41 protein-coding genes, 2 tRNA genes and 1 pseudogene are annotated in these 45,132 nt (G+C 70.3%); 24 read left to right on the plus strand and 20 right to left on the minus strand.

What is annotated here, in order from left to right; translation table 11 throughout:
* Nucleotides 1-1,161: glycosyltransferase (locus tag Q6969_RS01645; RefSeq protein ID WP_317228895.1), on the minus strand; the 1,161-nt coding region annotated here is incomplete at its 3' end.
* 44 nt (nucleotides 1,162-1,205) lie between these two features.
* Nucleotides 1,206-2,663: a SulP family inorganic anion transporter gene (locus Q6969_RS01650; RefSeq protein ID WP_317228924.1), complete on the minus strand. Its 1,458-nt coding sequence runs from the start codon at nucleotides 2,661-2,663 to the stop codon at nucleotides 1,206-1,208.
* Between the two features lie 337 nt (nucleotides 2,664-3,000).
* Between Q6969_RS01650 and Q6969_RS01655 the strand changes: the two genes are divergently transcribed.
* The 3 genes from Q6969_RS01655 to Q6969_RS01665 all read left to right on the plus strand — a co-directional run bounded on the left by Q6969_RS01655 (nucleotide 3,001) and on the right by Q6969_RS01665 (nucleotide 5,466).
* On the plus strand, nucleotides 3,001-3,390 hold the full coding sequence (locus Q6969_RS01655; protein WP_317228896.1) for a MerR family transcriptional regulator: 390 nt from the start codon (nucleotides 3,001-3,003) through the stop codon (nucleotides 3,388-3,390).
* Nucleotides 3,391-3,473: 83 nt separating this feature from the next.
* The gene (locus tag Q6969_RS01660) at nucleotides 3,474-5,099 is read left to right on the plus strand and encodes a peptide chain release factor 3 (protein WP_317228897.1); all 1,626 of its coding nucleotides are present in this window, start codon (nucleotides 3,474-3,476) and stop codon (nucleotides 5,097-5,099) included.
* 16 nt (nucleotides 5,100-5,115) lie between these two features.
* Complete coding sequence (locus Q6969_RS01665) at nucleotides 5,116-5,466, plus strand: CHY zinc finger protein (protein WP_317228898.1); 351 nt, start codon at nucleotides 5,116-5,118, stop codon at nucleotides 5,464-5,466.
* Between the two features lie 183 nt (nucleotides 5,467-5,649).
* On the opposite strand, the gene dnaB is transcribed toward Q6969_RS01665, so the two are convergent.
* The 6 genes and pseudogenes from dnaB to Q6969_RS01695 all read right to left on the minus strand — a co-directional run bounded on the left by dnaB (nucleotide 5,650) and on the right by Q6969_RS01695 (nucleotide 10,873).
* Nucleotides 5,650-7,029, minus strand: coding sequence for a replicative DNA helicase (gene dnaB / locus Q6969_RS01670; RefSeq protein WP_086518435.1), 1,380 nt, complete (start codon nucleotides 7,027-7,029; stop codon nucleotides 5,650-5,652).
* A gap of 453 nt (nucleotides 7,030-7,482) precedes the next feature.
* The gene (rplI, locus tag Q6969_RS01675; RefSeq protein WP_094116830.1) at nucleotides 7,483-7,935 is read right to left on the minus strand and encodes a 50S ribosomal protein L9; all 453 of its coding nucleotides are present in this window, start codon (nucleotides 7,933-7,935) and stop codon (nucleotides 7,483-7,485) included.
* 11 nt (nucleotides 7,936-7,946) lie between these two features.
* A complete protein-coding gene (gene rpsR, locus Q6969_RS01680) occupies nucleotides 7,947-8,210 on the minus strand; it encodes a 30S ribosomal protein S18 (RefSeq protein WP_012039648.1) in 264 nt (87 codons plus the stop codon).
* Nucleotides 8,211-8,246: 36 nt separating this feature from the next.
* Nucleotides 8,247-8,801, minus strand: coding sequence for a single-stranded DNA-binding protein (locus tag Q6969_RS01685; protein WP_043583663.1), 555 nt, complete (start codon nucleotides 8,799-8,801; stop codon nucleotides 8,247-8,249).
* 102 nt (nucleotides 8,802-8,903) lie between these two features.
* A pseudogene (gene rpsF / locus Q6969_RS01690) lies at nucleotides 8,904-9,248 on the minus strand (30S ribosomal protein S6); the annotation flags it as partial.
* A gap of 194 nt (nucleotides 9,249-9,442) precedes the next feature.
* Nucleotides 9,443-10,873 (minus strand): CCA tRNA nucleotidyltransferase, encoded by a 1,431-nt coding sequence (locus Q6969_RS01695; RefSeq protein ID WP_317228899.1) that lies wholly within the window; start codon nucleotides 10,871-10,873, stop codon nucleotides 9,443-9,445.
* Nucleotides 10,874-10,966: 93 nt separating this feature from the next.
* Here Q6969_RS01695 and Q6969_RS01700 point away from each other — a divergent pair, with 93 nt between their 5' ends.
* The 6 genes from Q6969_RS01700 (at nucleotide 10,967) to Q6969_RS01725 (ending at nucleotide 19,040) form a co-directional block, all read left to right on the plus strand.
* Nucleotides 10,967-13,234, plus strand: a complete 2,268-nt coding sequence (locus Q6969_RS01700) for a DUF6049 family protein (protein WP_317228900.1) — start codon at nucleotides 10,967-10,969, stop codon at nucleotides 13,232-13,234.
* A 36-nt stretch (nucleotides 13,235-13,270) separates the two neighbouring features.
* Complete coding sequence (murJ, locus tag Q6969_RS01705; RefSeq protein WP_317228901.1) at nucleotides 13,271-14,902, plus strand: murein biosynthesis integral membrane protein MurJ; 1,632 nt, start codon at nucleotides 13,271-13,273, stop codon at nucleotides 14,900-14,902.
* Between the two features lie 156 nt (nucleotides 14,903-15,058).
* Complete coding sequence (gene trxB / locus Q6969_RS01710) at nucleotides 15,059-16,096, plus strand: thioredoxin-disulfide reductase (RefSeq protein WP_317228902.1); 1,038 nt, start codon at nucleotides 15,059-15,061, stop codon at nucleotides 16,094-16,096.
* A gap of 84 nt (nucleotides 16,097-16,180) precedes the next feature.
* Nucleotides 16,181-16,504 carry a thioredoxin gene (gene trxA, locus Q6969_RS01715; RefSeq protein WP_094116833.1) on the plus strand — a complete coding sequence of 108 codons (324 nt, stop codon included), beginning with the start codon at nucleotides 16,181-16,183 and terminating at the stop codon, nucleotides 16,502-16,504.
* Between the two features lie 198 nt (nucleotides 16,505-16,702).
* On the plus strand, nucleotides 16,703-18,025 hold the full coding sequence (locus Q6969_RS01720) for a PLP-dependent aminotransferase family protein (protein ID WP_317228903.1): 1,323 nt from the start codon (nucleotides 16,703-16,705) through the stop codon (nucleotides 18,023-18,025).
* A gap of 49 nt (nucleotides 18,026-18,074) precedes the next feature.
* Entirely contained in the window at nucleotides 18,075-19,040 is a 966-nt protein-coding gene (locus Q6969_RS01725) for a D-alanine--D-alanine ligase (RefSeq protein WP_317228904.1), read from the plus strand.
* A 338-nt stretch (nucleotides 19,041-19,378) separates the two neighbouring features.
* Here Q6969_RS01725 and Q6969_RS01730 read toward each other — a convergent pair whose 3' ends face one another.
* The 8 genes from Q6969_RS01730 to rpmH form a co-directional block, all read right to left on the minus strand.
* Nucleotides 19,379-20,383, minus strand: coding sequence for a ParB/RepB/Spo0J family partition protein (locus Q6969_RS01730; protein ID WP_317228905.1), 1,005 nt, complete (start codon nucleotides 20,381-20,383; stop codon nucleotides 19,379-19,381).
* Complete coding sequence (locus Q6969_RS01735) at nucleotides 20,383-21,264, minus strand: AAA family ATPase (RefSeq protein WP_317228906.1); 882 nt, start codon at nucleotides 21,262-21,264, stop codon at nucleotides 20,383-20,385. Before Q6969_RS01735 ends, Q6969_RS01730 begins: the two co-directional genes overlap by 1 nt.
* Nucleotides 21,265-21,408: 144 nt before the next feature.
* Nucleotides 21,409-22,044 carry a 16S rRNA (guanine(527)-N(7))-methyltransferase RsmG gene (gene rsmG, locus Q6969_RS01740; RefSeq protein ID WP_317228907.1) on the minus strand — a complete coding sequence of 212 codons (636 nt, stop codon included), beginning with the start codon at nucleotides 22,042-22,044 and terminating at the stop codon, nucleotides 21,409-21,411.
* 1,021 nt (nucleotides 22,045-23,065) lie between these two features.
* The gene (locus tag Q6969_RS01745) at nucleotides 23,066-23,623 is read right to left on the minus strand and encodes a R3H domain-containing nucleic acid-binding protein (RefSeq protein WP_317228908.1); all 558 of its coding nucleotides are present in this window, start codon (nucleotides 23,621-23,623) and stop codon (nucleotides 23,066-23,068) included.
* The gene (gene yidC / locus Q6969_RS01750; RefSeq protein WP_317228909.1) at nucleotides 23,620-24,582 is read right to left on the minus strand and encodes a membrane protein insertase YidC; all 963 of its coding nucleotides are present in this window, start codon (nucleotides 24,580-24,582) and stop codon (nucleotides 23,620-23,622) included. Before yidC ends, Q6969_RS01745 begins: the two co-directional genes overlap by 4 nt.
* Before the next feature lie 10 nt (nucleotides 24,583-24,592).
* Nucleotides 24,593-24,904 carry a membrane protein insertion efficiency factor YidD gene (gene yidD / locus Q6969_RS01755; RefSeq protein WP_317228910.1) on the minus strand — a complete coding sequence of 104 codons (312 nt, stop codon included), beginning with the start codon at nucleotides 24,902-24,904 and terminating at the stop codon, nucleotides 24,593-24,595.
* Nucleotides 24,901-25,242 (minus strand): ribonuclease P protein component, encoded by a 342-nt coding sequence (gene rnpA / locus Q6969_RS01760; RefSeq protein ID WP_317228911.1) that lies wholly within the window; start codon nucleotides 25,240-25,242, stop codon nucleotides 24,901-24,903. The genes yidD and rnpA overlap by 4 nt, the downstream gene beginning before the upstream one ends.
* A gap of 3 nt (nucleotides 25,243-25,245) precedes the next feature.
* Nucleotides 25,246-25,383 carry a 50S ribosomal protein L34 gene (rpmH, locus tag Q6969_RS01765; protein WP_012039665.1) on the minus strand — a complete coding sequence of 46 codons (138 nt, stop codon included), beginning with the start codon at nucleotides 25,381-25,383 and terminating at the stop codon, nucleotides 25,246-25,248.
* A gap of 478 nt (nucleotides 25,384-25,861) precedes the next feature.
* Here rpmH and dnaA point away from each other — a divergent pair, with 478 nt between their 5' ends.
* From dnaA to Q6969_RS01815, 10 genes are all read left to right on the plus strand, one after another.
* Nucleotides 25,862-27,295, plus strand: coding sequence for a chromosomal replication initiator protein DnaA (gene dnaA, locus Q6969_RS01770; protein ID WP_317228912.1), 1,434 nt, complete (start codon nucleotides 25,862-25,864; stop codon nucleotides 27,293-27,295).
* A 624-nt stretch (nucleotides 27,296-27,919) separates the two neighbouring features.
* Nucleotides 27,920-29,071 (plus strand): DNA polymerase III subunit beta, encoded by a 1,152-nt coding sequence (gene dnaN / locus Q6969_RS01775; RefSeq protein ID WP_317228913.1) that lies wholly within the window; start codon nucleotides 27,920-27,922, stop codon nucleotides 29,069-29,071.
* A gap of 20 nt (nucleotides 29,072-29,091) precedes the next feature.
* The gene (gnd, locus tag Q6969_RS01780; RefSeq protein WP_104289495.1) at nucleotides 29,092-29,979 is read left to right on the plus strand and encodes a phosphogluconate dehydrogenase (NAD(+)-dependent, decarboxylating); all 888 of its coding nucleotides are present in this window, start codon (nucleotides 29,092-29,094) and stop codon (nucleotides 29,977-29,979) included.
* Nucleotides 29,980-29,986: 7 nt separating this feature from the next.
* On the plus strand, nucleotides 29,987-31,210 hold the full coding sequence (gene recF, locus Q6969_RS01785; protein ID WP_317228914.1) for a DNA replication/repair protein RecF: 1,224 nt from the start codon (nucleotides 29,987-29,989) through the stop codon (nucleotides 31,208-31,210).
* The gene (locus Q6969_RS01790; RefSeq protein ID WP_094114640.1) at nucleotides 31,207-31,719 is read left to right on the plus strand and encodes a DUF721 domain-containing protein; all 513 of its coding nucleotides are present in this window, start codon (nucleotides 31,207-31,209) and stop codon (nucleotides 31,717-31,719) included. The genes recF and Q6969_RS01790 overlap by 4 nt, the downstream gene beginning before the upstream one ends.
* A gap of 187 nt (nucleotides 31,720-31,906) precedes the next feature.
* Complete coding sequence (gene gyrB / locus Q6969_RS01795) at nucleotides 31,907-33,952, plus strand: DNA topoisomerase (ATP-hydrolyzing) subunit B (RefSeq protein WP_317228915.1); 2,046 nt, start codon at nucleotides 31,907-31,909, stop codon at nucleotides 33,950-33,952.
* 82 nt (nucleotides 33,953-34,034) lie between these two features.
* Nucleotides 34,035-36,722: a DNA gyrase subunit A gene (gene gyrA / locus Q6969_RS01800; protein ID WP_317228916.1), complete on the plus strand. Its 2,688-nt coding sequence runs from the start codon at nucleotides 34,035-34,037 to the stop codon at nucleotides 36,720-36,722.
* Nucleotides 36,715-37,122, plus strand: coding sequence for a DUF3566 domain-containing protein (locus Q6969_RS01805; RefSeq protein WP_011931227.1), 408 nt, complete (start codon nucleotides 36,715-36,717; stop codon nucleotides 37,120-37,122). Before gyrA ends, Q6969_RS01805 begins: the two co-directional genes overlap by 8 nt.
* A 48-nt stretch (nucleotides 37,123-37,170) precedes the next feature.
* A tRNA-Ile gene (locus tag Q6969_RS01810) sits at nucleotides 37,171-37,247 on the plus strand.
* An 80-nt stretch (nucleotides 37,248-37,327) separates the two neighbouring features.
* Nucleotides 37,328-37,400: transfer RNA gene (locus Q6969_RS01815), tRNA-Ala, on the plus strand.
* Nucleotides 37,401-37,638: 238 nt separating this feature from the next.
* Here Q6969_RS01815 and Q6969_RS01820 read toward each other — a convergent pair.
* The gene (locus Q6969_RS01820; protein ID WP_239544805.1) at nucleotides 37,639-38,259 is read right to left on the minus strand and encodes a hypothetical protein; all 621 of its coding nucleotides are present in this window, start codon (nucleotides 38,257-38,259) and stop codon (nucleotides 37,639-37,641) included.
* A 121-nt stretch (nucleotides 38,260-38,380) separates the two neighbouring features.
* Between Q6969_RS01820 and Q6969_RS01825 the strand changes: the two genes are divergently transcribed.
* Both Q6969_RS01825 and Q6969_RS01830 read left to right on the plus strand, forming a co-directional pair.
* Nucleotides 38,381-38,920, plus strand: coding sequence for a peptidylprolyl isomerase (locus Q6969_RS01825; RefSeq protein WP_317228917.1), 540 nt, complete (start codon nucleotides 38,381-38,383; stop codon nucleotides 38,918-38,920).
* Nucleotides 38,920-39,783, plus strand: a complete 864-nt coding sequence (locus Q6969_RS01830; protein ID WP_317228918.1) for a rhomboid family intramembrane serine protease — start codon at nucleotides 38,920-38,922, stop codon at nucleotides 39,781-39,783. The genes Q6969_RS01825 and Q6969_RS01830 overlap by 1 nt, the downstream gene beginning before the upstream one ends.
* 411 nt (nucleotides 39,784-40,194) lie before the next feature.
* On the opposite strand, the gene Q6969_RS01835 is transcribed toward Q6969_RS01830, so the two are convergent.
* Entirely contained in the window at nucleotides 40,195-40,434 is a 240-nt protein-coding gene (locus Q6969_RS01835; protein ID WP_015488825.1) for a cell division protein CrgA, read from the minus strand.
* 105 nt (nucleotides 40,435-40,539) lie between these two features.
* Here Q6969_RS01835 and Q6969_RS01840 point away from each other — a divergent pair, with 105 nt between their 5' ends.
* The 3 genes from Q6969_RS01840 to Q6969_RS01850 are packed head-to-tail and all read left to right on the plus strand — an operon-like array spanning nucleotide 40,540 to nucleotide 42,136.
* Nucleotides 40,540-41,340, plus strand: coding sequence for a class E sortase (locus Q6969_RS01840; protein WP_317228919.1), 801 nt, complete (start codon nucleotides 40,540-40,542; stop codon nucleotides 41,338-41,340).
* Between the two features lie 2 nt (nucleotides 41,341-41,342).
* Nucleotides 41,343-41,501 (plus strand): hypothetical protein, encoded by a 159-nt coding sequence (locus Q6969_RS01845; RefSeq protein WP_317228920.1) that lies wholly within the window; start codon nucleotides 41,343-41,345, stop codon nucleotides 41,499-41,501.
* Entirely contained in the window at nucleotides 41,498-42,136 is a 639-nt protein-coding gene (locus Q6969_RS01850; protein ID WP_317228921.1) for a glutamine amidotransferase-related protein, read from the plus strand. The genes Q6969_RS01845 and Q6969_RS01850 overlap by 4 nt, the downstream gene beginning before the upstream one ends.
* A gap of 52 nt (nucleotides 42,137-42,188) precedes the next feature.
* On the opposite strand, the gene pknB is transcribed toward Q6969_RS01850, so the two are convergent.
* Both pknB and Q6969_RS01860 read right to left on the minus strand, forming a co-directional pair.
* Nucleotides 42,189-43,940, minus strand: coding sequence for a Stk1 family PASTA domain-containing Ser/Thr kinase (pknB, locus tag Q6969_RS01855; RefSeq protein WP_317228922.1), 1,752 nt, complete (start codon nucleotides 43,938-43,940; stop codon nucleotides 42,189-42,191).
* A gap of 130 nt (nucleotides 43,941-44,070) precedes the next feature.
* A partial coding sequence (locus tag Q6969_RS01860; protein ID WP_317228923.1) for a PASTA domain-containing protein occupies nucleotides 44,071-45,132 on the minus strand: 1,062 nt, incomplete at its 5' end.

Genomic DNA, 45,132 nt, shown 5'->3' on the forward strand with positions numbered 1-45,132 from the left:
CAGGCGGTACTCCTCGGCGACGTCGGCCGCGGCGACGTCCCACGTGTGCCGCGCCGCATGCTCCCGGGCCGAGGCGGACAGCCGCGCGAGGGCGGCCGGGTCGGCCAGCAGCCCGCGGATCGCGCGGGCCCAGTCGTCGGGCTCGCGCGTCGGCACGAAGACGCCGCTGACCCCCTCCCGCACCGAGTCGACGAGGCCCTCGGTGCGCGACGCGACCACGGGCGTGCCGCACGCTGCGGCCTCGAGCGCCACCAGGCCGTAGGTCTCCGCCGCGGAGGGCATGAGCGCGAGGTGCGCGGCCGCGAGGGCGCGCGCGGTCGACGCCCGGTCGAGCGCGCCCGTGAACACCACGTCGTCCTGGAGCCCGAGGGAGCGCACGAGCGCGTGCAGATCCGCCGCGTAGGCGTCCCGGCCGGGCGACACCCCGCCCGCGATCACGAGCAGGGGCCGGGTCGCGGGATCCAGCAGCGCGAGCGCCCGCACCGCGACGTCCTGCCCCTTGAGCGGCTGGATCCGGCCGAGCAGCACGATGCGCACCCTGCCGCCGCCGTCCCGGCCCGACGGCTCCTGCAGGAAGGCCGACTCCACGCCCGGCGCGACCACGTGCACGGCGGCCGGGTCGGCGTCGTACGCCTCCACGAGCAGCCGCCTCTCGGACTCGGCCGACGCGATGACGAGGTCCGACGCGCGCACGAGCCGCCCCTCGTCGGCGAGCCGCGACGCGGGCTCGGGGGTGTCGCCGGCGACGAGCCGGCGGTTCTTGCCCGCCGACACCGAGTGCAGGGTCAGGACGTGCGGGACGCCCCAGGCCCGCGCCACCGGGAGCGACGCGACCGCCGACAGCCAGTAGTGGCCGTGCACGACGTCGGCCGGCGGCAGCGCGGCGAGCGCCGCGGAGAACGCATCCGTGATCGCGGGCAGCTCCTCCTTGGCGAGCGGCCCGGCCGGACCGGCGTGCAGGGAGACCAGCTTCACGCCGGGGGCGACCGGGAGCACCGCCGGGTCGGCCGGATCGGTGGCCCGGGTGATCAGCCGCACCTCGTGCCCCTGCCGCCCGAGGCTCCGCGCGAGCTCCAGAAGGTAGACGTTGAGGCCGCCGGCGTCGCCGGTGCTGGGCTTCTGGATCGGCGACGTGTGCAGCGAGACGAACGCGATCCTCATGCGCCCGATCCTACGAGCGGCCGGCCCGCCCGCCGCGGCCGGGCTCAGCCCTCGCCGCCCAGCCGTCCCGCGAGCCGTCCGTGCATGCGGAGGCTCGCGTCGTTCATCCCGGCGATGTCGACGGTCGTGCCGCGGCGCTCGTACTTCGTGGTGATCGCGTCGAGCGCGGCGACCGTCGAGGCGTCCCAGACGTGGGAGCCGCTCATGTCGATGCGCACGCGCGCGGGGTCCTCCGCGTACCGGAACTGCGTGGTGAGGTCGTTGCTCGACGCGAAGAACAGCTCCCCGACGACGCGGTACTCGGCCGTCGGCTCGCCGTCCGCGTCCTCGACCACCGTGCGCTCCACCGTCGCGAAGCGCGCCACGCGCCGGGCGAAGACGACCATCGCCGCGATGACGCCGACGACCACGCCGATCGCGAGGTTGTGCGTCGCGACGACGACGGCGACCGTCAGCACCATGACGAGCGTCTCGCCGACCGGCATGCGCTTGAGCGTCGACGGCCGGATGCTGTGCCAGTCGAACGTGCCCACCGACACCATCACCATCACGGCGACGAGCGCGGCCATCGGGATGACGGCCACGAGGTCGCCGAGCACCACCACGAGCAGCAGCAGGAAGACGCCGGCGAGGAACGTGGAGATGCGCGTGCGCGCCCCCGAGGCCTTCACGTTGATCATCGTCTGGCCGATCATCGCGCAGCCGCCCATGCCCCCGAACAGGCCCGACAGCATGTTCGCGGCTCCCTGGCCCCAGGTCTCGCGCGTCTTGTGGGAGGGAGTGTCGGTGATGTCGTCGACGAGCTTCGCCGTCATCAGCGACTCGAGGATCCCGACGAGCGCCATCGCGAGCGCGTACGGCCCGATGATCCCCAGGGTCTCGAGCGTGAGCGGGACCTGCGGCAGGAACAGCTCCGGGAGGCTGCGCGGCAGCTCGCCCTGGTCGCCGACGGTCGGCACGGCGAGCGCGCCGAGCACCGTCGCACCGGTGAGGAGGGCGATGGCGACGAGCGGCGCGGGGACCGCGCGGGTGACGCGGGGCAGCAGGACGAGGATCGCGATGCCCACCGCGACGAGCGGGTAGACGAGCCACGGGACGTCGACGAGGTTCGGGATCTGCGCCGTGAAGATCAGGATCGCGAGCGCGTTGACGAAGCCGACCATGACGGAGCGCGGGATGAACCGCATGAGCCGTGCGACGCCGAGCACCGCGAGGACGACCTGCAGGACGCCCGCGAGGATCACCGTGGCGAGGAAGTAGTCCATGCCGTGCTCGCGCGCGACGGGCGCGATGACGAGGGCGACGGCCCCCGTGGCCGCGGAGATCATCGCCGGGCGGCCGCCGAGGAACGCGATCGTGACGGCCATGACGAACGACGAGAACAGGCCCACCCGCGGATCCACGCCCGCGATGATCGAGAACGAGATCGCCTCGGGGATGAGCGCCAGCGCCACCACCAGGCCGGCCAGGACCTCCCGGGTGAGGATGCGCGGCGTCCGCAGGGCCTCGAGGACGGTCGGCGACGGTGCGGGCGCCGCGGACGGGCGGCGGCCGGGACCCGGGGCGGCCGGGTCGACGGCGGAGGGGGGCGTGACGGACACGGTGCTCCGATCGGGAGGAGGACGAGGAGGACAGGGGTGCGAACCGGGCCCGGGCCGGTGACGGCGGGGCGCGCATCCCACGGCTCCACCCGGGTGCCCGCGCGGAGCGGACGCCCCCGGACGGGGCGGTGATGCGTCTCCCGGATTCGGGGAGAATGGTCGGACGTGGCCATCCGGCCGCGACCCACCCCACCCTACCCTGCCCTCACGTGAGGGGAGGGTCTGTCTGGAGGCCCGCATGACGCGCCCTGCCGGCTCCGCGACCATGCAGATCGGCGAGCTCGCCGAGCGCACCGGCCTGTCGCACCGCACGCTCCGCCACTACGACGAGACGGGCCTGCTCCGGCCGTCGGGCCGCTCCGACGGCGGGTTCCGCCTGTACACGGACGAGGACCTGGAGCGGCTCCTGCTCATCCGCCGGATGAAGCCGCTCGGCTTCTCGCTCGAGGAGATGATGCGCCTGCTCGAGGTGACCGACGCGCTCGACGCCGCCGGCCCCGACCAGGACACCGCGTCGCTCCGCGCCGACCTCGCTGCCTTCATCACCGACGCGGAGGAGCGCCGACGCCGCCTCGCGGAGCACCTCGGCATGGCCGACGAGTTCCTCGACCGCCTCCGCGCCCGCTGACGCACGGGTCCTCCCCCGCGGATGCGCGGGTCCGCACACGTCCCGCGGACGTCCCTCCCGGAACCGCCTCGTACCATGGAGGGGTGTCGACCATCACCCCTCCCCGCGCCGCCGCCTCGGCCTCCGCCGGTCCCGTGCTGCGCGAGGCGTCCCGCCGTCGCACCTTCGCCGTCATCTCCCACCCCGACGCGGGCAAGTCCACGCTCACCGAGGCGCTGCTGCTGCACGCGCACGCCATCGGCTCCGCGGGCGCCGTGCACGGCAAGCAGGGCCGGAAGTCCACGGTCTCCGACTGGATGGACATGGAGAAGGAGCGCGGGATCTCGGTGAGCTCCGCCGCGATCCAGTTCACCCACCGCGACACCGTCATGAACGTCGTCGACACCCCCGGTCACGCCGACTTCTCCGAGGACACGTACCGCGTGCTCTCCGCGGTCGACGCCGCGATCATGCTGGTCGACGCGTCCCGCGGGCTCGAGACCCAGACCATGAAGCTGTTCGAGGTGTGCCGCCAGCGCCGCATCCCGATCATCACCGTCATCAACAAGTGGGACCGGCCCGGCCGCGAGCCGCTCGACCTCATGGACGAGATCAAGGAGCGCACGGGCCTCCTCCCCACCCCGCTCACGTGGCCGGTCGGCGAGTCCGGCGCGTTCTTCGGCGTGGTGGACCGCTCCACCGGCGAGTGCGTCCACTTCACCCGCACCGCGGGCGGCGCGAGCATCGCCCCCGAGACGCGCATGTCGCCCGAGGAGGCCCTCGCCGCCGCCGGATCCGCGTGGACCGACGCGGTCGAGGAGAGCGAGCTCCTGCACGAGGAGGGTCAGGACCACGACGAGGAGTCCTTCCTTTCCCGCCGGACGACCCCCGTGCTCTTCGCGGCGGCCGTCCTCAACTTCGGCGTGACGCACATCCTCGACGCGCTCGACTCCATCGCGCCCGCTGCGCAGCCGCGCCCGGACGAGAAGGACCGCACGCGTCCCGTCGAGGACGACTTCTCCGGCTTCGTGTTCAAGGTCCAGTCGGGCATGAACACCGCCCACCGCGACCGGCTCGCCTTCATGCGGATCTGCTCGGGCGTCTTCCACCGCGGCATGACGGTGACGCACGCCCAGACGGGCCGTCCCTTCGTCACCAAGTACGCCCAGCAGCTGTTCGGCCGCGAGCGCTCCACGGTGGAGGACGCCTACCCGGGCGACGTCGTCGGCCTCGTCAACGCGTCCAACATCCGCGTCGGCGACACCCTCTTCGACGGCGCTCCCGTCACCTTCCCGCGGCTCCCGCAGTTCGCGCCCGAGCTCTTCCGCGTCGTGCGCTCGAAGGACACGAGCACCCACAAGCAGTTCCGGAAGGGCATCGAGCAGCTGGACCACGAGGGCGTCATCCAGGTGATGCGCTCCGACCTCCGCGGCGACCAGGCGCCCGTGCTCGGTGCCGTCGGGCCGATGCAGTTCGAGGTCGTGGTCGAGCGCATGACGAACGAGTTCCGCGCGCCGCTCCGGATGGAGCCGCTCGAGTACCAGGTGGCCCGGATCACCGACGCCGCCTCCGCTCCCGCCCTCGCGAAGACCATCGGCGTGGAGGTGCTCGTGCGCTCGGACGGCACTCACATCGCCCTCATCACCACCCCGTGGCGCCTCAAGGCGATCGAGCGCGACAGCCCCGAGCTCACCCTCGTCGACGCGGCGACGGCCCTACCGGACGCGTGATCACGGGCATCCGCGCGTGACCCCCTCATCCGGTCACGTCCCGGCCAGCCGCGTCCCCGCCGTCCTCGGGCTCACGATCGACTCCGAGACGCGCTGCGAGCACTACGGCTCGCGGCTCGACGTCGTCGCCCTGCGCGCACCCTGCTGCGATGCCTGGTACCCGTGCCACCTGTGCCACGCGGCCGTCGCCGACCATCCCCTCGAGGTGATCCCCCGGGCGGAGCACGACCTGCCCGCGGCCCTGTGCGGCGTCTGCCGCGCCACGATGACGGTGCCGCAGTACCTCGCGGCCGAGACCTGCCCGCGGTGCGCTGCGCCGTTCAACCCCGGATGCGCGGCGCACGCCCACCTCTACTTCGCCCCGTGAACGGCGTCGTGGGCAGGCCTCGAAGGCCCGCACCCTGAGCACGGGACGCCGATGCACCGGCTCCGGGCCCGGCGCCCCAGGCCCGCCCGCAGCAGCGGGAGCGCCCGCAGCGCCGCAGGACCGTCCGCAGCGCCCCCGGGCCCACCTGCAACGCCGCAGGACCGCCCGCAACGCCGCCCTCGGCTAGCCGCCCGCGGGCATGTCCGCGAAGCGGGAGAAGTGCCCGTGGAAGCCCACCGTGATGGTGCCGGTCGGTCCGTTGCGGTGCTTGGCGACGATGAAGTCGGCCTCGCCCGCGCGCGGGTTGTCCTTCTCGTAGGCGCTCTCGCGGTGCAGCAGGATGACCATGTCGGCGTCCTGCTCGAGCGAGCCGGACTCGCGGAGGTCGGAGATGGCCGGCATCTTGTCGGCGCGCTGCTCCGGCCCGCGGTTCAGCTGCGACAGCGCGATGACCGGCACCTGCAGCTCCTTCGCCATGAGCTTGAGCGCACGCGAGAACTCGGAGACCTCCTGCTGACGCGACTCCACCTTCTTGCCGCTCGTCATGAGCTGCAGGTAGTCGATGACGACGAGCTTGAGGCCCACCTTCTGCTTGAGCCGACGGCACTTCGCGCGGATCTCGACCAGCGTCATGTTCGGGCTGTCGTCGATGTAGAGCGGCGCGTCGTTGATGCGGCCGCGGGTCTGCGCGATGGTGGTCCAGTCGCGCGCGTCCACGGTGCCCTTGCGCATGCTCTGCAGCGGCACCGACGCCTCGGCGGACAGCAGGCGCATCGCGATCTCGCTGCGCCCCATCTCCAAGCTGAAGAAGATGGACGGCATGTCGAACTTGATGCTCGCGGCGCGCGCGAAGTCGAGCGCCAGGGTCGACTTCCCGAGCGCGGGGCGGGCCGCGACGATGATGAGCTGGCCCGGGTGGAGGCCGTTCGTGAGCGCGTCGAGGTCGGCGAAGCCCGTGGGCACGCCGGTCATCTGGCCGTCCTTGCCCTTGGCCGCCTCGATCTCGTCGATGGCCACCGTGACCGCGTCGGTGAGGGGCACGTAGTCCTCGGCCTCCACGCCGCCCGTGACGCCGTAGATCTCCGCCTGCGCGTTGTTGACGAGGTCGACGACCTCGCCCTCGCTCGCGTACCCCATCTGCACGATGCGGGTGCCCGCCTCGACCAGGCGGCGCAGCACCGCCTTCTCGGCGACGATGGACGCGTAGAAGCCGGCGTTGGCCGCCGTGGGCACGACGCTCGTGAGCGTGTGGAGGTAGTCGGCGCCGCCGGCGCGGCTCAGCTCGCCGAGCTTGGTGAGCTCGTCGGTGACCGCGATGACGTCCGTCGGCTCCCCATGCGAGTACAGCGACAGGATCGCGTCGAAGATGATCTCGTGCTTCGGGATGTAGAAGTCGATCGCCCGCACCTGCTCGACCGCGTCCGCCACGGCGTCCTTGCTGAGGAGCATGCCGCCGATGGCGCTCTGCTCGGCGAGGAGGTCGTGCGGCGGCGTGCGCTCGTGACCGGCGCGCTTGTCGCGCTCGTCCCGTTCGCCGGCGAGACCCAGATGGGCGATGGACACGTGCGGCTCCCCTCGGTCGGCTGGGCGGATGCGCCCGCACGACCGTTCTAGCTCGGACCTCCGACACCGCTCGGACGGCGTCGGCCGGACCCCTCTCGGGTCCTCCGGCGACCCGTTCGACGGGTGCTGCCCCACGATATGGATCGACCCCCCGCGACACCAAATGCACCTGTGGACGGGGCTGTGGAGAAAGTGGGCGAAACGCCGGGGATCGTGTGGACTACCTGGGGATGAGCCTGTGCACTACTCGCGGATCCGACCAAGGAATCACCCGCTGACCAGCACCGCGGAGTTCCACACCCAATGTGGGGAAACTAGTCTGGACCAGCGCTTGAGGGTTCTTCTGCTAGGGCCTCGCCTGTGGATGGAGCTGGGGATCGGGGCCCTCTGACCGGCTCCTTAACCGCCGATGGCGGTGGGCATCATGCCCACCGCCATCGTGCTCGTGCTGCGTTACTTCGCGGCGACGACCTGCAGGCTGATCGTGGCGACGATGTCGTCACGGAGCCGGATCGTGGCCTCGTGGTTGCCCGTGGCCTTGATGGCCGTGGGGATCTCGATCTTGCGCTTGTCGACCTGGCCGATGCCGGACTCCTCGACCGCCTTGGCGATGTCGGACGTCTTGACGGAGCCGAAGAGGCGCCCGCCCTGGCCGGCCTTGACGGTCAGCTTGACGATCTTGGCCTCGAGGCGGCTCTTGAGGTCCTGCGCCTCCTCGATGGTCGCGTGCTCGCGAGCGGCACGCGCGGCCTTGATCTGCTCGATCTGCTTCTCGCCGCCGCGGCTCCAGATGACCGCGAAGCCCTGGGGCACGAGGTAGTTGCGGGAGAACCCGTTCTTGACCTCGACGACGTCTCCGGGGGAACCGAGGCCGGAGACCTCGGTCGTCAGGATTACTTTCGACATTCCATTACCCCTTAACGGCCGGAGCCGGCGTAGGGGAGAAGTGCCATCTCGCGCGCGTTCTTGACTGCGCGCGCGATGAGGCGCTGCTCCTGCACCGAGACACCGGTGATTCGACGAGCGCGGATCTTTCCCCGCTCGGAGATGAACTTGCGGAGGGTGGCGACATCCTTGTAGTCGATGACGCCGACGCGGATGGACTTCGCCGGGGCGGCGTTCTTGCCGCCCTTGGCTCCGCGGAGAGGCTTGCGGCGGTCGCCGCTGCTCTTTCCAGCCATGATTGTTCCTGTCTTTCGTACGTAGTGCGACGAGCCCTAGAAGGGCGTCTCGTCGTTGAAGTTGCCGGGGTTGGACCAGCCGCCGTCGCCGCCGCCGGAGTTGCCTCCGGAGCTCGCGGGGGTGCCCCACGGCTCCTCGGCCACCTGCTGCTGCTGGGGCTGTCCGCCGCCGAACTGGCCACGGCCACCGCCGCCGGAGTTGCCTCCGCCGCCGTTGCCGCCGCCGCCGGCCGCGCGCGTGACCTGTGCGGTCGCGTAGCGGAGCGAGGGGCCGATCTCGTCGACCTCGAGCTCGATGGAGGTGCGCTTCTCGCCCTCCTTCGTCTCGTACGACCGCTGCTTGAGGCGGCCGGTCGCGACGACACGCGAGCCCTTGGTGAGCGAGGACGCCACGTGCTCGGCGAACTCGCGCCACACGCTCGCACGGAGGAAGAGGGCGTCGCCGTCCTTCCAGTCGTTGCTCGCGCGGTCGAAGGACCTCGGCGTGGAGGCGATGGTGAAGTTGGCTACCGCCAGCCCGTTCTGCGTGTACCGCAGCTCCGGATCACTGGTGAGGTTGCCCACGACCGTGATGATGGTTTCGCCGGCCATCGACTACTCCCCGGTCTTCTCGCTGGAAGCAGCCTGGGCTGCCGGCTTGCCGGGCGTCGCCGGAGCGGCATCCGTGGCGGGCGCCTGGGGCGCGGCGTCTGCGGCCTTGGACGTGGCGGCTGCCTTGCGGGCGGCCTTCTCGTCGGCGAGCTTCGCAGCGGAGGCGACCATGGCCATGGCCTCCTCGGCACGCAGCACCTTGGTGCGCATGACGGCCTCGGACAGACCCAGCTGGCGGTCGAGCTCCTGCGTGGCCTCGCTCGTGGCGGTGAGCTGGACGACGGCGTAGATGCCCTCGTTCTTCTTGTTGATCTCGTACGCCAGTCGACGACGGCCCCAGACGTCGACGTTGTCGACGGTGCCACCGCTGGTGCGGATGACGTTGAGGAACTTGTCGAGACTGGGAGCGACGGTGCGCTCATCGATCTCGGGATCCAGGATCACCATGAGTTCGTACTGATGCGTCACTAACCCACCTCCTTCGGACTTGAACGGTCGCAGACGATCTGCGACAGGAGGGTATGTGCATCTGTCCGCGCGGGGCAAAGGAGTCCCGTTGCCGGGCGGACAACCTCAGAAGACTACCGGATGGGGAGGGACGGCACCAGACCGCGGGGCGCGGACGTGCGGATCCGCGCCGGTCAGCCCTGCTCGGCCGCCCACCAGGCGACGAGGCGGCGCGTGGCCTCGCCCTCGGGAAGCGGCCCCTCGTCCAGCCGCAGCTCCAGGAGGAAGCGGTAGGCGCGGCCGACGACCGGGCCCGGCGGCACGTCGAGGATGCGCATGATCGCCTCGCCGTCGAGGTCGGGACGCACCGCGGCCATCTCCTCCTGCTCCGCCAACTCGGCGATGCGCGCCTCGAGGTCGTCGTACGCGAAGCCGAGGCGGTCCGCCTTCCGGCGGTTCTGCGTCGTGACGTCCGCGCGGGTGAGCATGTGCAGCCGCTCGAGCTCGGGACCCGCGTCGCGGACGTACCGGCGCACGGCGGAGTCGGTCCAGCCGCCCTCGGTGTACCCGAAGAAGCGCAGGTGCAGCTCGATGAGCCGGGCCACCGAGGCGACCGTGTCGTTGTCGAACCGCAGCGCGCGGAGCCGCCGCTTGGCCATCTTCGCGCCGACCACGTCGTGGTGGTGGAAGGTGACGACCCCGCCCGGCTCGAGCCGGCGGGTGGAGGGCTTGCCGATGTCGTGGAGGAGGGCGGCCAGGCGGAGGACGAGATCCGGCGCGGCACCCGGGTGGCGGGAGCGCTCGTGGTCGATGGCCTGGTCGAGGACCTGGAGCGAGTGCTGGTACACGTCCTTGTGCCGGTGGTGCTCGTCGGCCTCGAGCTTCATGGCCGGGAGCTCCGGCAGCACGTGCTCGGCGAGGCCCCCCTCCACCAGCAGGTCGAGCCCCGCGCGCGGCTCGGGGGTGCGGAGCAGCTTGGACAGCTCGTCGCTCACGCGCTCCACGGAGATGTCGAGGATCCGCGGGGACATGTCCCGGATCGCGGCGAGCGCGGCGTCGTCGAGGTGGAAGCCCAGCTGGGAGGCGAACCGCACGGCGCGCATCATGCGCAGCGGGTCGTCGCCGAAGGAGACCTTCGGGGCGACGGGGGTGCGGAGCACCTGGGAGAGGAGGTCGTCGATGCCGCCCGAGGGGTCGACCAGCACGACCTGCGGGAGACGCACGGCGAGCGCGTTGACGGTGAAGTCGCGGCGCACGAGGTCCTCCTCCAGGGAGGAGCCGAACTCGACCTCGGGCTTCCGGGAGACGCCGTCGTACTGGTCCGTGCGGTAGGTCGTGATCTCGACCTGCTCGCCTCGCACCCGGGCGCCGATGGTGCCGAAGGCGCGCCCGATGTCCCAATGCGCGTCGGCGACCGGCTTCACGATCTCGAGGATGCGGTCGGGGCGGGCATCCGTCGTGAGGTCGAGGTCCGTGGCGTCGCGGCCGAGGAACGCGTCGCGCACCGGGCCGCCGACGAGGGCCAGCTCATGCCCGGCCTCATGGAAGGCGCGTGCCAGCACGGCGACGGGGGGCGATGCGGCCAGCTCGCGGAGACGCTCGAGGGCCTGTGCGACGCTGTGCATGGTCGGACAGTCTACGGCGGTGCCCCGTCGCGCATCCGGCCTCCACGGCGAGCGCGCACGGGCCGCGCGGGACCCGCGCTTTAGAATCGCCAGATGCACGCCGCGCCTCGACACGACGCCGGCCCCACCCGCACGGACAGAGCCCTCCGGCTGATCCGGCGAACCGCGCGACGCACGATCTCCACCCTCGTGTGCGCCACGGTCGCCGCCGGGACGCTCGCCGCCGGGACGGTCGCGGCTCCCGCGACCCCGGCGCAGGCGGCCACCGAGGGGGTGACGCTCACCGTCACCCCGTCCTCGGAGGGGATCCTCGCGCCCGGCGAGGACCTCACGGTGACGGTCTCCGTCGTCAACGGCACGGACACCGCGGTTCCGGCCGGACGCATCGACCTCGACCTCAACCGCACCGTGCTGGACACGCGCACGGAGCTCGACGGCTGGCTCGACACCGCGGCGACCGACGCGAACTCCCGCACCGGACCCCGCATCGGGCGGACCGACAGCCCGGAGGTGCCCGCCGGCGGCACCGTCGACGTGCCCCTCACCATCCCGTCGGGCACCGTGGCCCTGCAGGGCAGCCGCGGCGGCTTCGGCCCGCGCGGACTCACCGCGGAGCTCGCGGCAGGCGGGGTCGACGTGGCGACCGGGCGCGGCGCACTCGTCTGGAGCCCGGGCGAGGATCCCGCACCCGTGCCCGTCGCGGCGGTCATGCCGCTGACGGTGCCGCCCAGCGCGTCCGACTTCATCGACGCCGAGGCCCTCGCGACCTACACCTCCCCCGGCGGCACCCTCGCGCGCCAGCTCGACGCCGTGTACGGCCGCCCCGTCGCGGTCGGCATCGATCCGCGCATCCTCGCGTCCATCCGGATCCTCGGGGTCGACGCCCCGGAATCCGCCGTGGACTGGCTGCAGCGCCTCCGCGAGATGCCCAACGAGACCTTCGCCCTGGCGTGGGCGGACGCCGACGTGGCCGTCCAGTCGCAGGCCGGCGCCGCGACCCTCCTCGGGCCCACCGACGCCTCCTACGCCGTGCAGGCGCCCCGGTTCGCCGAGCCGGGGTCGACGCCCGCCCCCACGCCCACGGAGACGCCGGCGCCGGACGCGACGAGCGGATCGGCGTCCGCCGCCGTCTCGACCGAACCCGCCGAGGAGCCCACGGAGGAGCCGGAGCCGAGCCCCAGCCCCGCCGCGCCCGTCCTCTCGCCCGTCCCGAGCCTCGAGGACCTCACGGCCTGGGACCACACGATCCCGGGTGTCGCCTGGCCGGCCGCCGGCACCATGACCTCCGACGACCTCGGCGTCCTCGCCGCCAGCGGCGTCACCACCGCGGTCCTCGCGAGCGGCGACGTGCAGGCGGCCGGCACCGCGGCCGTCCCCGCGCCCGTCGGCGCGACCGGCACCGTGGGCGACATGAGGATCCTCGTCACGGACAGCCGGGTCTCGGCGCTCGTCGACCAGGCGCTCTCCGCGGCGACGGACGAGTCCTTCGGGATCGCGCTCGCGCAGCTCTCGGCCACCCTCGCGGCCGACGCGCGGGAGGACGACGGCCACGTCGTCGTCGCGGGCCTCGAGCGCGGCTGGGCGGCCTCCGGAGCGCGCCTGGGCCAGCTGCTCGACGCGATCCAGGCCCTCCCCTTCAGCGACACCGCCGCGGCGACCACCGCGCTCGGCAGCCCCTCGGTGCCGCTGCAGGTCGTGGACCAGCCCGAGGACGCCGGCCGCGTCCAGCGCGTCGCCGACGCGATGTCGCTCGAGGCGCAGGTGGACGCGTTCGCGAGGGCGGTGGAGCGGCCGGAGCTCATCACCGGCCAGCAGCGCATGCTCCTGCTCGCGACGCTCTCCAACCGTTGGCGGGACGACCCGGACGGGCTCGTGACCGTCCAGGACGGTTACACCGCCCAGGCGGACGGGGTGCTGGGTTCCGTGGCCATCACCACCCGCCAGAACACCGTGATCAGCGACACGACGAGCCTCCTCATCAACGTCAGCAACGAGCTCGACCAGCCCGTCACCGTGCGGCTGTCGATCATCGCCGGCAGCGGCCGGATCCGCGTCGACGACTCCGCGGTCGTCACCGTGCCCGCGCACGGCAGCGCCTCCGCCCGACCGCCGATCACCTCCATCTCCAACGGCGACGTCGTGGTCACGGCACGCCTGACCACCGAGGACGGCACGGTCCAGATCGGGGACAGCGCGCCCGTCGAGCTCTTCATCCGCGCCGGGTTCGAGGCCGTCGTCACCACGCTGTTCGTCGCGGCCGTGGCCCTCCTGTTCGGCTTCGGCCTGTTCCGCAGCATCCGCAAGCGCCGCCGCGCCCGAGCCCGGCAGCTCGCCGGCCTGCCCGAGGAGATCGATGACTGACCGGACCGCGTCGCGCACCTCCGCATCGGACCGGACATGACCGCGGCCCCCGCCTCCCGCGGCGGCGGCATCGGCCGCGCGTCCGCACTCCTGGCGTCGGGGACGTTCGTCTCGCGCATCCTCGGCTTCGTCAAGGCCATCGTGCTGCTGCAGACCATCGGCGCGACCCTCGGCAGCTCCAACGCCTTCTCGAACGCCAACCAGCTGCCCAACAACATCTACGTGATCATCGCCGGCGGCGTCCTGAACGCCGTCCTCGTGCCGCAGGTCGTGCGGGCCGCGAAGCACGCGGACGGCGGCGCCGGCTACATCAACAAGCTCGTCACCATCGCGATCGTCGTGCTCGGCGGCGTCACGGTCCTCGCGACCGTGGGCGCCCCCGTGGTGTCCCGCCTGTACGCCGCCACCCTGCCGCCGGACGTGTTCGCGCTGGTCGTCGCGTTCGCGTACTGGTGCCTGCCGCAGATCCTCTTCTACGGCCTCTACGCGGTGCTCGGCGAGGTCCTCAACGCGCGGGGCTCGTTCGGGCCGTTCACCTGGGCGCCGGTCCTCAACAACGTCGTCGCGATCGCCGGCCTCCTCCTCTTCCAGGCCATGTTCGGATCCGGGAGCCGCCCCGTCGACGACTGGAGCCTCGACAAGATCGTCGTGCTCGCGGGATCCGCGACCCTCGGCGTGGTCGCGCAGGCGCTCATCCTGTTCGTCTTCTGGCGCCGCGTGGGTCTCCGCTTCCGCTTCGACTTCGCCTGGCGGGGCGTCGGCCTCGGCACCGCGGGCCGCCTCGCGGGCTGGACCTTCGGGATGCTCGTCGTCACGCAGCTCGCCGGCATCGCCCAGTCGAACGTCGCCAACATCGCGGCCACCTCGGACAGCCCGTCGAGCACCATCCTGCTGAACGCGTGGCTGTTCTTCATGCTCCCGCACTCGATCTTCGCCGTCTCCATCGCCACCGCGTACTTCACGCGCATGAGCACCCACGCGGGCGAGGGCGACCACGACAGCATGCGGGTCGACCTCTCCTCCGCGATCCGCACCGTCGCGCTCATGACGGTCCTCTCGACCGCGCTCATCGCCGTCCTCGCCGGTCCCGTCGCCCGGGTGATGGTGTCGGGCGACTCGGGCGAGGTGCGCGGGTACGGCGTGGTGCTCATCGCGTTCATCCTCGGCCTGCCGGCGTTCAGCACCCTCTTCGTCCTGCAGCGCGCCTTCTACGCGCTCTCGGACACGCGCACGCCCTTCTTCATCCAGTGCGCCCAGGTCGTGGTGTTCATCGCCGGCGCGCTGGTCATCGCGCAGCAGCCCGTCGAGCTGATCGGCGTGGGGCTCGCCGTCCTGCAGACCGTCACCGTCACCGGGCAGGCCGTGCTCGCGGCGGTCCTGCTCCGCCGCCGGATCGGGCGCATCGACGGGCACCGGATCCTCCGCAGCTCCGTCCGCTTCGCCGTCGCGGCCGTGCCGACGACCCTGGTCGGCCTGGCACTGCTCCAGCTGGTCTCGGGGGGCGCCTTCACCGGCATCGGCGTGGACTCGAAGGGCTCGGCCCTCCTGGTCGGGATCCCGATCGCCGCCGTCATGACGGCCGTCTACCTGGCCTCCCTGGCCGCGATGCGATCCTCCGAGCTGCAGCAGCTCGCCGGTCCCGTGCTGCGCCGCATCCGCCGCCGCTGACCCCTCCGACGGACGCCGGACGGGCTCTCGCGCGACGCCGCCCGCATGCGCGCCGTCGCCCGGTGGAGGCCAAGGAATAGCCGCTACCGTGGGTCTGTTGCAGAGGTGAGCGGGCGCCGGGACGGTGCCCCGCCGAGCAGTGGAGGAGAAGCCGTCGTGCGTCAGATCATCATCATCGGTTCGGGTCCCGCGGGATACACGGCCGCCATCTACGCCGCCCGCGCCAACCTCACCCCCCTCCTCATCGCGAGCTCGGTCGAGGCCGGCGGCGAGCTCATGAACACCACCGAGGTCGAGAACTACCCGGGCTTCCCCGAGGGCATCCAGGGCCCCGACCTCATGATGGCGATGCAGGCGCAGGCCGAGAGGTTCGGCACGGAGGTCGTCCTCGACGACGTGACCTCGGTCGAGCTCCAGGGCGACGTCAAGCGCGTCACGCTCGGCAACGGCGACGTGCACGAGGGCCTCGCGGTCATCGCCGCGACCGGATCCGCGTACCGCAAGCTCGGCCTCCCGTCGGAGGACCGCCTGAGCGGCCACGGCGTCTCGTGGTGCGCCACCTGCGACGGCTTCTTCTTCCGCCAGAAGACCATCGCGGTCGTCGGCGGTGGCGACAGCGCCATGGAGGAGGCCACCTTCCTCACCCGCTTCGCGGAGAAGGTCTACGTGATCCACCGCAAGGACAGCCTGCGCGCGTCGAAGATCATGCAGGACCGCGCGTTCGAGAACCCGAAGATCGAGTTCGTCTGGAACGCGCAGGTGGTCGACATCACGGGTGGCGAGAAGGTCGACGGCGTCGTGCTCGAGGACACGGTCACGGGCGAGCAGCGACCGCTGGCGCTCGACGGCCTCTTCATCGCCATCGGCAACGACCCCCGCACGCACCTGTTCCACCAGCAGCTGGAGCTGACGAGCGAGGGCACCATCGCCGTCGAAGGCCGCTCCTCCCGTACGAACCTGCCGGGCGTGTTCGCGGCCGGCGACGTGATCGACCCCACCTACCGCCAGGCCATCACGGCCGCGGCGTCGGGCACCATCGCGGCGCTGGACGCCGAGCACTTCCTCGCGTCGCTGCCCGACACCCTGCTCGACGCGGCGTCGGACGGCCCGGAGGGCCCTGCCGGCCACGGTGCCCCCGCCGCCGGCAGCGCGGTCGACCCCGACGGCGAGCTCGTCGGCGCCGATCGCCTGTAGTCCTCGCGGCGCCTCACGACGCCCGACAGCACCGAAGGACCCGGGAACCGCCCGGCTCCCCCCGAATCCCACGAAGGAGCACCCATGTCCCACTCCCGCGACGTCACCGACGCCAGCTTCCAGGCCGACGTCCTCGACGCCGAGAAGACCGTCATCGTCGACTTCTGGGCGCCCTGGTGCGGCCCGTGCAAGGCCGTCTCCCCCGTCCTCGACCAGATCGCCGCCGAGAACCCCGGCATCGAGCTCGTCAAGATCGACGTGGACGACAACCCCGAGGTCGCCATGAAGTACAAGATCACGTCCATCCCGGCGATGAAGGTCTTCCGCGGCGGCGAGGTCGTCAAGACCGTCATCGGCGCCAAGCCGAAGCCCGCGCTCGAGCAGGAGTTCGCCGAGTTCCTCAAGTAGCACTCCCCCCCCCCGCGCATCACCGCGGGACGCACCATCCGGAGGGCCCGGCACCACCAGGTGCCGGGCCCTCCGTCATCCCCCGGCGCCGGGTACGGCCCTCGGTGCCGGCCGCCGCCCTCCCGCCCCGCACCGCGCCACGGACCGCGAGGGGCCGCCCATTAGGCTGGACGGCAATCGGACAGTGAGAGACGTGACGTGACACCTGCAGGCACCCCCCGCGATCCCGCGGGCACCAACCTCGACCCCTGGTTCCCCCACTACGCGGAGAGGACCTCCGGCCTCAGCGCCTCCGAGGTCCGCGCCCTCTTCGCCGTGGCCTCCCGTCCCGAGGTCGTCTCGCTGGCCGGCGGCATGCCGTTCGTCTCCGCGCTCCCGCAGGAGCTCATCGTCACGGCCATGGAGAAGGTCATGCGCGAGCGCGGACCGGTCGCCCTCCAGTACGGCGGTGGGCAGGGCACACCCGAGCTCCGCGAGGACATCCTGGAGATCATGGCGCTCGAGGGCATCCGCGGCAGCGTCGACGACATCGTCACCACCACGGGCTCCCAGCAGGCGCTCGACCTCGTCACGAAGCTGTTCATCGACCCGGGCGACGTGATCCTGGCCGAGGCGCCCAGCTACGTCGGGGCGATCGGCGTCTTCCGCAGCTACCAGGCCGTCGTGGAGCACGTGGTCATGGATGACGAGGGCCTCGTCCCCGAGGCGCTGCGTGAGGCGATCGCCCGCATCCGCGGCGAGGGGCGCACCATCAAGTTCCTCTACACGGTCCCGAACTTCCACAACCCGGCCGGGGTCACCATGTCGGCCGCGCGTCGTCCCGAGATCCTGGAGATCTGCCGGTCGAACGACATCCTCGTCCTCGAGGACAACCCCTACGGCCTCCTGTGGTTCGACCGCCCGGCACCCGACGCCCTGCGGAGCCTGGACGACGAGGGCGTCATCTACCTCGGGTCGTTCTCCAAGACGCTCGCTCCCGGGTTCCGGGTCGGCTGGGCGCTGGCGCCGCACGCCATCCGCGAGAAGCTGATCCTGGCCCAGGAGTCCGCCGTCCTCTCCCCCAGCTCCTTCAGCCAGCTGATCATCTCGGAGTACCTGCACGCCTCGGATTGGAAGGGCCAGATCGACACCTTCCGCGGCGTGTACCGCGAACGCCGCGACGCGACGCTCTCCGCGCTCCAGGAGCACCTCCCGAGCCTCAGCTGGACCGTGCCGAACGGCGGCTTCTACGTGTGGCTGAAGCTGCCCGAGCAGCTCGACTCGAAGCAGATGCTGCCCCGCGCCGTCACCGCCCTCGTGGCCTACACGCCCGGTACCGCGTTCTACGCGGACGGACGGGGGCGCGACGCCATCCGCCTGTCGTTCTGCTACCCCACCCCGGAGCGCATCCGCGAGGGGGTCCGACGCATGTCGACCGTCATCGACGACGAGCTGGACCTCCTCAGCACGTTCTCGGGCACGGGAGCGCTCGCGTCCCGCCCCACCACGTCCGTGGCCGCCCCGCCCCCGGACCTGGACTGACCCCACCACCGCACGCCCTCGGACACCGCACACGACTGGATCGAGCATCATGACCGCACACGACCCCCTCTCCGTCGTCGTCCTGGCCGGCGGCATCTCCCACGAGCGCGACGTGTCGCTCCGCAGCGGACGCCGGGTCGCCGATGCGCTGCGCAGCGCCGGGGTCGACGCCACCCTCCGCGACCCGGACGCGACCCTGCTCGACTTCCTCCGGGAGACCCCTCCCGCCGTCGTGTGGCCGGTCCTGCACGGCGCGAGCGGCGAGGACGGCGCCCTCCTCGGTCTGCTCGAGCTGGCGGGCGTCCCCTACGTCGGATCCTCCGCGCGCTCCGCCCGGCTCGCCTGGGACAAGCCGACCGCGAAGGCGCTCGCGGAGGCGGCGGGACTCCGCACCCCGCGCTCGATCACCCTGCCGAAGGACACCTTCCGCGAGCTGGGCGCCGCCGCCGTGCTGCGCCTGGTCACGGAAACCGTCCCGGCTCCGTATGCCGTCAAGCCCGCCCGCGGGGGCTCGGCCCAGGGAGTCACCATCGTCCGCGATGCCGAGGCCCTCCCCCGGGCCATGGTCGATGCCTACACCTACGGTGACGTCGCGCTCATCGAGCAGCTCGTCGAAGGCACCGAGATCGCCATCGGCGTGCTCGACACGGGCGACGGCCCGCAGGCCCTGCCCGCCACGGAGATCGTGCCCACATCCGGCGTGTACGGGTACGAGGCGCGCTACAACGCCGGGCTGACCCGCTTCTACACCCCGGCGCGCGTCTCGCCCGAGGCGGCCGCCGCAGTGGCGGACGCCGCGGTGCGGATCCACATCGCGCTCGGCATCGGACAGGTCTCGCGGGTCGACATCATCGTCGACGCGGACGGGGCACCCTGGTTCCTGGAGGTGAACGTCATCCCCGGCATGACGGAGACGTCCCTCCTCCCCCAGGGTCTCGCTGCCGCTGGTGTCGAGGTCGGTGAGCTGTACCGCCGCCTGGCCGAGGCGGCCCTCGGCGCCCGCTCGTCCGACTGATCCCGCTCGTCCTACTGATCCCCCTGTACGCGCCGACGCCGGTTCGTCACGCTGACGGGTGCGTGGGTCCCTGACGGGTGCGTGGGTCCCTGACGGGTGCGTGGGTCCCTCACGGGCAGGTCCGTGCAAAGCCGGCGGCTGTCCGACGGTCGAGCTCCCGTGGGCCAGGGCCGACCCCAGGTGCAGACGGGCTCCGTGCTCACGCGCACATGACGCGCGGCGTCCTCGTGCGCGAGTGCGTGACATCCATCAGCCGAGAGGGCATTTCCGTGCCCCGCGTCGTCGCAGAACCCGATCAGGGACACTCCGGCAGTCGGGGTACCGGAGAGCCATGGGCCTCAGACCGGATCGCCGCCGGGGACGCCCATCTCCTGCACGATGCGCGTGAGGTCACCGAGCGTCGCGAAGTCGATGATGATCTGCCCCTTCTGCGCCGACATCGTCACGCGCGCACTGGTGTTGAAGTGGTCGCCGATGCGCTGCGCTGCCTCGTCGAGATGCGCGGTCCGGGACGATGCGGCGCTTTTCCGCGGCGTGGTCGTGCGCTGGCCGCGCTGAGCCGCGGCCTCCGCCGCCCTCACGGAGAGGTCTTCATTGACGATCTTGTCGGCGAGGTGGCGCATGGCCTCCTCGTCCCCCGACGAGAGGATCGCCCGAGCATGACCGGCAGAGAGCACGCCGGCAGCGACGCGGTGCTGGACCTCCTGCGGAAGGCGGAGCAGACGGATCGTGTTGGTGATCTGGGGCCGCGAGCGTCCCAGCCGCTGGGCCAGCTCGTCCTGCGTGATGGCGAAGTCCGCGAGCAGCTGCTGGTAGGCGCTTGCCTCCTCCAGAGGGTTCAGCTCCGACCGGTGGAGATTCTCGAGGAGCGCATCTCGCAGCATCGACTCGTCGGCGGTGTCCTTGATGACCGCGGGGATCGCGGCGAGCCCGAGCTCCTTGGTGGCGCGCAATCGGCGCTCGCCCATGACGAGCTCGTACTTCTCCTTGCCCTCGGCGTCCGCGCCCAGGGGCCGGACCACGATGGGCTGGAGCACTCCGTACTCCCGGATCGACACGACGAGCTCCTGTAGCTCATCCGGTCGGAAGTCCGTCCGCGGCTGCTGTGCGTTGGGCGTGATGTCCGCGGGATCGAGGTTCGCGAGACGGGCGCCAGGCACCTCGACGAGCTCCGGATCACCGGACTTCGCTGGCGATCCCGTGGGCCCTCCGCCCTGGACGCCGCTCGGCGCGCCCGCACCGACGCTGTCCGGGAAGAATACATCGACGGGCCGGCTGCGCTCGTCGGAAGTCGGGATGAGCGCTCCGATGCCGCGTCCCAGGCCGGTTCTCTTGGTTGCCATTACTTGTGCGCTCCTCGGTGTGCGATCTCCGCTGCCGCTTCCAGATAGGACAGGGCGCCAGGAGAGTTGGGGTCGTAGCTGATGACGCTCTGGCCGTAGCTGGGTGCCTCACTGATGCGCACCGATCGTGGGATGAGCGTCGTGAGCGTCTGCTGCGGGAAGTGCTCCCGGACTTCCGCGGCCACCTGCTGAGCGAGGTTCGTGCGGCCGTCGTACATGGTGAGCAGGATGGTGCTCATCTGCAGCTCCGGGTTCAGATGCTGGGCGATGAGCTCGATGTTGGACAGCAGCTGACTCAGCCCCTCCAGCGCGTAGTACTCGCACTGGATGGGGATGAGCACCTCCTTCGCAGCACTGAAGGCGTTGATGGTCAGGAGACCGAGCGAGGGCGGGCAATCGATCAGGACGTAGTCGATGTCACGACCGGCCTCAGAGCCGAGGAACACGTCCAATGCCCCTCGGAGACGACGTTCGCGCTGGTCCAACGTGACCAGCTCGATCTCCGCGCCGGCGAGATGGATGGTCGCAGGAACGCAGAAGAGCGTGTCGAACTCGGGACTGCGTTGTACGGCTTCCGAGATCGGGACGTCGTTCACGAGGACGTCGTAGACGCTGGGGAGTTCCGTCGACCGATCGGCACCGAGGGCCGTGGACGCATTGCCCTGTGGATCGAGGTCGATCACCATGGTTCGCGACCCGGATTTGGCCAGCGCCGCAGCCAGGTTGACGGTGGACGTGGTCTTGCCCACACCCCCCTTCTGATTGGCGATCGTCAGCACCCGAGTTGCGGGAGGTCGCGGGAGGATCAGACCGGCGAGTGCCTTGCGGCGTCGGCTGGTCTCCGAGATCTCCCGTGCGATCGGGCTGAGTTCGTCATCCACGAGGATCCCCCATTCGTTTGGACACGACCATTCGTCGTCTTTCGCATCCGTGATGTTTCACGTGGAACATGGCCGTTCGTGGTGCAAGCAGGAAAGCGAATATTGCTCTGGTCAGGCTTTTCCTTTGCCGGGCATGCTGGCGGGTCACGCGACGCGGGCCCTGATCACGCGGGTGACCTCCGAGACCTGACCCTCGCCCAAGGTGAGTACTTCCACGTCCTCCAAGTGGAACTTCCGGATGGCCTTGCTCGCCGCCTCGACCTCGCGTTCCGCATTGGCGCCCTTCATCAGCACGAGCTCCCCGTCAGTTCGAATGAGCGGCACGGTCAAGGGAATCAGCTTGGAGAACGCGCTGACCGCCCGCGCTGTCACCTGATCGAGTGTGTAGGCGCGCGCCACGTCCTCGGCCCTAGCGCGTCGGACGGCGACATTGGACAGGCCCAGGTGCTGCACCTGCTCCTCGAGCCACGCTACGCGGCGCTCCATGGGTTCAATGAGCACGAACTCGACGTCTGGGCGAGCGATGGCGAGAACCAGGCCCGGAAGTCCGGCACCTGATCCGATGTCGCCGACGAGGCCGGGGCGCAGCAGCGGAGCGAGGAGGACCGAATTCAGGACATGGCGTGTCCACAGGCGAGGTGGCTCCAATGGACCGATCAGGCCGAGCTCCTCACCCCGCTCCCCTAGTTGGCGAGTGAACTCGCGCGCCACGTCGATACGGTCTCCGAACAGCTCAGCGGAGACTGCGGGTTCCGCCTCGATCAGGACCTCATCGGGCATTCTTGATCCATCCTGTGGTCGTGCTTCGTCAATGCCCTGGGTCGAGCGTCATCCGGCCTGCCATCAGCTCGATCACGACGAGCAGAACCACGATCGTCCGAGTTTAGCGTCGATCGGTCGGGCCCCACGCACCTACCAATGACCGATCGCCCTCACGGGCCCCTCCGTACCGAGGGCGCCAGGCACCGAATGTTTCACGTGAAACCGAGCGGTCTCGCAGGCGCAAAAGCGCCACTGCGAGGCAGGGGCCTCGTGCTCAGACGACGGGAACCGCCTGCGCCTTGCGCCGCACTCCAGAGAGCTATGGAGACGACGATGGTGCGGTGATCGCAGGGAGCTCTGTAGATTCCGCATCCGCCGTGGGCACAAGCGTGATGCCTGAGGTCTCGTCATGTTTCACGTGAAACATGACAGGTGTATCTTCGTCGGTCCGCCTCCACCCAGCATCTCGGGCGGTCACGCAATATGCATGGAAGCAGAACATCTCCCCTGATCCCTCTCGAACGGATTCGCGTCCACACAGTACGTCGGTAGGTCAATGACTACGACAGTCACCTACCGCGGGATGTGACGTGAAATGATCCTGACGCTCACCATCCGCGCGGCCGCATCGACACAACGACGGTCGGCCACGCGACGGTGTCGCGAGTTTCACGTGAAACAGGACATCAGAATACAGATCCGAATCCGACGAGATCACCTGCGACTCGGCGAGGCTCTCGCATCCACCAGCGTGCGGATTTAACGGAGTGAGCACGCACCGACGACCATGGTGATCGAAGCCAGCCGCCGAGGACATTCGGGCAAAGACGACCATCCAGACCGAGCGACGACCTTGGAGGTGCCAGCAGCACCGAGGGGGAGTGGAACGCATACGGCATGAAGATGTCGCATTGCGGTCGACGTCGGGCTACACGAGGCTCGGGAACTTTGGTAGCACGACCGTGCTACTCCATCACCCTGCATGAATGAAGGAGGCCCGTTCCATCAGGAACGGGCCTCTTCGAATTCTGCCGGGGGATCAGGCCTTGCTGATCACCGTGTGCCGGTCGCGGCCTTCGCCTTCGGACTCCGACGTGTAGCCCTTCTCCGCGACGATGTCATGCACCAGCTTGCGCTCGTACGAGGACATGGGGGGCAGCGACGCGCTTGCCGAGCCCGCCGAGATGCGCTCTACGGCCCGATCGACGAGCTGCGCGAGCTCCACCTGGCGGGCATCACGCGAACCTCCCACGTCGAGGATCAGACGGCTGAACGCACCCGTCTTGTTCTGCACGGCGAGGCGCGTCAGCTCCTGCAACGCCGTCACGGTCTCCGGGTTGGACAGCAGACGGAGATCCTCGGAGTCGGCCGCGTCCACGGAGACGTACGCCCTGCCACCGCGCTGATCGATATCGATGTCGCCGTCGAGATCGCAGATGTCGAGGAGCTCCTCGATGTAGTCCGCAGCGATGTCACCCTCATCGACCGCCCCTGCGCCGGCGCCTTCAGGAGCAGCCACGAGCTCTTCTGCAGACTGCGTGGGGGAGGCGTCGTCGGCCACGACGTCGGGGGTCGAGGTGTCGGTCGTGTCGCTCATCGGCTCTTGGATCCTGCCTGCTTCTTGGCACGGTTCTTTCCGACCGGCTGCTGACGCTGCGCCGGCTTGCGCTCCTCGACGACGATCGTCGACGGCTCCGTGGAGCCCTCCGGAGCCACGAGCTTGCCCTTCTTGGCCAGACGCGCCTCACGCGCACGTGCGGCCTCGCTGCCGGGCGTCGGCATGTTGCGGATGACGAGGAACTGCTGGCCCATGGTCCAGAAGTTCGAGACGAGCCAGTAGAACATGACGCCGAGGGGGAACGCGATGCCTGAGACGGCGAAGACCAGGGGGAGGATGTAGAGCAGGATGCGCTGCTGCTTGAACATCGGGCTGGCCTTGGTCTCCTCGGACATGTTCTTGGCCATGATCTGCAGCTGCGTGATGAACTGCGACGCGCTCATGAGGATGACCATGGTCGTCGCGATCACGATGACGGTGATGTTGCCGTTCGCCGTCGAGATCGCGGACTGGAGCGGCGCCCCGAGGAACACCGACTCGCCGAACGAACGCGAGAGCTGGGCGTTCAGCAGTCCGATGCCGGGGAGCTCCTCGACCGCCGCCCGGTGGAGCACCGAGTAGAGGGAGAAGAAGATCGGCATCTGCAGCAGCAGGGGAAGGCAGCTGCTGAGGGGATTGGTGCCCGTGTCCTTGTAGAGGGCCATGGTCTCGCGGGACATGGCCTCGCGGGAGAACTGGTCCCGCTTGCCCTTGTACTTGTCCTGGATCTTCTTCAGCTGCGGCGCGACCTCCATCATGCGGCGCTGGTTCTTGATCTGGCGGACGAAGATGGGGATGAGCGCCGCCCGCACCACGAGCACGAGGCCCACGATGGAGAGCACCCAGGTGGCGCCGTTGTCGGGGTCCAGCCCGAGGCTGGTCCAGAGCGTGTGGAAGCCGACCAGGATGAGTTCGATGACCCACTTGATCGGCCACAGGATCGTTCCGAGGAAGTCCATGAGGTGGTCGTTAGCCCTTTCCGTGGCTGGGTGCGACGACGAATCCGAGCCTCGTGCGTCGATACTGCGGGACCCGACGAGCGGGGACGTCGTCGATGCCGCCCTCCGCCCAGGGGTGGCATCGGCACACGCGCCATGCGGCCAGGAAGCCGCCGCGGAGGACGCCGTGCTCCTGCACGGCCTCGAGGCCGTATGCGGAGCAGGAGGGGTAGTACCTGCAGACATCCCCGTAGAGAGGGGAGATCGCACGCCGGTAGAGGGTGATCAGCGCGATCACCGCGTTCCGGGGCGCCAGGACGATGGAGGTCAGTACCCTCTTCATATCGTCCTCACGGCCCGCGTCACGGCTGACGCCATCTCCTCCTGCAGGGTAACCCACGGTGTCTGCTCCATGCCTGGCAGTACGCGGATCACGATGGACGTCCCCGGCGGGACGGTGGGCAGGAGTCCGGCGGAGACCGCCTTCAGGCGTCGCCGGACGAGGTTCCGTGTGACGGCGTTGCCGACCTTCTTCGAGACGATGAACCCGAACCGGGCAGGCGATCCCGCGGGTCCGGCCAGGGCCGAGACCACCGCGGTCGCCGTCGTCGAGCGGCGGCCCCGCCTGACGATGGTGCGGTAGTCCGCACCGCTCGTCACGCGGTTCCGCCGAGCGAGCACGTGCTACGCGGAGAGCTCGGTGCGTCCCTTGCCACGGCGGGCGGCGAGGATGGCACGGCCGGCACGGGTGCGCATGCGGAGGCGGAAGCCGTGCTTCTTGGCCTTCTTGCGGTTGTTCGGCTGGAAGGTGCGCTTGCTCACAGTGAGTCTCCACTCAGGTTGGTCCACGGGGCCGACGAGTGCGGCTGGGAAGATGGGGCAGCCTCGACAGGCTGGGTCAACTGCCTAAATCTACGGGGCGAGGGCCCTCCGGTCAAACCCGCGAACGGGATCGTGATTATCCACACGGGGAGCCGATCGGCCGGTATTGACATGCCGTCGTGGATAGGGTCGATTTGTCCTGATCCCCGACAGTGGCTACCGTGTGGCGTGGCCGCGACGCGTCGGGGATCGCCCGCGCGGTGCTGACGGCCCGTTCGCACACAGGGTGGATAACCCTGTGAGTAACTATGCTGTCCGCGGTCGCGGTACCCGGATGGTCCGCACCCTCGGAGCCTCCGGGGGCGGACGCCGCACGCTCGACCGCGACGCCCTTCCAGCGTCGACAGCAGCCCGCGCACCGTGTGGCGGCCCCGGCATCCGCCGCGGGACCGAGCCCGGCGACGGCAGATGGGGAAACATGTCCGACCGCTCCGACCCGACGCACGCGATCTGGCAGAAGGTGCTCGCCGCCCTCACGGCGGACGACCGGATCACCCCGCAGCTGCACGGGTTCATCAGCCTCGTGGAGCCCAAGGGCGTCATGACCGGCACCCTCTACCTCGAGGTCCCCAACGACCTCACGCGCGGCATGCTCGAGCAGCGCATCCGCGTCCCGCTCCTCAACGCCATCGGCTCCCTCGACGAGGCCGCCGGCGTGAGCAACTTCGCGATCGTGGTCAACCCCGAGATCGCACAGGACGCCTTCGCCCAGCACCCCGAGCCGGCGACCGAGCAGCCGTACATCGAGACCCCGACCATCACCGCGCCGACGGACAACCCCGGGCTCCCGGCGTCGCCGTCGCGCGGCGACTCCCGCCTCAACCCGAAGTACGGCTTCGACACCTTCGTCATCGGCGGATCCAACCGCTTCGCCCACGCCGCCGCGGTCGCGGTCGCCGAGGCACCCGCGAAGGCGTACAACCCCCTCTTCATCTACGGGGACTCCGGGCTGGGCAAGACCCACCTCCTGCACGCGATCGGGCACTACGCGATCAGCCTCTACCCCGGCATCCGCGTGCGCTACGTGAGCTCCGAGGAGTTCACCAACGACTTCATCAACTCGATCGCGAACAACCGGTCGTCGCTCTTCCAGTCGCGCTACCGCGACAACGACATCCTCCTGATCGACGACATCCAGTTCCTCCAGGGCAAGGACTCCACGCAGGAGGCCTTCTTCCACACCTTCAACACGCTGCACGACCACAACAAGCAGGTGGTCATCACGAGCGACCTGCCGCCGAAGCACCTCACGGGCTTCGAGGACCGCATGCGGTCGCGCTTCGAATGGGGCCTCATCACCGACGTGCAGGCGCCCGACCTCGAGACCCGCATCGCGATCCTCCGCAAGAAGGCGCAGAGCGAGAAGCTGCAGGTGCCGGACGACATCCTCGAGTACATGGCCACGAAGGTCACGTCGAACATCCGCGAGCTCGAGGGCACCCTCATCCGGGTCACCGCGTTCGCGAGCCTGAACAAGACCCCGGTCGACCTCGCGCTCGTGCAGACGGTCCTGAAGGACCTCATCACGCTGGACGAGGACAACGTCATCGCGCCGGTCGACATCATCAACCACACCGCCAGCTACTTCAAGCTCACCGTGGACGACCTCTACGGGTCCTCGCGGTCGCAGGCGGTGGCCACCGCCCGTCAGATCGCCATGTACCTGTGCCGTGAGCTGACGAACCTGTCGCTGCCGAAGATCGGGCAGCTGTTCGGCAACCGCGACCACACGACGGTCATGTACGCGAACAAGAAGATCACCGAGCTCATGAAGGAGCGCCGTTCCATCTACAACCAGGTGACGGAGCTCACGAGCCGGATCAAGCAGAACCACCGCTACGGCAAGATGTGACGCCGGCGCCGCGCGTCGTCGACGCGTGGACGCCACGGAGCGCGCATGAGGGGTCGGACCGTCGGGTCCGGCCCCTTCGTCGTACCCGGGCCGTCCCGGAGGCTGCGTGCGCGACCCCGTCGGCCCGCACACGCAGCTGCCGTCCGTCGCATCCCCTGCATGGTCATCGGTGGGCGCATGCGGGACGTCCGAGCCACCCGGAGAGCTGTGAGGACAGGGCCGGGAAGCAGCGCGCGACCCTGGGGAAGACGCCCCGAAGCCTTCGACCCGGTGTTCCCCACAGTGTGCACAGAGTGTGGATAACTGTGGAGAACCGCCGGAGCCGTTGTGGGTTCGAGGAGCCCGCCTGTGGAACCGGCTTCGTCGCCGCGACGTCGTTCCGCCGAGTCCCCAGCCCGTTCCACAGCCGTCCCACAACTTCCCGACGTGTAGTTCCCGCTCGATCGCCGGGGATCCGGGAGTTGTCCACAGATTCCACAGCGGTTAAGACTGTTGTCCTTAAAACCCTTAATCGGATGTCGCCCAAGAACCTCAGGGCTGTGGAGGGATCCGCGGTCCCGGCCGCCCCTCACGGCACGGCTAGCATTGACCGACAAATCTTCCGCTCATCGAGGGGTCCACAACGTGAAGTTCCAAGTCAACAGGGACGTCTTCAGCGAGGCGGTCTCGTTCGCCGTCAAGCTCCTGCCGCAGCGGACCACCCTGCCGATCCTCAGCGGCGTGCTCATCGAGGCGACGGAGGACGGGCTGACGCTGTCGTCGTTCGACTACGAGGTCTCGGCGCGCACGCAGATCCAGGCCGACATCGAGGAGGCCGGCCGCGTCCTCGTCTCCGGCCGCCTGCTGGCCGACATCGCGAACCGGCTTCCGAACGCACCCGTGCGGTTCACCACCGAGGACTCGAAGATCACCGTCTCGTGCGGATCCGCGCACTTCACGCTGCTCAGCATGCCCGTGGAGGAGTACCCGACCCTGCCGCAGATCTCCGAGCAGTCGGGCCTGCTGCCGGCGGAGCAGTTCGCCGCCGCCGTCGCCCAGGTCGCCGTCGCGGCGTCCCGCGACGACGTCACCCCCGTCATCACCGGCGTCCAGCTCGAGGTGGGGGAGACCAGCCTCGGCCTCATCGCCACCGACCGGTACCGCGTGGCGGTCCGGGAGATCGACTGGGACGGCGGCGACTCCACGGCGGACGGCACCAGCCGCACCGCGCTGGTCCCGGCCCGCACGTTGCAGGAGATCGGCAAGACCTTCGGGCACAGCGGCACCATCTCCGTCGCCATCACCGACACCGATGACCGCCAGCTCATCGCCTTCAGCGCGGACCGGAAGACCGTGACGTCGCTGCTCATCCGCGGCAACTTCCCGCCGGTCAAGCGGCTCTTCCCCGAGACGGTCGACAACTACGCGGTCATCAACACGGCCGACCTCATCGAGGCCACCCGGCGTGTCCAGCTCGTCCTCGAGCGCGAGGCGGCGCTCCGCTTCACCTTCACCATCGACGGCCTCACCCTGGAGGCCATCGGCTCCGAGCACGCGCAGGCATCGGAGAGCATCGACGCCCTCCTCACCGGCGTGGACACCGTCGTCTCGCTCAAGCCGCAGTTCCTGCTGGACGGCCTCGGCGCCGTCCACTCCGAGTTCGTCCGCCTGTCGTTCACGAAGACGGACAACCCGAACAAGCCCGGTCCCGTGCTGATCACCAGTCAGTCGTCGAAGGACCAGGCTGGAGCAGACAACTACCGGTACCTGCTGCAGCCCAACCTGCTGCTGCGCTAGACCGCGATCAAGGAGAGAACATGCACATCGGACTCGTCGGACTCGGCAAGATGGGCGCCCGCATGCGCGCGCGCCTCGAGGCGAACGGCATCGAGGTGACCGGCTACGACACCAACCCCGACGTCTCCGACGTCGCGACGCTGGACGACCTGGCCGCGGCGCTCCCCGCCCCCCGCCTGGTGTGGGTCATGGTGCCGGCCGGCAAGGTCACGCAGAACGTCGTGGGCGACCTGGCCCGCATCCTGCAGCCCGGCGACCTCGTCATCGATGGCGGCAACTCCAAGTTCACCGACGACTTCGCCCACGCCGGCCTGCTGGCCGAGAAGGGCATCGACTTCGTCGACGCCGGCGTCTCCGGCGGGGTCTGGGGCCTCGAGAACGGCTACGGCCTCATGGTCGGCGGCCCGAAGGAGCAGGTCGAGCGCGCCATGCCCGTCTTCGACGCGCTGCGCCCCGAGGGCCCTCGCGAGGAGGGCTTCGTCCACGTGGGCGACTCCGGTGCCGGGCACTACGCGAAGATGGTCCACAACGGCATCGAGTACGCGATGATGCAGTCGTTCGCAGAGGGCTACGAGCTGCTCGCGGCGAGGAACGACATCATCAAGGACGTCACCGGCACGTTCGAGGCGTGGCAGCGCGGCACCGTCGTCCGCTCGTGGCTCCTCGAGCTGCTGGTCAAGGCGCTCAAGGAGGACCCGGGCTTCGAGGACATCGAGGGCTTCGTGCAGGACTCCGGCGAGGGCCGTTGGACCATCGAGGAGGCGCTCGACAACGCGGTGCCCATGCCCGCCATCAGCGCGTCGATCTTCGCGCGCTTCTCCTCCCGCCAGGAGGACTCCCCGGCCATGAAGGCCGTCGCGGCGCTGCGCAACCAGTTCGGCGGCCACTCGGTGCAGAAGAAGTCCTGACCACCGGATGATCGTCCGTCACCTCTCCCTGGGTGACTTCCGCAACTACACCCGCGCGGACGTCGAGCTCCTGCCCGGTGCCACCCTCTTCGTGGGCAGCAACGGGCAGGGCAAGACCAACCTGGTGGAGGCGCTGGGGTTCCTGAGCACGCTCGGGTCGCACCGCGTCTCCACCGATCAGGCCCTCATCCGCCAGGGGGCCGAGTCCGCCGTGATCCGCGCGCTCCTGCAGCACGCCGGCCGCGAGCTCCGCGTCGAGGTGCAGATCAACAGGGCGGCGGCGAACCGCGCGCAGGTGAACAGCACTCCCACGAAGCCGCGCGAGCTCCCCCGGTACTTCTCCAGCGTGCTCTTCGCACCCGAGGACCTGGCCCTCGTGCGCGGCGATCCCTCCGGCCGTCGCCGGCTGCTCGACCAGCTCCTCGTCCTCCGGACCCCGCGGCTGGCGGGTGTCCTCTCGGACTACGACCGGGCGCTCAAGCAGCGGAACACGCTGCTGAAGTCCGCCCGCGCGCGCGGCATGAAGGCGGATCAGCTCGGCACCCTCGACATCTGGGACGAACGGCTGGTCGCGATCGGCTCGCAGATCATCGCCGCCCGCGGTGCCCTCGTGCAGGACCTCCAGCCGGAGCTCGCGCGGGCCTACCTCGCGGTCGCGGGCTCCGACCACGGCCCCTCCGCACGACCGGAGCTGAGCATCCTGGCCGACGACCCGGGGGAGGACGACGCCGTGGACGAGTCCGGTTCCCGGGACGGAGGTCGGTTCACCCGCACGGAGGACGTCGTGCCCGTGTTCACCGCGGCCATCGCCCGCATGCGTCCCCGGGAGCTCGAGCGCGGGCTCACGCTCGTGGGCCCGCACCGCGACGACGTGCTGTTCCGGCTCAACGGGTTGCCGGCGAAGGGCTATGCCAGCCACGGGGAGTCCTGGTCCTTCGCCCTGGCGATCAAGCTCGCCTCCGCCGAGCTCCTGCGACGGGACTCGCAGACGGGGGACCCGGTGCTGATCCTCGACGACGTGTTCGCGGAGCTGGACCAGGCCCGACGCGGCCGGCTGGCGGAGGCCGTCACGGGATTCGAGCAGGTCCTGATCACGGCCGCCGTGCTCGAGGACGTGCCGGAGCACCTCGCGGCGAACGCGGTCCACATCCGGGCAGGCGAGATCGTCGAGGGCCCCGCGGCACCCGTCGCCGACACGGCCGTCACCCCCGAGGGCGGGGGAGCGGAGTGATCCCCCGGGCGCCGGACGGCGGTCCGATGCCGGAGTCCGAGGCCGTCGCGGTCTACCGCCGGTTCCGCCGCGTGTTCGGCGACGCCTCCGTCAGGTCCCCGTCGGCGCGGAAGCGCCGGGAGCAGAAGGCCGGGAGCTCGCCCTTCCAGCCGGGCCGGGATCCGCACGCGCTCGGCAACGTGATGGACTCCCTCACGTCGCGCATGGGCTGGACGTCCTCGCTGTCGCAGGCCGAGCTGATGGCGGCGTGGACGACGATCGCGGGCGAGGAGACGGCCGTGCACTCCTCGCCGGTCGGCATCGAGGACGGTCTCCTCACGGTCGAGTGCGAGTCCACGGCATGGGCGACCCAGCTCCGGTTGATGCGCGTGGAGATCACGACGCGCATCGCCGAGCGCTTCCCCGACGCGGGCATCCGGTCGATCCGCTTCCAGGGGCCCAACGCCCCGTCCTGGAAACGCGGTCCCAGGTCGATCCCAGGGCGGGGTCCGCGCGATACCTACGGGTAGGGAGGCGAATCAGGTCACCCCCGCCACGAAAGCGCGTCAGACGGGCGGATAGGCGGTGCGGAGCGTACACCTGCGATAGAATGAGGGGTCGCCCGCAGTCCAGGACGACGGTCCCCGGATCACCTCGTGATCCGCGCGCGTCCGCCGTCGGGCAGGGGCGCGTCGACGCGGCAGGAGCCACCACTTCATGACATCGGATTCCTCACAGGACCTCCCCGACGACTCCACCCCGGACGAGGTGGAGGTCGAGGAGACGCACAACGACTCCGACCACATCACCCGCCAGCAGGTGAGCAACGACTACGGCGCCAACGAGATCCAGGTGCTCGAGGGCCTCGAGGCCGTCCGCAAGCGCCCTGGCATGTACATCGGCTCGACCGGCCCGCGCGGCCTGCACCACCTGGTCAGCGAGATCGTCGACAACTCGGTCGACGAGGCCCTGGCCGGCTTCGCGAGCGACATCCGGGTCACCATGCGGAAGGACGGCGGCATCCGCGTCGTCGACGACGGCCGCGGCATCCCCGTCGACATCCACCCGGTCGAGGGCATCTCCACGGTCGAGCTCGTCCTGACGAAGCTGCACGCCGGCGGCAAGTTCGGCGGCGGCGGGTACGCGGTCTCGGGCGGCCTCCACGGCGTCGGCAGCTCCGTCGTGAACGCGCTGTCGGAGCGCCTCGACGTCGAGGTCCGCCGCCAGGGTGCCGTCTGGCGCCAGAGCTTCACCATCGGCGTCCCCGACGCACCGCTCGAGAAGGGCGAGGGATCCACGGAGACGGGCACCACGATCACCTTCTGGCCGAGCCGGGAGATCTTCGAGACCGTCGAGTTCGACTACGACACGCTGCGCGCGCGGTTCCAGCAGATGGCGTTCCTCAACAAGGGCCTCGCGCTCACGCTCCACGACGAGCGCGCGGCGGATGCCGCCGAGCACCGCACGGAGAAGTTCCTCTACGAGCGCGGCCTCGTCGACTACGTCGTGCACCTGGTGAAGGCGAAGAAGACCGAGGTCGTCAACGCCGACGTCATCGCCTTCGAGTCCGAGGACACGGTCAAGAAGATCAGCCTCGAGGTCGCCATGCAGTGGACCACCTCCTACACGGAGAGCGTCCACACCTACGCCAACACCATCAACACGCACGAGGGCGGCACGCATGAGGAGGGGTTCCGCGCAGCGCTCACGACGCTCGTGAACCGCTACGCGCGCGAGAACAAGCTGCTGCGGGAGAAGGACGAGAACCTCACGGGCGACGACGTCCGCGAGGGTCTCACCGCCGTCATCTCGGTCAAGCTCGGCGAGCCGCAGTTCGAGGGCCAGACGAAGACGAAGCTGGGCAACACGGAGGCGAAGGCCTACGTGCAGCGCATCGTCGGCCAGCAGCTCGGCGACTGGTTCGAGAGGAACCCGGCGCAGGCGAAGGACATCATCCGCAAGGGCATGCAGGCATCGCAGGCCCGCCTCGCGGCTCGCAAGGCGCGCGAGCAGACCCGGCGCAAGGGCCTGCTCGAGTCGGGCGGCATGCCCGGCAAGCTGAAGGACTGCCAGAGCAAGGACCCGGCGCTCAGCGAGGTGTTCCTCGTCGAGGGCGACTCCGCCGGCGGCTCCGCGGTGCAGGGCCGCAACCCCACGACGCAGGCGATCCTGCCGCTGCGGGGCAAGATCCTCAACGTGGAGAAGGCCCGCCTCGACCGCGCGCTGCAGAACAACGAGGTGCAGTCGATGATCACCGCGTTCGGCGCGGGCATCGGCGAGGACTTCAACGCCGAGAAGGTCAGGTACCACAAGATCGTGCTGATGGCCGACGCCGACGTCGACGGCCAGCACATCACCACGCTGCTGCTCACGCTGCTGTTCCGCTACATGCGGCCGCTCATCGAGCTCGGATACGTGTACCTGGCGCAGCCGCCGCTCTACCGCCTCAAGTGGTCGAACGCCGAGCACCAGTACGTCTACACCGACGCGGAGCGCGACGCGCTGCTCGCGCACGGGCAGGCGAACGGGAAGCGCATCCCGAAGGACAACGGCATCCAGCGCTACAAGGGCCTGGGCGAGATGGACTACAAGGAGCTGTGGGAGACCACCATGGATCCCGCCACGCGCACGCTCATGCAGGTGACGCTCGACGACGCGGCCGGAGCCGACGAGGTGTTCTCGACCCTGATGGGCGAGGACGTCGAGTCCCGTCGCAGCTTCATCCAGCGCAACGCCAAGGACGTCAGGTTCCTCGACATCTGATCGAACGGGTGGCGGTCCGGCACGATGCCGACCGCCGCCCGGCACCGACTCCACGATCCATCACGAGCTGAACAGGACCTCCATGGCCGACGACATCACCCCGGACGACGAGCAGGGCACGGGTGCGACCCCGGACGACGAGCAGGTCTCGTCGACCGATGCCGCGCTGCCCCAGGAGGGCGTGACGCCGGCGTCATCGGCCGCCGCCGCGTCCGACTCGCTGCCCGGCGCCATCGTCGATCCCGATGCGACCGTGGTCGTCACGCACGACCGCATCGAGCAGGTCGACCTCCAGCTCGAGATGCAGCGCTCCTTCCTCGACTACGCGATGAGCGTCATCGTGCAGCGCGCGCTCCCCGAGGTGCGCGACGGGCTGAAGCCCGTGCACCGTCGCGTCATCTACGCCATGTACGACGGCGGATACCGTCCCGACCGCTCCTTCTTCAAGTCGGCGCGCGTGGTCGGCGAGGTCATGGGCCAGTTCCACCCGCACGGCGACTCCTCCATCTACGACGCGCTCGTGCGCCTCGTGCAGCCGTGGAGCCTGCGCTACCCGCTCGCGCTCGGTCAGGGAAACTTCGGCTCCGCCGGCAACGACGGCGCCGCCGCACCGCGGTACACCGAGACGAAGATGGCGCCGCTGGCCATGGAGATGGTCCGCGACATCACCGAGGACACCGTCGACTTCCAGGACAACTACGACGGCCGCACGCTCGAGCCCAAGATCCTCCCGTCGCGCTTCCCGAACCTGCTGGTGAACGGGTCCGTCGGCATCGCGGTCGGCATGGCCACCAACATCCCGCCGCACAACCTCCGCGAGGTCGCCGCGGGCGCCCAGTGGCTGCTCGCCAACCCCGACGCGAACCGGGAGGAGCTCCTCGAGGCCCTCCTGGAGCGGATCAAGGGCCCCGACTTCCCCACCGGCGCGCAGGTGCTCGGCACCAAGGGCATCATCGACGCCTACCGCACCGGGCGCGGCTCCATCACGATGCGCGCGGTCGTCGCGGTCGAGGAGATCCAGGGCCGCGTGTGCCTCGTGGTCACCGAGCTCCCGTACCAGGTCAACCCCGACAACCTCGCCATCAAGATCGCCGAGCTGGTCAAGGACGGCAAGCTCGGCGGCGTCGCCGACATCCGCGACGAGACGTCGGGCCGCACCGGCCAGCGACTCGTGATCGTGCTGAAGCGCGATGCGGTGGCCAAGGTCGTGCTGAACAACCTCTACAAGCACACGCAGCTGCAGGAGAACTTCGGCGCGAACATGCTCGCGATCGTCGACGGCATCCCGCGCACGCTGGCGCTCGACGGCTTCATCTCGGCATGGGTCGACCACCAGATCGACGTCATCGTCCGCCGCACGCGGTTCCGACTCGCCGAGGCCGAGGCGCGCGCCCACATCCTGCGCGGGTACCTCAAGGCGCTGGACGCGCTCGACGAGGTCATCGCGCTCATCCGCCGGTCCGAGACGGTGGACGTCGCCCGGAGCGGTCTGATGAAGCTGCTCGACATCGACGAGCTGCAGGCCAACGCGATCCTCGAGATGCAGCTGCGCCGGCTCGCGGCGCTCGAGCGCCGGAAGATCCAGGACCAGGCGGCCGAGCTCGAGGAGCGCATCGCCGAGTACCAGCACATCCTGGCCACGCCCAGCGTCCAGCGCGAGATCATCAGCACGGAGCTGCAGGAGATCACCGACAAGTACGGCGACGACCGGCGCACGGAGATCATGCTCGGCTTCGACGGCGACATGAGCATGGAGGACCTCATCCCCGAGGAGGAGATGGTGGTCACGGTCACGCGCGGCGGGTACATCAAGCGCACGCGCATCGACAACTACCGCAGCCAGCACCGCGGCGGCAAGGGCGTGCGCGGGGCGCAGCTCCGGGCCGACGACGTCGTCGAGCACTTCTTCGTCACCACGACGCACCACTGGCTCCTGTTCCTCACGGACAAGGGACGCGTGTACCGCGCGAAGGCGTACGAGCTGCAGGAGGCCGGCCGCGACGCGAAGGGCCAGCACGTGGCGAACCTGCTCGCGATGCAGCCGGACGAGGAGATCCAGCAGGTCCTCGACATCCGCGACTACCAGATGGCGCAGTACCTCGTGCTCGCCACCCGCGACGGCCTCATGAAGAAGACGGCCCTCACCGAGTACGACACGAACCGCACGGGCGGCATCATCGCGATCAACCTCCGTGACGGGGACGCGCTCGTGTCGGCGCTCCTCGTCGACGAGGACGACGACCTGCTGCTCGTGTCGCGCAAGGGCATGTCCCTGCGGTTCTCGGCCGACAACTCGGCGCTCCGTCCGATGGGCCGGTCGACGTCCGGCGTGAAGGGCATGACCTTCCGAGGGGACGACACGCTGCTGAGCGCATCCGTCGTCGGCGACAGGGGATTCGTGTTCGTGGTCACCGAGGGCGGCTTCGCGAAGCGCACCGCGGCCGACCAGTACCGCGTGCAGAACCGCGGCGGCATGGGCATCAAGGTGGCCAAGCTGCAGGACGCGCGAGGCGACCTCGCGGGCGCCCTGATCGTGGGCGAGGAGGACGAGATCCTCGTCGTGCTCGCCAGCGGCAAGGTGGTACGGTCTGTCGTGGCCGAGGTCCCGGCGAAGGGCAGAGACACCATGGGTGTCGTGTTCGCCCGGTTCGCGGACGACGACAGGATCATCTCACTGGCCAAGAACTCCGAACGCAACCTGGTGGTCCCCGAAGCTGCGCCCGAGGCGTCCGACGGTACCGCTGCTGGAAAGGGAACACCCGATGAGTAGTGTCGCCGAGAAGCTCGCGAAGAAGTCGTCGCGAGCGACCACCACCAAGCAGGTGCGTCTGAAGCTCGTGTACGTCGACTTCTGGTCGGCTCTCAAGCTCGCGTTCCTCTTCTCCGTGGTGCTCGGCATCATCACCGTGGTGGCGACGTTCCTCATCTACGTCGTCCTGCAGACCACGAACGTGTTCGGCACGGTCGACCAGCTCTTCCAGGAGGTGTCGGGGTCCGCGGACTTCTCGCTGCAGGACGTCTTCGGCCTCGGCCAGGTGCTCGGCTTCGCGATCGTCGTGGCGGTCCTCAACATCGTGGTCGGCACCGTCCTCGGTGCCGTGGCGGCGCTGCTGTACAACCTCAGCGTGCGCATCACGGGCGGCGTCCTCGTCGGCTTCACCAACGCGTAGCCGATTGGGAGAAACGGGCAGGCGTACGGTAACGTGTACCTGCCCGATGGGGATATAGCTCAGTTGGTTAGAGCGCTTCACTGATAATGAAGAGGTCCCAGGTTCAAATCCTGGTATCCCCACCAACACCCCCGGATCCGCATGGTCCGGGGGCATGGCGGGAACCGAGTCGGGAGATCGCACGGCGATCCGAGGCTCGCCGATCGGGGTCATAGCTCAATTGGTAGAGCGCCTGCTTTGCAAGCAGGAGGTCCGGGGTTCGATTCCCCGTGACTCCACATCCAGCCCGTGAAGGGCATCCCGCTGTTCGCCCTCGTGCGCGACGCACCCTCGCCACGAGGCCATGCCGCGCCGGTGGCCGAGCGGTGCATCACTGGGCCCGGTCTGCGCGTGCGCAACGTCTCCGTTGCGTCCCCGTGCGAGCGGATGACCGCATCGCGAGGCGGACGACGAGGGCCCGGGCACCTCTCGGTGTCCGGGCCCTCGGGTGATCGCGGGGCGATCGAGGTGCGGTGATCAGCTCGCGGGCTGGTCCTTCGCGTCGACGGCCTCGGGCTCGTCGTCGGCGATCCACAGGTCGTCGTCCGCGCGGAACGTCTGGTACAGCGCGTAGCCGACGCCGCCGACCACGACCACGCCGAGCGCGATGAGGGCGACTCCGCCGAAGCCGAGGCCCTTCTTCGCGGGCGCGACCTGGGGGACGTAGCGACCGACGTAGGAGCGGCCGTTGTCGACGTAGTGCTTGCCGAACTCCTGCGCCTTCGAGGAGACCTTGCCGGCCTTCTTGACCGCGTCCTTGACCTGCTTGCTGTTGCGGATGCCCTCGGTGGCCGCCACCGCGGAACCGGCAGCACCGGCGACGGCGGGGAGCACCGTGTGGGTGAAGCCCTTGTAGGCCGAGTCGGCCGCCGTGCGGACGCGCTCGGCGCCGGCCTCGTAGCCCGGACGGATGTGGTCGTCGACGCCGCGCTTGACGGCCGGGACGACGTGCTGGTCGGAGAGCTTGCGGGCCGTGTGCGCGGCCTCGGCCACGACGACGTTGGCCCGGTCGAGGACCTCGCGCTGCTCCTTGAGGACGGCGGCCGCGTGGGTGCGGAGCTTCGCCAACTCCTTCTTGTTCTTGCGTGACAGACCCAAGGGGACCTCCATCGGTGTGATTTCGCCAGGAATCCCAGTCTGGCACGGGTGCCACCGGGGTCAAACACGGTGGACGCTGTGCGTCCGCCGAGTCCCAGCTCCGCCGTGAGACCATTGCTCCATGTCTGCGCACACTCACGTCGCCACCATGACGACCAACCACGGCACCATCGTCCTCAACCTCTTCGGGTCCCACGCGCCCCAGACCGTCGAGAACTTCGTCGGCCTCGCCACGGGCGAGAAGGAGTGGACCCACCCCCAGACGGGCAGGAAGTCGACCGATCCGCTCTACGACGGCGTCGTCTTCCACCGCATCATCAAGGACTTCATGCTCCAGGGCGGCGACCCGCTCGGCCAGGGCACCGGCGGCCCCGGCTACCAGTTCGACGACGAGATCAGCCGCGACCTCGACTTCTCGAAGCCCTACATCCTCGCCATGGCGAACGCCGGCACCCAGGGCGGCCGCGGCACGAACGGCTCGCAGTTCTTCATCACCACCGCGCCCACCACGTGGCTCCAGGGCAAGCACACGATCTTCGGCGAGGTCGCCGACGACGCGTCCAAGAAGGTCGTCGACGCGCTCAACGCGGTCCCGACCGACGGCCGCGACCGTCCCCGCGAGGACGTCGTGATCGAGAGCGTCACCGTCGAGAAGGTCTGATGACCGATTCACCCCGTACGGCGGCCGACCGCTGCTACCGGCACCCCGACCGGCAGAGCTTCGTGCTATGCCAGCGATGCGGGCGGACCATCTGCCCCGAGTGCCAGACGCCGGCCGCCGTCGGGGTGATCTGCCCTGAGGACATGAAGGAGCAGCGCCGCACCGCTCCGAGGTCCCGGGCGTCGTTCGTCACGCGGATGACGCGGAGCTCCGCGCCCGTCGTGACGTACGGGATCATGGCCGTCTGCGCCGTGGTCTGGATCCTCCAGGTGCTGCCCGTCGTCGGCGGCTACGTCACCACGTCGCTGTGGTTCGCGCCCGTGTACGGCAGCCTCGCCTCCGGGGACTACGAGCCGTGGCGCATGCTCACGAGCGCGTTCACGCACTCCCCGGACAGCATCTTCCACATCCTGCTGAACATGCTGTCGGTCTTCGTCTTCGGCCGCGTCCTCGAGCCCATGCTCGGCCGCGCCCGCTTCCTCGCCCTGTTCGTGATCTCGGCGCTCGGCGGATCCCTCGGCGTCGAGGTCATCGGCGCCGCGATGGGCGACTCGCTCACCGCGGTCGTGGGCGCCTCCGGCGCCATCTTCGGGCTCATGGGCGGCTACTTCGTCCTGGCCCGCAAGCTCGGCGGCAACGTCGGGCCGCTGCTGGGGATCATCGTGCTGAACCTCCTCCTGGGCTTCGTGGTCCAGGGGGTCAGCTGGCAGGCGCACGTGGGCGGTCTCGTGACGGGGGCCCTGGTGGCGCTCGTCCTCCTGCGCACCCGTGCGGACCGTCAGCGCGGCGTCCAGGCGGCCTCGCTCGCGGGTCTCGCCGTGGCGATCGTGGTGGCGGCCGCCGCCTTCCCCGTCGCGATCTGACGCCGTCGACGTCCGCAGCCGCTCCCGGTGGGCGGCTGCTTCGTCGTGCCCGCGGGGCGGCGGGGGCCGTCGAAGACTGCGGATCGGCGGCGGAGCCGAGTTATCCACAAGCCAGTCCACAGTGGGGATAGTTACACGCGTGTCATTAGGACCGGGGCGGCCGAGGTGCCGGAGGAGACGGTGGTGGAGGCCGGGGAGCGGGATGCCCGACATGGCGGCGTTCCGCGGGTAACCCGCCGGGCCGGCTGCGAGTCCCCGGCTCCGACTCCCGGTTCTCCACATGTGTGGAGCGTTGTGCACAGGGAGTCTGTGGAGAACGGATCGCGGGTCGTCGGGCCGCCGTCGACGGCGCCGGACGCACGAGAGCCCGTCACCTCGTGGAGGTGACGGGCTCTCGGGGATGCGCTCGGGTCAGCGCCACCTGGTGGTCATGAGGAAGCCGACCAGGATGAGGCCGAAGCCGATGAGGATGTTGCCGACGCCGAGGTCGGGGATGGGGAACGCGTTGAGGCTCACGTAGTAGACGATGAGCCAGGCGAGGCCCACGAGCATGAAGCCGAACATGATGGGCTTGAACCACACCGGGTTCGGGGCGTCCTCGTCGCGCACGCGTTCCTGGCGGGAGGGTCTCGTCGTCTTGTCGCGGGCCATGCGGTGATTCTAGCCGTACCCTCCTCCCCGGAGCCGGGAGGATGCCCGCGTCCACGGCGTCCCCGCCGCGGCGTCCCGTCCATGCGCGCCACCTACAATCGGCACATGAGTGCTCAGGATCCCGCGCCCACCCGCCGCTCCACGCGGCGCCGCGGCCGACGGGGCGATGCGCTGCTCGGCACGGTCGGCGTCCTCGGGGAGCTGCTCCTGACGGCGGGCGTGCTCATCATGCTGTTCCTCGGCTGGCAGCTCTGGTTCAACGACATCGTCGTGAGCAGCGGGCAGCGCGACCAGGCGCTGGAGAACAGCCGCGACTGGGCGTCGGCCAGGCCGGACGCCGCGGCCTCCCCGGATCCCGCGGCCTCCCCGGCGAGCCCAGGGGAGCCGGTCATCACCGCGGCTCCCGCATCGGACGCCACCGACTTCGGCAACATCTACATCCCGCGCTTCGGACCCGACTACGTCGTGCCGGTCGCGACCGGCGTCGGCCTCGGCAACGTGCTGAACCTCGGCAAGGTCGGGCACTACCGCGAGACGCAGATGCCCGGCGAGGTCGGCAACTTCGCCGTCGCCGCGCACCGCACCACCTACGGCAAGCCCTTCAACCAGATCACCGACCTGCGCGTCGGCGACGCCATCGTGGTCGAGACGCAGGACGGCTGGTACACCTACCGCTTCCGTACACTCGAGTACGTGAAGCCCACCGGAGTCGACGTGCTCGCGGAGGTGCCCCAGGCACCCGACAGCCAGCCGGGGGACCGCATCCTCACCATGACGAGCTGCAACCCGCTGTTCTCCGCCGCCGAGCGCGTCGTGGCGTACAGCGTCTTCGAGGCGTGGCACCCGCGGTCCGACACGTCCCCCGTCGCCGCCCTGTCCGGCACGTCGTTCGCGAAGGCGGGCTGACCGTGTACGCGGCGTTCTGGCGCATCCTGCCCGGGCCGGTGTGGGTCCGCCTCCTCATCCTCCTGGTGCTGCTGGCGGCCATCCTCTTCTCGCTCGTCACCTGGGTCTTCCCCTGGGTCGACTCCATCGTCAACACCCAGGAAGTCACGGTGCATCAGTGACACGCGTCCTCGTCATCGACAACTACGACAGCTTCGTCTACACCCTCAACGGGTACCTGCAGCAGCTCGGCGCCGAGACCGTCGTCATGCGCAACGACGACCACGCCGAGGCCGACATGGCCGGCGTGATCTCGGAGTACGACGCGGTGCTGGTGTCGCCCGGGCCGGGCAAGCCGTCCGAGGCCGGCGTCTCGATCCCCACGGTCACCGCCGCCCTCGCCTCCGGCACCCCGCTGCTCGGGGTCTGCCTCGGGCACCAGGCCATCGCGGAGGCGTTCGGGGCGACGGTGACCAACGCGGAGGAGCTCATGCACGGCAAGACGTCGCTGGTCACGCACGACGACGGCGACTTCTACCTGGGCGTCCCGCAGCCGTTCACGGCCACCCGCTACCACTCGCTGGCCGTCGTCGACGGCACCGTCCCGTCGGATCTCGTGGTCACGTCGCGGACGGAGGGCGGGGTCATCATGGGCCTCCGCCACGAGGCGGCGCCCATCGTCGGCGTGCAGTTCCACCCGGAGTCCGTCCTCACGGAGGGCGGCTACCGCATGCTCGGCAACTGGCTCGAGGGTGCCGGTCTCGTGGGCGCCCGGGACACGTCGTCCCGGCTGTCGCCGCTCGTCCGCGTCGCCTGACGGCCGCGGGCGGCTCCCCGGAGATCGGTTCTCGGGGATCGGTTCTCGGGGATCAGCCTCGGGCGGTCGTCGGCGTGGGGGTCGGGCTCGGCGAGGGCGCCGGGGTGCTGCGCGGAGCGCCCGTGCAATAGGTGAGCGCGACCGTGGACCGCTGCGCCACGTCACCCGGGGGCACGGACTGCTGGCTCACCGGGGATCCGTCGGCTCGCCCGCAGGAGGGGTCCCGGCGCGTGGTGACCACCAGCTCCGACGACTCCAGCAGCTTCTGCGCGTCGGCCAGCGGCTGGCCGAGCACGTCCGGCAGGGCGACCCGGCCGTTCGAGAGGATCAGCTTGACCGCCGATCCCTCATCGACCTGCTCGGTGCCCGCCGGCTCCGTCCGGAGGACCACGCCGTCCGGGACCGTGGGTGACGACTCGCGCACGACCTCGCCCACCGTGAGGCCCGCCGTCTCGAGGTTCGCCGTCGCCGTGCCCTCGTCCATGTTCGCGAGGTTGGGCACCTGCACCTCGGGAGGACCGGACGACACGAACACGTCGATCTCGGTCTTCGAGGCGACGTTCTCGCCCGGGTCGGGGTTCGTGCGCAGCACGAGGCCCTCCTCGACCGTGGTGCTCGCCTCGTCGCGCTGGAGGGGGACGAGGTCGGCCTCCTCGAGGGCCGCGGCGGCGCTGGCGTAGGTGGATCCGGCGACGTCCGGGACGGTGGGGCTGATGTCGGGCGGCCCGATGGCGCTGAGGTTCGTGACCCAGATGACGACGGCGATGAGGATCACGACGACGACGGTGACGCCCGCCCAGATCCACGGCACCGGCGGACGGCTCTGCGTGCGGACCGTGCGGTCGTCGTCGACGCCGAGCTGGCGGAGTGCCTGCTGCGAGGACGACGGGCCGGCGGGGGACCCGAAGAGCGTCGCGCCCACGTCGTTGGTCGGCGCCTCGCGCGGTGCGAGCGTGCCCTCGGCGGCGCGGTCGAGGTCGGTGCGGAACTCGCCGGCGGTCTGGAAGCGGGCGTACCGGTCCTTCGCCATGGCCTGCAGGACGACCTGATCGAGCTGCGGGGACACGTGCTCCTGCACGGTGCCGGGGGCGACGGGGGTCTCGCTGACGTGCTGGTAGGCGACGGCCACCGCGGTGTCCGCCCGGAAGGGCGCCTGACCGGTGAGCATCTCGAAGAGGACGACGCCCGCCGAGTACAGGTCCGTGCGCGCGTCGACCGACTCGCCCTTGGCCTGCTCGGGGGAGAAGTAGCGGGCGGTGCCGAGGATGGCGGTGGTCTGCGCGATGGTCGCGGAGGTGTCGGAGACGGCCCGCGCGATGCCGAAGTCCATGACCTTGGCCTGGCCGGCCGGGGTGATCATGATGTTCCCCGGCTTGATGTCGCGGTGCACGACACCGGCGCGGTGGGAGTACTCCAGCGCGGTGAGGACCTGGCGCAAGATGCGGACGGCCTCGTCGGGGTCGAGCGGGCCGTCGGTGATGAGGTCCTTGAGGAGACGGCCCTCGACCCGCTCCATGACGATGAACGGCACGGTGTGGCTGCCGCCGTCCTGGTCGGTCACGACGTCCTCGCCGGCGTCGAAGACGCGGACGATGGTGGGGTGCGACATGCGCGCCGCCGCCTGCGCCTCCTGGCGGAAGCGGCTGCGGAAGGCGGGGTCCTCGGCGAGACCGCGTCGGAGCACCTTGACCGCCACGCGGCGACCGAGGCGGGAGTCGACGCCCTCGAAGACGTCCGCCATGCCCCCGCGGCCCAGCAGCGCCCCGATCTCGTAACGGCCGCCCAGAACACGCGCGTCGGTCACGGACTGCCTCTCGTCGGGATCGGGTTCAGGACGGGGATGAGCTTACCCGGGGTCCGCTGGGGATCCCGGCGGCTCCCCGCGCACGCGGGAGGGCTGCCGGCGCGCGGCCGACAGCCCGGTGCGTCGCGCGTCAGGGACGGGGGCGGGAGCTGGACACGAGCGAGCGCTCGTCGGAGCCGGGGGCCGGGCTCGGTGCCGAGCCGGTCGTGCCGCCGTCGCCGCCTCCCGTGCCGCCTCCGGTCCCGCCTCCCGTGCCGCCGGATCCGCCGGGGGCGTCCTCGACCGTGACGGTGACCGTGCTGCTGTACGGCGACTCGTTCGTGCCGCAGATGGCGAGGTACTTGACGGTGAAGGTGCCCGGGGTCGAGCCCGCCGTGATCTCGCCCGAGGTGGTCTGGGCGTTGGTCGGGTTGGTGCTGCCGCCCCACGTGCCCGTGGCGCCGTTCGAGACGGAGTCGGTCTGCACCTGGTAGCCGTTGAGGGTCTGGCCCGCGGGGCACGAGTAGGCGGGCCAGGAGACGTCGACCGCCTGGCCGGCCCGGACCGTCGTGGGCTCCACGGTGGGGGTCCCGGGCGCGGCCGTGGGCAGGGTCGGCGCGCCGTATGCCGTGATCTGGATGGTGGCGCCCTTCGCGACGCTGCCGGTGGGGGTGATCGCGGTGACGCGGCCCTCCTCCTCGCCGGACGGCGCGGCGCCGCCGGTGACGACCGTCACCTTGAGGCCGAGGTCGGTGAGGTCGGCGGAGACCTCCGCCTGGTCGCGTCCGAGGTAGTCGTCGCGGTTGACCTGGACGGTGCTCGCGGTGGGCGACGGGGTGGGCGTCGGCGTCTCGGACGGGGTGGGACTCGGGCTCGCGCTGGTCTCGGCGGGTGCGGGAGCCGCGTCGTCGCGGTCCTGGCTCGCGACGTAGGCCGCGACGCCGGCGGCGATGGCGCCGAGGACGAGGAGGGCGACGACGACGAAGATCCAGATGGCGCGCTTCCGGGCCCGCGGCTGCTCGGGCTCCTCGTCGTCCTCGTCGTCGAAGACGAGGGGGGACGCGGCGCCGGCCGGCGCGGAGGACAGGATGGTGGTCGCGCCCGTGTCCGCCGCGCGGCGGCCCGACGGCATGAGCTGGGTGGCCTGCGTGGGCGTGCCCGGGTCGGCCAGCGCGGCGGCGCCGGCGACGGCCGCGACCGCGATGGTGGCGGT

The sequence above is a fragment of the Clavibacter sp. MX14-G9D genome, assembly GCF_032917815.1.
In the GTDB taxonomy this organism is placed as follows: domain Bacteria; phylum Actinomycetota; class Actinomycetes; order Actinomycetales; family Microbacteriaceae; genus Clavibacter; species Clavibacter michiganensis_K.

What these genes read in the sequence shown, in the direction of transcription:
- Q6969_RS01725 (WP_317228904.1), top strand. Translation starts at nt 18,075, where the DNA reads ATGACCGCACACGACCCCCTCTCCGTCGTCGTCCTGGCCGGCGGCATC.
- dnaA (WP_317228912.1), top strand. Translation starts at nt 25,862, where the DNA reads ATGTCCGACCGCTCCGACCCGACGCACGCGATCTGGCAGAAGGTGCTC.
- rsmG (WP_317228907.1), bottom strand. Translation starts at nt 22,044, where the DNA reads ATGCCCGATGAGGTCCTGATCGAGGCGGAACCCGCAGTCTCCGCTGAG.
- Q6969_RS01745 (WP_317228908.1), bottom strand. Translation starts at nt 23,623, where the DNA reads ATGAGCGACACGACCGACACCTCGACCCCCGACGTCGTGGCCGACGAC.
- Q6969_RS01685 (WP_043583663.1), bottom strand. Translation starts at nt 8,801, where the DNA reads ATGGCCGGCGAAACCATCATCACGGTCGTGGGCAACCTCACCAGTGAT.
- rplI (WP_094116830.1), bottom strand. Translation starts at nt 7,935, where the DNA reads ATGTCGAAAGTAATCCTGACGACCGAGGTCTCCGGCCTCGGTTCCCCC.
- murJ (WP_317228901.1), top strand. Translation starts at nt 13,271, where the DNA reads ATGACCGCGGCCCCCGCCTCCCGCGGCGGCGGCATCGGCCGCGCGTCC.
- Q6969_RS01830 (WP_317228918.1), top strand. Translation starts at nt 38,920, where the DNA reads ATGACCGATTCACCCCGTACGGCGGCCGACCGCTGCTACCGGCACCCC.
- yidD (WP_317228910.1), bottom strand. Translation starts at nt 24,904, where the DNA reads ATGAAGAGGGTACTGACCTCCATCGTCCTGGCGCCCCGGAACGCGGTG.
- Q6969_RS01825 (WP_317228917.1), top strand. Translation starts at nt 38,381, where the DNA reads ATGTCTGCGCACACTCACGTCGCCACCATGACGACCAACCACGGCACC.
- Q6969_RS01835 (WP_015488825.1), bottom strand. Translation starts at nt 40,434, where the DNA reads ATGGCCCGCGACAAGACGACGAGACCCTCCCGCCAGGAACGCGTGCGC.
- yidC (WP_317228909.1), bottom strand. Translation starts at nt 24,582, where the DNA reads ATGGACTTCCTCGGAACGATCCTGTGGCCGATCAAGTGGGTCATCGAA.
- trxA (WP_094116833.1), top strand. Translation starts at nt 16,181, where the DNA reads ATGTCCCACTCCCGCGACGTCACCGACGCCAGCTTCCAGGCCGACGTC.
- gnd (WP_104289495.1), top strand. Translation starts at nt 29,092, where the DNA reads ATGCACATCGGACTCGTCGGACTCGGCAAGATGGGCGCCCGCATGCGC.
- recF (WP_317228914.1), top strand. Translation starts at nt 29,987, where the DNA reads ATGATCGTCCGTCACCTCTCCCTGGGTGACTTCCGCAACTACACCCGC.
- Q6969_RS01700 (WP_317228900.1), top strand. Translation starts at nt 10,967, where the DNA reads ATGCACGCCGCGCCTCGACACGACGCCGGCCCCACCCGCACGGACAGA.
- Q6969_RS01730 (WP_317228905.1), bottom strand. Translation starts at nt 20,383, where the DNA reads ATGGCAACCAAGAGAACCGGCCTGGGACGCGGCATCGGAGCGCTCATC.
- rpsR (WP_012039648.1), bottom strand. Translation starts at nt 8,210, where the DNA reads ATGGCTGGAAAGAGCAGCGGCGACCGCCGCAAGCCTCTCCGCGGAGCC.
- gyrA (WP_317228916.1), top strand. Translation starts at nt 34,035, where the DNA reads ATGGCCGACGACATCACCCCGGACGACGAGCAGGGCACGGGTGCGACC.
- Q6969_RS01840 (WP_317228919.1), top strand. Translation starts at nt 40,540, where the DNA reads ATGAGTGCTCAGGATCCCGCGCCCACCCGCCGCTCCACGCGGCGCCGC.
- Q6969_RS01805 (WP_011931227.1), top strand. Translation starts at nt 36,715, where the DNA reads ATGAGTAGTGTCGCCGAGAAGCTCGCGAAGAAGTCGTCGCGAGCGACC.
- gyrB (WP_317228915.1), top strand. Translation starts at nt 31,907, where the DNA reads ATGACATCGGATTCCTCACAGGACCTCCCCGACGACTCCACCCCGGAC.
- Q6969_RS01655 (WP_317228896.1), top strand. Translation starts at nt 3,001, where the DNA reads ATGACGCGCCCTGCCGGCTCCGCGACCATGCAGATCGGCGAGCTCGCC.
- Q6969_RS01695 (WP_317228899.1), bottom strand. Translation starts at nt 10,873, where the DNA reads ATGCACAGCGTCGCACAGGCCCTCGAGCGTCTCCGCGAGCTGGCCGCA.